This window comes from Streptomyces sp. MA5143a, assembly GCF_900290235.1.
Taxonomy (GTDB): Bacteria; Actinomycetota; Actinomycetes; order Streptomycetales; family Streptomycetaceae; genus Streptomyces.
This window is the reverse complement of record NZ_OLMK01000111.1, coordinates 1-48,113: the sequence shown is the minus strand read 5'-3', so window position 1 is coordinate 48,113 and position 48,113 is coordinate 1. Positions and strand designations below refer to the sequence as shown.

At 72.3% G+C, this 48,113-nt stretch carries 34 protein-coding genes, 1 tRNA gene and 2 pseudogenes; 15 read left to right on the top strand and 22 right to left on the bottom strand.

The annotated features are described in order from the left end of the window. The 5 genes and pseudogenes from SMA5143A_RS37330 to SMA5143A_RS37310 all read right to left on the bottom strand — a co-directional run. Positions 1–237, bottom strand: a pseudogene (locus tag SMA5143A_RS37330) (glycosyltransferase family 9 protein); the annotation flags it as partial. A gap of 20 nt (positions 238–257) precedes the next feature. After that, a complete protein-coding gene (locus tag SMA5143A_RS37325) occupies positions 258–1,043 on the bottom strand; it encodes a D-glycero-alpha-D-manno-heptose-1,7-bisphosphate 7-phosphatase (protein WP_107467241.1) in 786 nt (261 codons plus the stop codon). Further along, on the bottom strand, positions 1,040–2,140 hold the full coding sequence (locus tag SMA5143A_RS37320; RefSeq protein ID WP_107467240.1) for a glycosyltransferase family 2 protein: 1,101 nt from the start codon (positions 2,138–2,140) through the stop codon (positions 1,040–1,042). The genes SMA5143A_RS37325 and SMA5143A_RS37320 overlap by 4 nt, the downstream gene beginning before the upstream one ends. Beyond that, on the bottom strand, positions 2,137–3,801 hold the full coding sequence (locus SMA5143A_RS37315) for a carbamoyltransferase family protein (protein ID WP_107467239.1): 1,665 nt from the start codon (positions 3,799–3,801) through the stop codon (positions 2,137–2,139). The genes SMA5143A_RS37320 and SMA5143A_RS37315 overlap by 4 nt, the downstream gene beginning before the upstream one ends. A 136-nt stretch (positions 3,802–3,937) precedes the next feature. Next, on the bottom strand, positions 3,938–4,933 hold the full coding sequence (locus SMA5143A_RS37310; protein ID WP_107467238.1) for an NAD-dependent epimerase/dehydratase family protein: 996 nt from the start codon (positions 4,931–4,933) through the stop codon (positions 3,938–3,940). A gap of 595 nt (positions 4,934–5,528) precedes the next feature. On the opposite strand from SMA5143A_RS37310, the gene SMA5143A_RS37300 reads away from it, so the two are divergent. Next, a complete protein-coding gene (locus SMA5143A_RS37300; RefSeq protein ID WP_258193961.1) occupies positions 5,529–6,920 on the top strand; it encodes a hypothetical protein in 1,392 nt (463 codons plus the stop codon). Positions 6,921–7,022: 102 nt separating this feature from the next. Here the strand turns inward: SMA5143A_RS37300 and SMA5143A_RS37295 are convergent, their stop codons facing one another. After that, a complete protein-coding gene (locus SMA5143A_RS37295; RefSeq protein WP_258193960.1) occupies positions 7,023–8,564 on the bottom strand; it encodes a family 43 glycosylhydrolase in 1,542 nt (513 codons plus the stop codon). 713 nt (positions 8,565–9,277) lie between these two features. Here SMA5143A_RS37295 and SMA5143A_RS37290 point away from each other — a divergent pair. Continuing rightward, the gene (locus tag SMA5143A_RS37290) at positions 9,278–10,672 is read left to right on the top strand and encodes a glycoside hydrolase family 43 protein (protein ID WP_258193959.1); all 1,395 of its coding nucleotides are present in this window, start codon (positions 9,278–9,280) and stop codon (positions 10,670–10,672) included. 117 nt (positions 10,673–10,789) lie between these two features. Here SMA5143A_RS37290 and SMA5143A_RS37285 read toward each other — a convergent pair whose 3' ends face one another. The 3 genes from SMA5143A_RS37285 to SMA5143A_RS37270 form a co-directional block, all read right to left on the bottom strand. After that, positions 10,790–12,235 (bottom strand): family 43 glycosylhydrolase, encoded by a 1,446-nt coding sequence (locus tag SMA5143A_RS37285; RefSeq protein ID WP_107467236.1) that lies wholly within the window; start codon positions 12,233–12,235, stop codon positions 10,790–10,792. A gap of 828 nt (positions 12,236–13,063) precedes the next feature. Further along, entirely contained in the window at positions 13,064–13,948 is an 885-nt protein-coding gene (locus tag SMA5143A_RS37275; RefSeq protein WP_107467243.1) for an SDR family oxidoreductase, read from the bottom strand. Positions 13,949–14,051: 103 nt separating this feature from the next. Next, positions 14,052–16,817 carry a M4 family metallopeptidase gene (locus tag SMA5143A_RS37270; protein WP_258193958.1) on the bottom strand — a complete coding sequence of 922 codons (2,766 nt, stop codon included), beginning with the start codon at positions 16,815–16,817 and terminating at the stop codon, positions 14,052–14,054. A 496-nt stretch (positions 16,818–17,313) separates the two neighbouring features. Between SMA5143A_RS37270 and SMA5143A_RS37265 the strand changes: the two genes are divergently transcribed. From SMA5143A_RS37265 to SMA5143A_RS37220, 10 genes are all read left to right on the top strand, one after another. Further along, positions 17,314–17,838, top strand: a complete 525-nt coding sequence (locus SMA5143A_RS37265) for a hypothetical protein (protein WP_107467234.1) — start codon at positions 17,314–17,316, stop codon at positions 17,836–17,838. Positions 17,839–18,255: 417 nt separating this feature from the next. Continuing rightward, a complete protein-coding gene (locus tag SMA5143A_RS37260; protein ID WP_107467233.1) occupies positions 18,256–20,400 on the top strand; it encodes a hypothetical protein in 2,145 nt (714 codons plus the stop codon). Between the two features lie 87 nt (positions 20,401–20,487). Further along, positions 20,488–21,996, top strand: coding sequence for a GT4 family glycosyltransferase PelF (pelF, locus tag SMA5143A_RS37255; RefSeq protein ID WP_107467232.1), 1,509 nt, complete (start codon positions 20,488–20,490; stop codon positions 21,994–21,996). Further along, positions 21,993–23,411 carry a hypothetical protein gene (locus SMA5143A_RS37250; RefSeq protein ID WP_107467231.1) on the top strand — a complete coding sequence of 473 codons (1,419 nt, stop codon included), beginning with the start codon at positions 21,993–21,995 and terminating at the stop codon, positions 23,409–23,411. Before pelF ends, SMA5143A_RS37250 begins: the two co-directional genes overlap by 4 nt. A 64-nt stretch (positions 23,412–23,475) precedes the next feature. After that, entirely contained in the window at positions 23,476–24,477 is a 1,002-nt protein-coding gene (locus SMA5143A_RS37245) for a GDP-mannose 4,6-dehydratase (RefSeq protein WP_107467230.1), read from the top strand. 70 nt (positions 24,478–24,547) lie between these two features. Continuing rightward, entirely contained in the window at positions 24,548–25,261 is a 714-nt protein-coding gene (locus SMA5143A_RS37240; RefSeq protein ID WP_055536688.1) for a nucleotidyltransferase family protein, read from the top strand. A 7-nt stretch (positions 25,262–25,268) separates the two neighbouring features. Continuing rightward, positions 25,269–26,201 carry an NAD-dependent epimerase/dehydratase family protein gene (locus SMA5143A_RS37235; protein ID WP_107467229.1) on the top strand — a complete coding sequence of 311 codons (933 nt, stop codon included), beginning with the start codon at positions 25,269–25,271 and terminating at the stop codon, positions 26,199–26,201. Next, the gene (locus tag SMA5143A_RS37230) at positions 26,198–26,863 is read left to right on the top strand and encodes a spherulation-specific family 4 protein (RefSeq protein ID WP_107467228.1); all 666 of its coding nucleotides are present in this window, start codon (positions 26,198–26,200) and stop codon (positions 26,861–26,863) included. Before SMA5143A_RS37235 ends, SMA5143A_RS37230 begins: the two co-directional genes overlap by 4 nt. Further along, on the top strand, positions 26,860–27,687 hold the full coding sequence (locus SMA5143A_RS37225) for an endo alpha-1,4 polygalactosaminidase (protein ID WP_107467227.1): 828 nt from the start codon (positions 26,860–26,862) through the stop codon (positions 27,685–27,687). The genes SMA5143A_RS37230 and SMA5143A_RS37225 overlap by 4 nt, the downstream gene beginning before the upstream one ends. Positions 27,688–27,859: 172 nt before the next feature. Continuing rightward, on the top strand, positions 27,860–29,089 hold the full coding sequence (locus SMA5143A_RS37220; protein WP_107467242.1) for a PP2C family protein-serine/threonine phosphatase: 1,230 nt from the start codon (positions 27,860–27,862) through the stop codon (positions 29,087–29,089). 16 nt (positions 29,090–29,105) lie between these two features. On the opposite strand, the gene SMA5143A_RS37215 is transcribed toward SMA5143A_RS37220, so the two are convergent. The 7 genes from SMA5143A_RS37215 to SMA5143A_RS37185 form a co-directional block, all read right to left on the bottom strand. After that, entirely contained in the window at positions 29,106–30,269 is a 1,164-nt protein-coding gene (locus tag SMA5143A_RS37215; RefSeq protein WP_107467226.1) for an aromatic acid exporter family protein, read from the bottom strand. 97 nt (positions 30,270–30,366) lie between these two features. Then, the gene (locus SMA5143A_RS37210; protein ID WP_107467225.1) at positions 30,367–31,812 is read right to left on the bottom strand and encodes a glyceraldehyde-3-phosphate dehydrogenase; all 1,446 of its coding nucleotides are present in this window, start codon (positions 31,810–31,812) and stop codon (positions 30,367–30,369) included. Between the two features lie 88 nt (positions 31,813–31,900). After that, positions 31,901–34,099: an endonuclease gene (locus SMA5143A_RS37205; protein ID WP_107467224.1), complete on the bottom strand. Its 2,199-nt coding sequence runs from the start codon at positions 34,097–34,099 to the stop codon at positions 31,901–31,903. Positions 34,100–34,177: 78 nt separating this feature from the next. Further along, the gene (locus SMA5143A_RS37200) at positions 34,178–35,326 is read right to left on the bottom strand and encodes a hypothetical protein (protein WP_107467223.1); all 1,149 of its coding nucleotides are present in this window, start codon (positions 35,324–35,326) and stop codon (positions 34,178–34,180) included. Continuing rightward, a complete protein-coding gene (locus tag SMA5143A_RS37195; protein WP_107467222.1) occupies positions 35,323–36,936 on the bottom strand; it encodes a hypothetical protein in 1,614 nt (537 codons plus the stop codon). Before SMA5143A_RS37195 ends, SMA5143A_RS37200 begins: the two co-directional genes overlap by 4 nt. Before the next feature lie 37 nt (positions 36,937–36,973). Continuing rightward, positions 36,974–38,485, bottom strand: coding sequence for a S8 family serine peptidase (locus SMA5143A_RS37190; protein ID WP_107467221.1), 1,512 nt, complete (start codon positions 38,483–38,485; stop codon positions 36,974–36,976). 50 nt (positions 38,486–38,535) lie between these two features. Continuing rightward, positions 38,536–38,865: a hypothetical protein gene (locus tag SMA5143A_RS37185; RefSeq protein WP_107467220.1), complete on the bottom strand. Its 330-nt coding sequence runs from the start codon at positions 38,863–38,865 to the stop codon at positions 38,536–38,538. A 206-nt stretch (positions 38,866–39,071) separates the two neighbouring features. On the opposite strand from SMA5143A_RS37185, the pseudogene SMA5143A_RS37180 reads away from it, so the two are divergent. After that, positions 39,072–40,526, top strand: a pseudogene (locus SMA5143A_RS37180) (purine-cytosine permease family protein); the annotation flags it as partial. Positions 40,527–40,616: 90 nt separating this feature from the next. After that, complete coding sequence (locus SMA5143A_RS43545; protein ID WP_308812064.1) at positions 40,617–41,177, top strand: cysteine hydrolase family protein; 561 nt, start codon at positions 40,617–40,619, stop codon at positions 41,175–41,177. Here SMA5143A_RS43545 and SMA5143A_RS37175 read toward each other — a convergent pair. Next, entirely contained in the window at positions 41,153–42,442 is a 1,290-nt protein-coding gene (locus SMA5143A_RS37175) for an alpha-L-fucosidase (protein WP_107467218.1), read from the bottom strand. The genes SMA5143A_RS43545 and SMA5143A_RS37175 overlap by 25 nt on opposite strands. Positions 42,443–42,843: 401 nt before the next feature. Continuing rightward, positions 42,844–42,918: transfer RNA gene (locus tag SMA5143A_RS37165), tRNA-Trp, on the bottom strand. Positions 42,919–43,222: 304 nt separating this feature from the next. Between SMA5143A_RS37165 and SMA5143A_RS37160 the strand changes: the two genes are divergently transcribed. Beyond that, entirely contained in the window at positions 43,223–43,642 is a 420-nt protein-coding gene (locus SMA5143A_RS37160; protein ID WP_107467217.1) for an SseB family protein, read from the top strand. An 84-nt stretch (positions 43,643–43,726) separates the two neighbouring features. Here SMA5143A_RS37160 and SMA5143A_RS37155 read toward each other — a convergent pair whose 3' ends face one another. The 4 genes from SMA5143A_RS37155 to SMA5143A_RS37140 all read right to left on the bottom strand — a co-directional run. Next, a complete protein-coding gene (locus SMA5143A_RS37155) occupies positions 43,727–44,125 on the bottom strand; it encodes a MarR family winged helix-turn-helix transcriptional regulator (protein ID WP_107467216.1) in 399 nt (132 codons plus the stop codon). A gap of 56 nt (positions 44,126–44,181) precedes the next feature. Further along, positions 44,182–46,419 carry a 1,4-alpha-glucan branching enzyme gene (gene glgB, locus SMA5143A_RS37150; protein WP_107467215.1) on the bottom strand — a complete coding sequence of 746 codons (2,238 nt, stop codon included), beginning with the start codon at positions 46,417–46,419 and terminating at the stop codon, positions 44,182–44,184. A gap of 4 nt (positions 46,420–46,423) precedes the next feature. Beyond that, the gene (locus SMA5143A_RS37145) at positions 46,424–47,806 is read right to left on the bottom strand and encodes a maltokinase N-terminal cap-like domain-containing protein (RefSeq protein ID WP_107467214.1); all 1,383 of its coding nucleotides are present in this window, start codon (positions 47,804–47,806) and stop codon (positions 46,424–46,426) included. A gap of 27 nt (positions 47,807–47,833) precedes the next feature. Then, the coding region (locus SMA5143A_RS37140; RefSeq protein WP_181362206.1) for an alpha-glucosidase C-terminal domain-containing protein at positions 47,834–48,113 on the bottom strand (280 nt) is incomplete at its 5' end.

Genomic DNA, 48,113 nt, shown 5'->3' with positions numbered 1-48,113 from the left:
CGCCACCTCCTCGACCAGCCGGTCGGTGGCGGTCCGTGACACGGGGGCCGGTTCCAGTCCCACCCAGGGCGCGTCGTGCACGAGCACCTCGTCCACGCCCGGCAGCAGCCGCGCGGCGGCGACCCCTTGCGGCCCGCACAGCAGCGTGGTGCGGGCGGAGCCCGCGGCGACCGCGCGGACGGCGGGACCGGCCAGGAGTACGTCACCGGCGCTGTCCAGCCGCACGACGAGGCTGCGGGGGAGGACGGTGGCGGCGCTCATGGCCGGCCTCCCGCGGTGACGGCGGCCGGGCGGCCACCACCGGTCCCGGGATCGAGGGTGGCTGGGTGGCTGCCGCGGGTTTCCGGGTCGGCGGTGGCTGGGTGGCTGCCGCGGGTTTCCGGGGCGACGGCGGCCGCCTGGCCGTCGCCGTCGCGAGTCCCTGGGTCGGCGGCGGCCGCGTGGCCGCCATCAGTCGCCGGGTCCAGCGCGAGCCGTACGGCCGTGGCCAGGTCGGGGGCGACCTGGTCGGCGCCGGTGATCTCCTCGGGCCGGGTCACGGGCGTGGGCACCAGCACTCCGCGTGCGCCCGCGGCGCGGGCGGCGGCCAGGTCGGAGCCGATGTCCCCGATGACGACCGTCCGCGAGGCCCGTACGCCGAGCCGGGCGCACGCGGCGAGCACCAGACCCGGCGCGGGCTTGCGACAACCACAGCCGTCGTCCGGCCCGTGCGGGCACACGGCCCAGAGGTCGAACGGGCCGAAGAGGGCGTCGACGCGCTGCCGTACGGCGTCCACCTGACGGTAGGTCAGCAACCCTCGGGCGACGCCCGACTGATTGCTCACGACACCGACGGGCACGCCCCGAGCGCGTACGGTCGCGACGGCCTCCCGTGCCGTGGGCAGGGGCTCGACCCGCTCGGGGTCGCCGTTGTAGGGGACGTCGGCGACGAGCGTGCCGTCCCGGTCGAAGAGAACGGCCTCCGGGACGCCGGCACCCATTCCTCCGCCCACGACCGGAGTGGACGGGCCGAACAGCCAGGGCCGCGCCGGGAGGCCCGTCATGACGGCACCCCTTCCGCCACGGCGGCGTGCGCCGGGGGCGTCGTCGGCCGGAAGCGGGCCGTGCCCCGGTGCGCGACCTCTCCGCGCAGCCGGTGCCAGACGGCGGCGGGTGGGATGGCCACACTCGTCAGCGCCATGCCGACCATCTCGTCGTAGGTGCGCGGCCCCGGCAGGATCCGGGCCAGCGCGAACTCGGCGGTACCGGCCAGCCATCCGGCCGCGCACAGCGCCGCGGCACGCGGCCGGCCGAGGACGGCGCAGGTCAGGCCCGTCACGGCGAGCGCCGTCACCGCCAGGTGCCCGGGCAGCCGCCCCCGTGGCGCCCCCGCCCGCTCCCACCACTCACGTCCGTGGCGCCGGGTCATCAGCGCGTCGTCGGCGTTGCCCGCCTGGAGCCGCAGGGAGACCCAGCGGTCCGCGGGCCGCACCGGGTGCCGTGTGACCCGGGTCCCGGCGGTCAGCGTCCAGCCCGCGCCGAGGACGCGCAGGGCGAGGTCGGCGTCCTCCCGGAAGGCCCGCCGGAACCGCTCGTCGAAGCCGTCGACGGCCTCCAGGGCCTCCCGCCGGTACGCCATGTCGGCGGTGATCCACCGCGCCGTCGCCAGTCCCGCAGTGTTGCGCTCCCAGTCCGTCGGCCGTCGCCCGGACGGCAGGGGCACCTCGATCCGGGCGGTGACCCCGGCGCTGTCCGGGGGCGCCGCGGCGAGGTCCAGGGCGAGGTCGTCCGCCCAGCACGGACCGGGCACCACGTCGTCGTCGAGGAACACCACCCACGGCACCCGGCCGACGGCCCGCAGCCCGGTGTTGCGGGCGGCGGCCGGGCCCGCCGCGCGCCCCCGCACCACGGTCGTCCTGTCCCGCAGCGGCGGTGGGACCGTCCGGTTGAGGGGCGCACCCGGCTCGGGACGGTCGTCGACGACGACGACCCGCACCGGCATCGGCCCCTCGGACCGGGCGAGGGCGTCCAGACAGGCGCCCAGACTCGGCCGCCCCAGCGTCGGCACGACCACGGCGTAGGAGCCGCCACCGCCGTCGCCACCGCCGTCGGAGCCGCGGTGGGCACCGAGGTGCCGCCCTTGACGGGTGAAGCCGTTCATCGCGCCACCTCCCCGCCCCCGGCGGCGAAGAAGCCCGGCCGGCGCACCGCGTACGGTCCGATCGCGAGGAGATCGACGGGGGAGGAGCCGAAGCACTCCAGGGCGTCGCGCGGATCGTCCACCATCGGCCGGCCCGCCGTGTTGAGGCTGGTGTTGACGACGACCGGCAGCCCGGTCAGCCGCTCGAACTCCCCGAGCACCCGGGCCACCAGCGGCTCCCGGCCCGCGTCCACGGTCTGGATGCGGGCCGTGCCGTCCACGTGCACGACCGCCGGTACGCGCTCACGCCACTCGGGGACCACGTCGTGCACGAACAGCATGTACGGACTCGGCAGCGGGCCGTCGAAGATCTCCGCCGCACGTTCGGCGAGCACCATCGGTGCCACCGGCCGGAACTGCTCGCGGCCCTTGACGTCGTTGAGGCGCTCCAGGTTCCCGGCGTGCCCGGGGTGGGCCAGCAGGGAACGGTGGCCGAGCGCCCTCGGCCCGTACTCGGAACGGCCCTGGAACCAGGCGACGATGCCGTTGTCCGCCAGCGTCCGCGCCACGGTGGCCGCGATGTCCGCCGGCCGCTCGAACGGCACGCCCGCCGTCTTCAGCCACGCGCCCAGCTCGGCGTCCGACCAGTCGCGGCCCAGATCGGCGCCCGGCATGGGCTCCGGGTCCTCGCCCTCCTCCGCGGCGAGCAGCAGCGCGCCGCCGAGGGCCGTGCCCGCGTCGCCGGCCGCGGGCTGCACCCACACCCGGGAGAAGGGCCCCTCTCGGGCGATCCGTGAGTTGGCGACGCAGTTCAGGGCGACACCGCCGGCCAGGGTGAGCGTGTCGTCATGGGTGCGCCCGTGCAGCCAGCGCACCAGGTCCAGCAGTGTCTCCTCCAGGACCGCCTGGGCGCTCGCCGCCACATCGGCGTGCTCCCGTGTCCACGGCTCGTCCGGGCCGCGCGGCGCGCACAGCTCGACCCAGGGCACGCCCGTGGCACGGAACCCGCCGTCGCCGGTGGGGTGCACGTACCGGCGCAGCTCGGCCAGCATGCGGGGGGTGCCGTGGGAGGCGAGGGCCATTACCTTGAACTCGTCGGAGGAGCGCAGGAATCCCAGGTGCTCGGTCAGCTCCTCGTACACGAGCCCCAGGGAGTGGGGCAGTTCCTGCGCGTACAGCGCCTCCAGCCGGTCGCCCGTGCGGTGCGCGGCCAGGTGCGAGGCGCGTTCGCCGCGGCCGTCCAGCACCAGCACCGAGGAGTCCCCGGCGTCGGGCGCGCCGAACGCGCTCGACGCGGCGTGCGCCATGTGGTGCGGCACGAAGCGGACGATGCCGGGGTCCAGTCCGGGCAGCACGGACCGGAGGAAACCGGGGGCCTCCCGCGCATAGGTCTGCCGCAGTGGGTCCCAGGGGTCGTCGAGCCCCAACTCCGCTGCGGGTCGCGCGAGGCGGGGGTCGTAGGAGTAGGCGACCGCGTCGAGGTCGCGGGGGCGCAGGCCCGCCCGGGTCAGGCACCAGGCGGCGGCCCTCTCCGGCAGTTCCCAGGCGGCGAACGGCACCGGCCGCTTGCCGTGTTTGCGGCGGGAGAACCGCTCCTCCTCGGCGGCGGCCACGGTACGGCCGTCGATCACGAGCGCGGCCGCGGGGTCGTGGAACAGCGCGTTGATTCCGAGAATGCGCATGGAGGGCGGACCTTTCGGCGAGGGGGTGACGCCGGTGGCAGTTCCGGTGCGGGCGCACTGGGTCGGCGGGGTGAACCGGGTCGGGGCCGTGGGCCGTGGGACGGGGGGGCGGGGGACGGGGGGCAGTGGGCCGGGGTCAGTGGGGCGGTGCCGGCATCGTGCGGCGCGCCTCGGCCGCCGCCTCGGCGCGGAACCAGTCGATCGTGCGGCGCAGTCCGTCCTCCGGCGCCACCCGCGGCTCCCAACCGAGCTTGTCGTGGGCCAGGGTGATGTCCGGGCAGCGCAACGCCGGATCGTCGGTGGGGCGTTCGACGAAGCGGATCTCGGAGTCGGAGTCGGCGAGGATGATGACGAGCCGGGCCAGGTCCAGCATGGTGATCTCGCCCGGATTGCCGATGTTGACGGGTCCGCGCATACCGTGGGCCGCCGCCGCGAGCACCCCGCGCACGGTGTCGTCCACGTGGCACAGGGAGCGGGTCTGCCGGCCGTCCCCGGTGACCGTGAGGGGTTCCCCGGCGAGGGCCTGCCGCACGAAGGTCGGCACCGCCCGGCCGTCGTGACCGCGCATGCGCGGACCGTAGGTGTTGAACAGGCGCACGATGCCGGTGTCGGTGCCCCTGGTATCGGCGTGGGCGGTGGTCAGTGCCTCACCGAACCGCTTGGCCTCGTCGTACACGCTCCGTGGCCCGACGGGGTTCACATGGCCCCAGTAGCGTTCGTCCTGCGGATTCTGCTGCGGATCCCCGTACACCTCGGAGGTGGAGGCCAGCACGAAGCGGGCGCCGTTGGCATGGGCGAGCTCCAGGGCGTGACGGGTACCGAGGCTGCCCGTCTCCATCGTGTGCAGGGGCAATCGCAGATAGTCGGCCGGCGAGGCGGGGGACGCGAAGTGCAGCACGAGGTCGGTGGGAAGATCGACGGGGATGCCCTCCGCGACATTCGCCTCGACCCAGGTGAAGCCCGGATGTTCGAGAAGCGCGGCGATGTTCTCGGCGCGTCCCGTGCTGAGGTCGTCGACGCAGGTGACCTCGGTGCCCGTGTCCAGCAGGGCGGTACACAGATGCGAACCGACGAAACCCGCGCCGCCGGTGACGACGGCGTGCTGCCAGGTCGGTGAGAAGGCGGTGGACATGGCGATCTCCTCCGTACTGAGCGACGGTGTATCGCCCCCCTGAACACGCGCCGGGCAGGGCCGCACCGCTCTCGGCGGACTGAGGGGATTGGGGAAAGGGCGATCGGGAGCCGTGGTCCCCCTTCTCGGGGGTGGGAAGCGGCGGCCGGGTGCGCACCGTCGGCCGGGGACGCCCGAACAGCGAGTGTGGCACGGGGTGGTCGCGCTCGCGACCGGTGGACCGGGTGGCCCCCGGTCCCGTGGGTGACGCCGTGACGGACATGTCATGCGCATTGGAGTTCCCAGCCGACTGTTACTTATGCGGACAATTCGGACTATCTCTGCTCCGTCGTCCACCGGGTGTCGCAGCCGGCTGCGACACCCGGTGGACGACCGGAGGGTGCCGCAGGCTGTCGCCCGCGCCCACACGACAACGACCCCGGACCACATCGACTTCCCGCAGGCCCGCTGGCACAGCGACCGCGGCTGAGGCGGCTCATCACAGACCGCCCGGCCCGGCCGACTGGCATGGCCGTGCCACCGTCCTCGCCGCCACGGCAGGCATCCTCGCCCGCGGAGCGGTGCGTCGCGGGCGGCGCACGCTGGGCCGGGTCGGATGAACACGGATCGCACAGTGGCCTCGGCCCAGCGGAAGCTGTGGATCATGGCCGCCGGGTTCTGCCTGCTGTCGGCCGTCCTCGTCCCGCTCACGCTGCCGCTCGGCTGGGACGAGATCGTGTATGCCAGCCGCTTCGGACCGTACGGCCCCGCGACCCCGTTCAGCGCCCCGCGTACCCGCGGCGTCCCCCTGCTGCTTGCTCCGATCGCCTCCTGGAGCGACTCGACGGTGCTGCTCAGGGTGTGGCTGCTCCTGCTGGCCGGTGGTGCGCTCTGGCTGGGATTGCGGCCGTGGCTGCGGATCGTGCACCGCCCGGCGGCGGTGTGGGTGGCGGCCTGGCTGTACGGCAGCCTGTGGATCACCGTGTTCTACGCCGGTTCCGCGATGCCGAACCACTACACCGCGATGGGTGCCACGGCCGCGGTGGGCTGCTTCCTCGCGCCGCGTCCCCGTTACGCGGGTGTCGCGGCAGGCCTGGCGGTGGTGACACTGATGCGACCCAACGACGGTGTGGCCGTCGCCGTGCCGCTGCTCCTGGCAGCCGTACTGATGCCCGCGCTGCGCGGCCACGGCCGCCTGAGGGGGCGCCTGTCGGCCGTGGCGGCCGGACCGGTGGCGGGTGCGCTGCCCTGGGTCGTCGAGGCCGAGCTGCGGTTCGGCGGGGTGCGGAACCGGCTCGCGGAGGCCGACGAGGTCCAAGGCGGCCTGCGGGCCGTGTTCTCCCTGCGTGCCCATCTCACCGCGCTGGACGGCCCGCTGCTGTGCCGTCCCTGCACGGGTGACAGCGTGATCCTGCCCGTGGCGGAGTGGTGGGTCCTGCTGCCGCTGCTGGTCGGCCTGGGACTGTGGACTGAGCACCGGGCGCGTCGGGCCGCCGCACCGCTGTGGCTGACGGTGGCGGTGGCCACGGCGGCGCCGTATCTCTTCCTCGTCCCCTACGCCGCGCCGCGGTTCCTGCTGCCGGCGTACGCGTTGCTGGCGCTCCCCGCCGCTGTCGGGCTTCTCGCCGTCGTCCACCGGGCCCGCACCCGCCGTTCGCTGCCGACAGCAGCCGTGCTCGCCCTGGCACTCGTCGGGCACTGGGGCATCCAGGCCGCTCTCGTCCACACGCACGCGGGCATCCAGCAGCAGGCCCGCGGAGACTGGGACCGGATCGTCTCCGTGCTGCGTGAGCACGGTGTGCGCCCGCCGTGTGCCCTCGCGGGGAACAGTTCGACGATTCCCCTCGCCTGTACCGCGGGCTGCGCCGTCACGGAGACGGATCCCCCGACGCGCCCCAGTGCGGTGGTCCTGCGCGAGCGGAAGCCACCGCACTGGGCACGAGAGTGGCAACGATTCCCGGTGCCGGACACCTACAACCCCGGATGGACCGTCGTCGTGCGCCCATGACGGTCGGCTGTGTGCCTCGGGGTCGGCAGGGCGACGCGGCCTCAAGTCCCGAAGGACAGGCCGGCGGCGAGCCGTGTCGCCGCCGGCCTGTCATGACCTTCGTCAGGAACGCGACCACTGGAAGCCGGGCGTTGTGCCGCAGGTGCGCTGTTCCAGCAGGGCGAGGTTCTCTGTCGAGGCGCCGGCGACGTTGACGCACTTGCCGCTGTGGCGGGCCTTGAGCTGGAAGTACCCGTCGGTGGCGACCCAGGAGAACTGCTGGTTCGCGCCGGTGTGGCAGCGGTACTGGATGATGCCGGCGCCGTCGGCGGTGGACGCGGCGCTCACGTCCAGGCACTTGCCGCTGTTGAGGCTCTCGATCTGGAAGTAGCCGCTGCCAGCGTCGACGAAGCGCCACTGCTGCCAGGGCCTGCCGTTCGAGGTGTACTGGCCGATCTTCACGCCGTCGTCGGTGTTGGGTGCCTGGACGTCCATGACCTTGCCGCTGTTGCGGTTGGTCAACCGGTAGTAGGTCACCTCCGGTTCACCGGAGGGCACGGTGAGCGCCGTGTTCGTCGCCACCGGCACGCCGAGGTTGGGCGACCCGTCCGCGTTCCAGGTGATCTTCTGGATCCGGGTGGTACGGGTGGCGCCGCAGCCCTGGGTGGACGAGGTGTTGGCGTGGTAGACGATCCAGTCCTCGGTGCCGTCCGGGGACTTGAAGAAGCCGTTGTGGCCCGGACCGTACACACTGTTCGCGTCGCTTCGCTGGAAGGCGGGCTCGCTGCCCTTCGTCCATGAACTCGCGCTCAGCGGGTCGCTTCCGGTGAGGGTGAGCAGGCCCAGCTTGTAGTCCGGCCCTTGGCAGGCGCTCGCCGAGTAGGAGATGAACGTCTTCCCGTCGTGCTGCAACGCGACCGGGCCCTCGTTCATCGGAGTGCCCTGCTTCTCCCACGCGAGGGTGGGGGTCGAGATCTGCGTACGGGGTCCTGTGACGGTCCACGGGTTGCTCAGCGCGACGATGTAGATGCTCGGGTCGGACCCCGCCCACTGCGGCGTCGGAACCCCCGACCAGACGAAGTACAGACGGCCGCCGATGGTGACGACGCTTCCGTCGATGCCCCACCAGTTGTTCGCGCCGAAGATCATGCCCTTGTACGTGTAAGGTCCGAGCGGGTCGGTGCCGGCGCTCTCCAGCACGTGCACGCGCTGGTCCTCGATGTTGCCCCCGCCCGCGGAGTAGTAGATGTACCAGCGCTTGCCGCTGGGGCCGTCGAGCAGGTGCATCTCCGGAGCCCAGATCTGACGGTCACGACCAGCGGCGTGGGCGCTGAACACCGGTACCGGCGCGGCCGACTTGAGCGCCGCGATCGTGGGCGCCTTCCGCATCGTCAGCGGCCCGCTGTACGGCGTCGTCATCAGGTAGTAGTTGCCGTTGTAGTAGGTCATGTACGGGTCGGCGCCGGAACTGTTGAGCGGGTTCGTGAACGTCGTCGTGGCCGCCTGCGCCTCGGGCGCGGCCACCGCGGTACCCACCGTCACGAGGGCGACGAGCGCCGTCGCCGTGGCGAGGACCCGACGGAGGAGAGAGGGGCTCCTCTGTGCCAACTGCCAGGCGGGCCGCAGTAGTTGCATCACACCGGCCATTGCGGGAGTACTGCTCATGACAGAGACATCCTTGTTTCGTGTCGGGGAGCGGGGTCGGGGAGCGGGAGGGAGGCAGGGCGATGCATCCGACGGCCGTACGTGCCGGACGGCGTGCTCGGCAAAAGGCGTGAATGCCCAACTCGTTCGAAATATGGGACAGTGTTCGTAAAGTCGGCCAAAGTTAGAGTTCGATGTGAAGGGGTGTCAAGAGGGTTGCCGCCTCCAAGTGATGGGGCCGTACGTACAGGAGACGCACGGGCGCGCCGCCCATAACGGGAAGTGCGGAACGGGAACGATCCGGCCCGTCCGTCGTGCGGGAGGGCCGGACTGACCGGTTCTCTTGACGTGGTCCTCACGGGGCGTTTACCTTCTGGCCGAAGTTACGTACGGCGTTCGAAATTGCGAACGGGCGTTCTCGGGGAGTCGCCCGGTGCCGTGCGCCCCGCATGTAGTGCTCTCCCGGTTGGCGGCGACCTGGCCGCCGTCGGTCTCCTCTCACGGCCCACGCCGTGACCACACCGCAGCGAGCCGAGCCGGGCTCTTCGATGACGCCGACGAGTACCCCCGTCGGCGGAAGCTCGCAACAACCACCGGGCGTCACGGGTGCGGCAATGCCCTCTTCCGCCTGGAAGACCGACCCGACGGACCCGCGGCACCCTCCCGCTCCTTCGCGTTCGGAGGGAAGGCGTCGGTGCCGCACACCTGAGAATCACGCATCGAGAGGAAAGACCTTGCTGGCAGGACTGATCAGGAGAGCGGCGTTCCTCGTCGCTCTGATGGCGCTGGCCACGGGAGTGGCCTTTCCCGCGCAGACGGCCGCGGCGGCCGACGCCGACGCCGCCTATGTGATGGGCTATTTCAAGGAGTCGCTCAGCGGCGCGGGCAACGTCAACGCCGTGCACCTCGCGGTGAGTGACGACGGCCGGGAGTGGACGCCGCTCAACGACAACAATCCGGTCCTCACTCCCACCGCGGGCACCAAGGGCATCCGTGACCCGTTCCTGTACCGGCTGCGCGACGGCAGCTGGGTCGTGCTCGCGACCGACATCCCCGTGGGCGGCAGCTTCACCAAGGCCAACCCGAACATCCACGTCTGGACCTCTCCGGACCTGGTGAACTGGTCGGCGGACCGGCTGCTGAAGGTCAACGCCACCAACCCGAACTCCTACAGCTGGGCCCCGGCCATCCACTGGGACCCGGTGCGTAGCGCCTACGGCATCACGTTCTCCACCGTCCCACAGGGCATGTCCTACTCGGTGATCGCCGTCTCCTACACGACGGACTTCGTCACCGCGACCGACCCCGTGGTGTTCCACGACGCGGGCTCCGGCATCATCGACTCCCACGTCGTCACCGACGTCAGCGGATCCAACTACCTCTACTACAAGAGCAACGCGACCGGCCGGCTGGTCGGCGCCCGCTCGACGTCGGTGGAACCGCGCAGCTTCACCAAGTACACCGACGGCGTCGCCGAGAACCGGTGCACCGAGGCCCCCACACTGGTGAAGTCACTCACTTCGTCCACCTGGTCCCTGTGGGGTGACACCTTCTGCCCCAACGCGAAGTTCGACCTGTGGCAGGGCGACCTGGTGTCGGGGGCGTGGACCAAGGTCGGCCGCCAGTCGTACACCGCGCCGCTGAACGCCAAGCACAACACCGTCCACCCGATCACCGCCGCCGATCGCGACCGCCTCCTCGCCCGGTACGGCGGCACCAGCTGGAACCTTCTGAAGTCGTACAACTTCCCCGGCCACTACGTCCGCCACGAGAACAACGCCGGCCGTATCAGCGAACTGCCCTTCGACCCCTACCAGGACGCGCAGTGGCGGCTGCGGCCCGGCCTGTCCGACCCCAACGGTGTGTCGTTCGAGTCGGTCAACTTCCCGGGCTACTACATGAAGCAGGAAGACTTCGTGATCAGGCTGGTCCGTAACGACGGCACGGCGGCCTTCGCCACCGACGCCACGTTCCACCGCGTCGCCGGCCTCGCCGACGGGAACTGGTCGTCGTTCCGCTCGGCCCGGTTCCCGACGCGCTACCTCCGGCACTACGCGTTCGCCCTGCGGCTCGACGAGATCTCGACCGCGACGGGCCGCGCCGACGCCACCTTCAACATCGTCCACTGACCCCCGGACGAGCACACAGCCGCGCCCCCTGGCCGCAGGTTGCCCTCCGCGCGCCGCCCGAGGCGGCGCGCGGAGGGCTCACCGATCACATGGCTCTCCCGCCCGGTCCTACTGGTCCTACTCCTTGTAGAAGGTGGCGTCCTGTCGGCCGAGGGTGGTGGTCACCGGCTGGGTGTAGAGCAGGTGGTTGTAGTGCCGGATGTAGCGGCCGGGGAAGTTGTACGACTCGTACGACACGGCCGCGGGGTCGGCGAGACCGGCCCGCTCGTGGAAGGAGGCGTCGGCGTCGAACAGGGCCGAGCCGTCGTCCTTCTCCACCCACACCTCGTTGTTCTTGTGACGCAGGTAGTAGCCGGGGAAGTTGGCCGATTCGAGGGAGACGGTGTCGCTGCCGGTCAGGCCGGGGACGACGCGGAACTGCGAGTCGGCGAGTTCGGTGACGTTCGCCTCGGTCCTGGCCCGGAACTCCCAGTGCCGGATGAACCTGTCCGGGAAGTTGTACGAGGAGAAGCGGACGGGGGTGACGCCGTCGGCGACGGGGATGCCGAAGTTGGGTGTGCCGTCGGCGTTCCAGTAGATCTTCTGGTAGCGGGTGCGGCGGTTGGGGTCCTTGAGCGCGTCGCCGACGATGTCCTTGTAGTTGCGGTCGTGGTAGACGAGGATGTCGGACTTGCCGTCCTCGGAGACGGTGAAGGAGTTGTGGCCGGGGCCGTACTGGCCGGTCCTGTCGTTGCTCTTGAAGACCGGCGTGGGGGTCTTGCTCCAGGAGGCCGGGTTCATGAGGTCGGCGGTGGCGTCGGCGGTGAGCAGGCCGAGGCAGTAGTTGGCGTTGGTGGCGCTGGCCGAGTAGGTCATGAAGACCTTGCCGTTCCTCTGGAGGACGGCCGGGCCCTCGTTGACAGTGGCGTTGACCTTCTCCCACGCGTACTCGGGCCGGGAGATCATCACCGGGCTGCCCTCGATGGTCCAGGGGTTGGCCATCTTCGCCAGGTACAGGTTGGTGCCGCGGCCGAGCGCCGGGTCTTCCTGGGCCCAGCTGAGGTAGCGGGTGCCGTTGTGGGTGAAGGTCGTGGCGTCCAGCGAGAAGGTGTCCATGGGGAGGCTGATCCGGCCCTTCTCGGTCCAGGTGCCGGTGAGCGGATTGGCTGCGCCGGTCTCCAGGACGTACGGGCGGATCCGCCAGATGTCGTTGGACCAGCCGGCCGTGAAGTAGACGTACCACTTGCCGTCGATGAAGTGGATCTCCGGGGCCCAGATGTGGGCGCCCATCTCACCGCTGGCGTGCTTGGTCCAGATCGTGGTCTCCGGGGCCGTGGAGAGGCCCTGGAGGGTGGTGGCCCGGCGCATGACGATCTTGTCGTAGGCGGGGACGGTGGCCGTGAAGTAGTAGTAGCCGTCCGTGTGCTTGAAGATGTGCGGGTCGGCGCGCTGGAGCGCGATCGGGTTGGTGAACGTCACGGCGGGGGACGCGGGCGCGGCGGCCTGGGCGGGGGTGGTCACGGAGGTGAGCACGGCGAGTGCGGCCGCCGCGGCCACCAGAACCCGTCTGGCGAGATGTCTCATGTTTCTGTTGCGGCCCTTCGGGATCAGACGGTCGTGGGGACGAGCTGCCACGGCCGCCAGTTGGTGCTGAGACGGCTCCACCGGCGTACGTCGACGCCGCTGGCCGTATATGTTCGAAACTGCGAACAATGTGCGGAACTGCGGACGAAACGTAAAGGCGGTTTAAGGGCAGGGTCAATGGGGCGAACGAAACCGATATCCCGAACGCCGCGGATCACCCGAACAGTCCCTCCCGGACAGAGGGAAAGCCCAGGTCACGCGCGCGTTCGCTCTCAGCGTCCGCGGACCCCGGCCGTCAACAGGAACTCCCGCAGGATGACGAGCTGCTGCCGCACGACGACGAACTGCCGCACGACGACGAGCTGCCGCACGACGACGAACTGCCGCATGACGACGAGCTGTTGCCGGAGCAGGAGGAGGAACCTCCGCAGGAAGAACCGGACGGCGAGCCGTCACAGGCGTCGCCTGCGGCGTACCAGGACGAACCGCTGGACGCCGCCCCGACGCCTCCTGTCGCAGAAGCCGCACCCGTACCGCTGCTCGTCTGCCACGCCCCGTTCCTCTGCCCATGGCCGAGGTCGTACCCGGGCGCCAGTCGGGCCATTTCATCCCAGGCGCGCTGCCAGGCCCGGCGCACGAGCCACGTGAACAGCACCGATGTCGCCGCCACCGTCAAGGCAACCGCCACCACGATCCAAGCAGTCACGAGCGCGTCCCCCCTCCGCCGGGCCCCACGCACCGGCTGCCCGGACCATGCCCACCGCCCCGTTGACTCCAATCGTCCTTTGAGGAAGCCCAGAGGTTCCCGTACTGGTCGGGGACGGCTCGTCAGGGCAGGGGAGTGCCGCCCGTGGCGTTGAGGATCTCCGCCGTGATGTAGCTCGCCCGGTCGGACGCGAGGAACACATAGGCCGGTGCCATCTCCGCCGGCTGGGCCGGCCGCCCCAGCGGCGCCTGCTTGCCGAACTCCTCCGTGTCGGGCAGCGTCGCCGGAATCAGGGGTGTCCACACCGGGCCCGGCGCCACCGCGTTCACCCGGACCCCGCGCGGGGCGAGCATCTGCGCCAGCCCCTGCGTGAACGTCACGATGGCGCCCTTGGTCATCGCGTAGTCGAGGAGATGCGGACTCGGCTTGTACGCCTGCACCGAGGTGCTGTTGATGATCGACCCGCCCGCCGGGATGTGCGGCAACGCCAGCTTGCACAGCCAGAACATCCCGTACAGATTGGTCCGCACGACCCGGTCGAACTGCTCGGTCGAGATGCCCTCGATGCCGTCGGACTGCGCCATCTGGTACGCGGCGTTGTTCACCAGCACGTCGATCCGGCCGAACTCGGCGACCGCCCGCTCGACCAGCGCCCGGCACTGCTCCTCGTCCCGGATGTCGCAGGGCACGGCGATCGCCTTCCGTCCGGCGTCCTCCACCAGCCGGGCCGTCTCCCGCGCGTCGTCCGCCTCCTCCGGCAGATGTGTGAACAGCACGTCCGCGCCCTCCCGGGCGTACGCCAGGGCGACCGCCCTGCCGATCCCGGAGTCACCACCCGTCAGCACCACCGTGCGGTCCGTGAGCAGGCCGCTGCCCCGGTAGGACTCCTCCCCGTGGTCCGGGGGCGGGTCCATCGCGCCGGTCCGCCCCGGATGTTCCTGGTCCTGCTGCGGAAACTCCGGCCGGGGATGGCGTTCGACCGGGTTCCGCCGCTCGTCGTCGCTCATGAGCACAGGCCCTTCGTCGTCGCGTCGGTACGTTGAACGGCGTCCGTACGGACCCCGCGCGCCCCGAGTGCCCGGGCGCGCGGAGTCCATACGCGGGGGCCGGTCAGTCGCACCGGCCGCTGGGCCTGGCCCGGGTCACCACCTCGCTGGTGCCGGTGGTCGCGTCCAGCCACACCACACGGGTGCCCGGCGCCGCCGCGGCGGAGAGCTGCTCGCCCCGGTTGCAGGAGACCCGGCCGCGACGCAGGCCGTCGCCGGCCGTCGGGAACTGCCACAGCTTGGACAGCGACTCGTTGCGCAGCACCGTGTCCGGCGTCCGGGCGACCATCGTCACCGCCCCGTCGGAGGCCGTCACCTGGGAGACGTTGAGCGCCTGCGGACCCGTCTCCGGGCTGAGGTCGGTGACGTCCGAGCCGTCGAGTCCGGCGCGGCGCAGCGCCGTCACCCCGTTCCCGTCGATCTCGTCGAGCAGCCAGTACGCGCGCCCGCCCGCGACGGCCGTCGGACCGAGACTCGTGCCGGGCTCGGCGATCTGGACGACGCTCTCCTCGCCGGTCGCGATGTCGACGACCCGGGTGCTCGACTCGTACTGGTGGGCCACGCGTCGCCAGTACTGGTAGACCAGCTTGCCGTCGCTCACCGACGGCCAGGTCGCCCGGTGGTAGGCGCCCCCGCCGCGCGAGACCCTGTTCACCGGGTCCTTCAGGCTGACATGGGCGATGGCGGCCCGCCCGCCGTGGTTGTTGTACGCGTACGCGACCACGTCACCGTCGACGTCGAGGGCGCGCCCGACGCTCCGATGGTGGGCGAGGACCTTCACCGGCCCGCCCGCGAGGGGCCGCGCGAGGATGTCGATGCCGTTCGACCCGTGGGCCTGCCACACCACCGTCTTGCCGTCGGTGGCCGGATTGACGTGATACCGGCCGTCGTTGGGGCTCATCAGCTTCAGCCCCCCCGTGCCGTCCGTGCGCCCGGCCCACACCGAGTACGGCTCCGAGCCGTCCTCGTTCGAGGAGGACGCCGTCCACCAGTCGCCGCCCGCGCCCAGCCGGGTGTCGGTGGTGTTGACGCGTTCGAGCAGAGTGTCGGAGTCGACGCCGAGGGCCAGCTCCCAGTTGGGAACGATGCCATGGGCGTTGAAGGCCCGCTGCACGGCCGTGAGGTCCTGCCCGGCGACGCCCAGGTCCTTCGCGGCGGCGATCACCGCGTCCCGGCCCTGGGTGAACCCGTCGAGCGGGGTGAGGTACTCGGTGAGCGCCCGGTACACGATCCGGTCGGCGAGCCGGGCCCCGAGATCCTCACGCACGTCCCACAACGCGCCGGAGAAGATCGTCGAGTTGAGGTGGACGCCCCCGCTGTCGGTGCCGAAGCCGACGCCGAGGAACGACTTGGCCGTGGTCCGCCCGTCGTTCAGGTCGCGGAACGCGCACTCGCCCGCCGGTCTGGCGCGGCACAGCCGCTCACCGAGCAGACTCGCGGTGGGGTCGTCCATGGAGACGCCGTACACGTCCGTCTCGATGGCGTTGCCGAAGTAGTCCGCGATCGCCTCGTTCATGGCGCCGGACTGGCCCGCGTAGACGAGATCGGCAGAGTGGTCGATGACACCGTGGGTCATCTCGTGGCCGACGACGTCCAGCCCGGCGGAGAGCGGGAGGTACTCCGCGTCGCCGTTGCCGTACACCATCTTCTGGCCGTCCCAGAAGGCGTTCACATACGGCTGACCGCCGTCGGAGACACCGACCAGCGAGTGGACGGACATGCCGCGCCCGTCGAGGCTGTCCCGGCCGTGCCGGTTCCTGAAGTAGTCGTAGACCTGCCCGGCGGCCCAGTGCGCGTCGACCGCGCCCGCCTCGGTGGCCTCGGAGCCGAAGGCCGGGGTCGGCGACGTGAACAGCGGCAGTTCCGGCGGCCACACACCGGCCACGTCCGTGACCCCGAGGCCCCTCGCGTCCCAGGTGCCGAGGAAGTCCCCGTAGTCGTTCTGGATCCGGGAGTGGTCGCGCAGGGCGTACGTGCCCTGGATCTCGTCCTGCCTGACCTGCAACGCGACGGACTCGCCGTCCAGTTTGACACCGGAGCCCGTCGGATCGGCCGCCCGCGCGGCCCGGCCGGCCGCCTTCCCCGCCCCGGCCGTGCGGGGGGTGCCGAACGTCTTGATACCGCTGTACTGGAGCACCGGGTATCCGGCGTGCGCGTCGATGTACACCTCGCGCAGCACCGGCTCGCCGCCCGCCGGGCCCGTGCCCCGCACGGTGATGTGGCGGGTGAGCACACCCGCGCCGGCGGGCAGCACGACCAGGCCGTGCGAGGTGCCCGTCAGCGGTGCCCCGTCCTCGTCGGTCTTCGCGAACGCGGTGAAGTCCTCGGCGTCCAGATCGGCCCGTACGGCGTCGACCGCCCGTTCGACGGCGAGCGCGTCGTCGACCTCGGCCGCGGTGCCGGTCCGCAGCCCCGTGAAGTACTTGCCCGAGGTTCCGGTGACGACCCTCCGGCCGTCGTCCCCCTTCTCCATGCGCACGACGTACTGGCCGCCGAGCACCGGCACACCGCGGTGCTCCTGCCGCAGCCGTACGGTCTCCCGTCCGCTGTCCGCCCTGATCGTCCCGGCCGGTTCCAGGTCCCGCACCGGGTTCGCGATGCGGTAGCGGTCCCGCTCGGCGGCCAGGTACGCGCGCGCCGCGTCCGCCGCGCTGCCGGCCGCCGGGGCCCGCTCCCGGATGTCGTCCACGAGCGCGGGCGTCGCCGTCCGCTGTCCCGGCACCACCTCGCCGGGGGCCGGCGGTGGTGCGTCGCCCCCGGTCGCCGCGCCGGCGGGGACCGCCGACACGACGAGTGCGGCGACGCCCAACAGCGCCGCCGCACCCGACACCCCGCCTCGCCGTGCTCTCGATAAGCCTGCTGATCTCCCGGAACGTGCTCTGTGCTGACGCACTGTCTCCCCCACGGAGTCGGATCCCGGCGGCGGTCGACCGCCGGCCAGGGGTCATGGAACAGGCGATGCGGCGCCCCATCAATGGGGCGGTGGTTTCGACAGGCGACTTCCGGCCCTTCGCGAACATGCCCGCCGACGCCACGGGCCGACGCGGGAACCGGTGGACGGCCGACCGCCCGGGCGCCGAACCGAGGCCATACGGTTCGAAACACGCCAATGCCGTCACAGAGCCCCCACGGCCCGCCCCGCCCCCACCGGCCGCATCCGAGCCCTGTGTGACATGCCCATCACCCTGCGTCTATGTCCTCGCGCGAGAGAGTCGCACACATCCCCTCCATCACCTTCACGCCGCGCACACTTTCGGCCGACGGCTCCCCGGCTCGCTCACCGAGGGGCAGACGGCCCGCTCGTCGTGTGCCTAGCCTCCCGGCCCATGCGATCACCACTGATGACACGTCTCGGCCTCGGCGCCGTCCTCGCCCTCGCCCTCGCCGTCTTCGGGATGGCGCCCACCGCGAGCGCCGACCCCGCGCCGGCCGAGCTGACCTTCGCCACCGACAGCGCCACCACCACGCCCGGCGGCACGGTGAACCTGTCGATGACGATCACGAACAACAAGACCTACGACATCTGGTTCGTGTACCAGACCATCGAGCCCACCTGGCTGACCACCCAGCGCCCCGACCTCAAGTACGCCTTCACCGGGTGCAGCCTCGCCACGGCCGCCGGCGCCACCCCCTGCTCCGGGACCGGCCCCGCCAACCTCGGCACCAACTACGGCGCCACCATCCCGCCCGGTCAGAGCCGTACCGTCACGCTGACGCTCCAGATCGCCGCCGACTCCGGCTGCAACGGCAACATCGGCTTCTACTCGTACTACTACGCCGAGTTCAGCGACTCCGCGAACACCAGTGGCGGCCCGGTCTACACGCCCCAGACGCGGGTCCTCTGCGCCTGACGGTTCGTCCAGGATCCGGGCATCCGCGGGGGGCGTGACCTGAAATGATCTGCGATCACGCACTTGTCGCGGTATGGACCACTGACAGCCCCACCGGCGGGCCCCCACGGCCCGCCGGTGTACCGCACAGGGCCCGGACCAGCGCGCCGGGCCCTCATGGTCATCCGGAACCGGCCCTCCGCACCCCTGGTGGCGACGGAAAACCACCGCAATCGGTTCCATGCGATTCCGTTTGGGCACCTTCGCTTTTCCGTCATGTTTCTCCGCATGACCACGAAAGCTCCACACAGACACCACTATGTGACGCGACGGATGCGTCGACGACTGGCTTCTGAGGGGGATGCCGGCGTCACGCAAGGGGGTGCGTCCGCTCAGGAGAGGCGTGCTCACCCCTGCCCGGGGAGGGGACTTCACCGCATGAAGCGGACCTTACGCACCACCGTGCTCACGGTGGGCGCGCTCATCGCCGCACTCGGCCTGCCCGCCGGCCCCGCACAGGCCGACGACATCGCACCCCGAATCGACCTGCGGGTCCTGGTGGTGAGCGACGGCGGCCCGTCCACGGACGCCATCGCCGCCGAACTCACCGCGGCCGGCACGCCGTACACCGAGATCGACCTGACCCGGTCGGACCGGCCCGTCATCGACGCCGGCTTCCTCGCGGACACCGTCGACGGCCGCCCGCGCGCCAGGTTCCAGGCCGTCGTCCTGCCCAGCGACAACCCGTTCCCGGCCGGCTCCGCCGAGATGGCCGCGCTCGTCGCCTACGAGCAGACGTACGAGATACCCCAGGTCGACGCCTACACCTACGCCCGCCCCGAAGCCGGACTCCAGTACCCGGTGTACGGCGGCTACTCCGGCAGCATGGACGGCGCCCAGGCCCAGGTCACCACCGCCGGCAAGGCGGGCCCGTTCGGCTATCTCGACGGCGCGGTGCCCTTCGAGGACAACGACCCCGCCGTCGGCGAGAGCTACGCCTATCTGTCGAGACCCGTGGCGGGCGCCGACTTCACCCCGTACGTCGACGCCGCGATCCCCGGCCAGTCCACACGGGGCAGCCTCGTCGGCGAGTACCGGCACGACGGACGCCGCGAACTCGTCGTCACGTTCGTCTACAACCAGTACCAGCAGCAGTTCCGGCTGCTGGCCCGCGGCATCGTCGAATGGATGACCGGCGGCGTGCACCTCGGTGCCTCCCGGAACTACTTCGCCGTCCACGTCGACGACGTGTTCGCCGCCGACGACCGCTGGAACACCCAGCTCAACTGCACCCCCGGCGACGTCGACTGCACCGACCCGAACGCCCAGCCCGACCCCATCCGCATGACCCCGGCCGACGTCGACCACGCCATCACCTGGCAGAACCAGAAGAACCTCACCCTCGACTTCGCCTACAACGGCGCCGGCAGCGTCGACCACCGCGAGGACCACAACGGAACCGACGCCCTCGCCGACCGGCTGATCGCGCAACGGAACAAGTTCCGCTGGATCAACCACACCTACTCGCACCCCTTCCTCGGCTGCGTCCAGAACACCAGCGTGGTGCCCTGGAAGTGCGCGACCAACGCCGACGGCTCCACCCGCTGGGTCAGCCGCAACGAGATCTCCGACGAGATCGCCACCAACCGCGTCTGGGGCCAGATCAACGGACTGCCCCTGGAGAACGGCGAGTTGGTCACTGGCGAACACTCCGGCATGAAGGTCCTGCCGCAGCAGCCCCAGGACAACCCGAACCTCGCGCTCGCCGTCGACGACAACGACATCGCCTGGCTCGGCTCGGACAACTCCCGCGAACCCGCCCAGCGCCAGGTCGGGCCCGCCACCACCGTGCCCCGCCACCCGATGAACGTCTTCTACAACGCGGGCCGCGCCGCCGAACAGGTCGACGAGTACAACTGGATCTACACCAGCCGCGCCCAGGGCGGCAGCGGCATCTGCGAGGACAACCCGGCCACCACCACCTGCCTCACGGCACCCCTGGACACGGCCACCGGCTACGCGCAGGTCATCGTGCCGCTGGAGAAGCGGATCGCCCTCGGCCACGTCCTCGCCAACGACCCGAGGCCCCACTTCATCCACCAGTCCAACCTCGCCGAGGACCGCATCGCCTACCCCGTGCTCAACGGCGTCCTCGACGGCTACGCGGCCCTCTTCGCCGACAACACTCCCGTGGTGAACCTGCGGATGAAGGACATCGGCGCCGAACTCAAGCGCCGGGCCGCCTGGCAGGCCGCCCTCCAGGCCGGCCACGTCACCGCCTACCGCGTCGGCTCCACCGTCACCGTCGACGCTCCCGACGGTACGGCCGTCACCGCCACCCTCCCCAGCGGAACCACCCACGGCGGCTCCGCCTTCGGCACGGCGTACGCGGGCGCCGCCTCCGGCTGGACCACCGCCACGGGTGCACCCCTCACCCTCACCCTGCCGTCCTCCGCCGACGCGCCGACCGTGTCCCCCGCCGATCCCGGCAAGGCCACGAAGCCGGCACCGCACACCCGGGTCCCCGCGGGTGTCAGCGAGAGAGTCCCGTACGGCGCGGGCACGTCCACCGAGGACGACTGAGGCACACACCGCCCGACGGTCCCGGCCGCCCACCCGGCGGCCGGGAGCGGTACGAACCACCCCACACCTCGGCCGTGGAGCACAACGATGCCCGTTCCGCACGGAACGCGAAACCTTGGCGCAACGCGCGTCACCCTGCTCACCGAAGGCACCTATCCCCATAGTCACGGCGGCGTCAGCGTCTGGTGCGACCAACTCGTCCAGGGCATGCCCGATCTCGACTTCGACGTCATCGCCGTCACCGGCACCGGGCGCGAGCCCCTCGTCTGGGAACTCCCCGCGCAGGTCTCCCGCGTGCTGTCCGTCCCCATGTGGGGCGACCCGCCGGCAGGCGACCCGCCGCGGGGCCGCGCCCGCAACCGGCTCGCCACCGCCTACGAACAGTTCCTCACCGCCCTGCTCGACCCCCGCGCCGAACCCGGCTTCGCACCCGCCCTGTACACGATGGCGAGGGCCGCCGCCGACGGCGCGCTGAGCCCGTTCCTGCGCTCGGACCGGGCGATCACCCTGCTGACCTCGGTGTGGAACCGCCCCGGCCTCGCCGTGCACGAGTCCCGGCCCACCCTGCACGACGCGCTCACCGCGACCTCCCTGCTGGAACACGCCCTGCGCCCGCTGGCCGCACCGCCACCCGAGACCGGGGTCGCCCACGCGGTCAGCGGAGGTGTCGCCGTCCTGCCCGGCCTCGCCGCACTGGACCGGCACGGTGTCCCTCTGCTGCTCACCGAGCACGGCGTCTACCTGCGCGAACGCTATCTGGGCTATCGCACCGCCCCGTACCGCTGGCCGGTGAAGGCGGTCGTCCTCGGCTTCTTCCGGCTCCTCGCGGAGGAGACCTACCGCAGGGCCGCCCTGATCACCCCCGGCAACCGCTACAACCGGCTCTGGGAGGAACAGGGCGGCGCCGACCCGGAGTCCATACGCACCGTCTACAACGGCGTCGACCCCACCGCGTTCCCGCCCGCCGGGCCCGAACCGGAGACCCTCACCCTCAGCTGGGCGGGCCGCGTCGACCCGATCAAGGACCTGGAGACCCTGATCCGGGCCTTCGCCCTCGTCCGGGAACGCCTACCCGAGGCCCGACTGCGGCTGTTCGGCGGAACCCCCAAGGGCGGGGAGGCCTACCGGGAACGCTGCGAGGCCCTCGCCGCCGAACTCGGACACGCCGACGCCGTCACCTTCGAGGGCCGCGTCGACGACATCAAGGACGCCTACGCGGCCGGCAACGTCGTGATGCTCTCCAGCATCAGCGAGGGCTTCCCCTTCACCCTGATCGAGGCCATGTCGTGCGGCCGGGCCACCGTCTCCACCGACGTGGGCGGCGTCCGCGAGGCCGTCGGCGACACCGGGCTCGTGGTACCGCCCCGCGACCCGGCGGCCATGGCCGCGGCGGCGCTCGACCTGCTCGGCGACCCCGCCCGCCGCGCCGCCATGGGCGAGGCGGCACGGCTGCGGGTCATCGAACAGTTCACGCTCCGCCAGACCATCGACACCTTCCGGTCCATCTACCTCGAACTGCCCACCCTGGGCCGCGCGCCGGTGGACGTACCGGTCCCACCGGGGGAGCTGACCGCGATCAGCACGGTGGCCGGATGAGCGGGCCGATGTCACTCGAACCCGGCGGCGTCGAACACGAGACGCTCACCATCCGCCTCGCCGACCGGCGCCGCCCGCGCCGCCGCCCCAGCTGGGCTCTCCCGGACGACACCACCCTCACCATCCGGCTGCCCCGCCAGGGGCCCGACGAGGCGGCGGTCAGTGAACTCGCCGCCGAACTCGCCGACCGCATAGGCCCCGCCGTCCACCCCTACGAGGTGGCCGCGTTCCTGGAGGCGGAGGGCCTGTCCGCCACCGTGATCAAGGAACGGTACGGCCACCCCAACCTCTTCTCCCTGGCCGCCGCGCTCTACGAACGAGTACCGAGGACGTTCCCCGAGCCCCCGTCGCAACCCGACGTGTGGCGCCCCGACACCGTGCGCTGCCTGCTGCGCGGCGTCCTCTTCGCGCTGCCCGGGCTCGGCTATCTGCTGACCGCGCCCCTGTGGAACCCCGGCGGGCACGCCCCCGCCCTGATCGTCGCCGGACTCGTCTCCTGGGCCTGGGGCCAGGCCCTCGGCCACCGCGCCCATCTGCGCATGGCGACCGGACGGCACGAGGCGGCCCGTACCCTCCTGACCGGCGCGCCCCTGGGCGCGGTCGTCGCCACGGCCGCCGCAGCGCTGCCCGCCGGGGGCGGACCGGTGACCCTGGTCGCCGCCGCGCAGTCCGCCTACCTCGCGGCGGCCGGCGTCCTGCTGGTCCTGGCCCGCGAACGGCTGCTGCTCGCCGCGCTCAGCCCGCTGATCGGCGGCGCCGCCGTCCTGCCGTGGTGGGAGCCCGGCCCCCTGCTCCGGGCCGGACTGCCGGCGCTCGCCCTGGCCGCCACCCTCGCCGTCACCGGCGGAGTGCTGTGGACCGCGCTCGCCGTCGACGCCGTACCGGGCGCCACCCGCCCCCGCCTCCTGCCGTCCCTGCCCTACGGGCTGTTCGGACTGGCCGCCGGAGTGCTCGTCCTGCTCGAAGGACGCGAGGAACCGTACGCGGTGATCGTCCTCACCGTCAGCATGGGACCGGCGGAATGGCTGCTCTACCGCTACCGGGGCCTGTCCGTCGCCGCCCTGCGGGCCGTCGCGACCCCCGCCGGGTTCCTGCTCCGCTCGGCCGGCGTCCTCGGCCTCTGCCTCCTCGCCTACCTGCTGCCGCTGCTGCCCGCGGCGCTGCTCACCGGCGCGGACCCCGCGGCCCTGCTGCTCCTCGCCGCCGCGCTGTGGACCGCGCTGCTGCTCCAGGCGTTCGGCGCGGCCTGGCCCCCGGCCTTGATCTGCCTCGCCGCGGCCGGCACCGCAGGAACGATCACTCTGCTGCGCCTGCCACCGGGCGAACCGGCGCTGCCGCTGAGCTGTGCCGCCGCCGCGCTGTGTCTGTCGGCGTGCGCGCTGCGCGTGCTCGGCCGGCCCGCGCCGCACGCCTGAGCCCCGCGCTCACCCATGACCCCGCCACAGCCCCCACATCCGACCTACCGGAAGGACACCACCGTTGACCTCCGCACCGCTCGCCGCCGTCACCGGAGCCGAGGGCTTCATCGGCTCCCACCTCACCGAGGCACTCGTCGCCTCCGGACACCGCGTGCGCGCCATGGCCCAGTACAACTCCTTCTCCTCCTACGGCTGGCTGGAGACCCTCCACCCCGACGTCCTCGACCACGTGGAGATCGTCCTCGGCGACGTCCGCGACCCCGGCTCCGTCCGCGGCCTCCTCGACGGCGCCGACACCGCCTACCACCTGGCCGCGCTCATCGCGATCCCGTACTCGTACCAGGCCCCGCACAGCTACGTGGACACCAACGTCACCGGCACCCTCAACGTGCTGGAGGCCGTCCGCGCCCTCGGCACACCCCGACTGGTGCACACCTCCACCAGCGAGACGTACGGCACCGCGCAGACCGTGCCGATCACCGAGGACCACCCCATCCACACCCAGTCCCCGTACGCCGCCTCCAAGGCCGGCGGCGACCGGCTGGCCGACAGCTACCACGCCAGCTTCGACACCCCCGTGGTCACCCTGCGGCCGTTCAACACCTTCGGACCCCGCCAGTCCATGCGCGCCGTGATCCCGACCGTCATCGGCCAGGTCGCCGCGGGGGAGCGCACCATCACCCTGGGGGACCTGCGGCCCACCCGCGACTTCACCTTCGTCAAGGACACCGCGCAGGCGTTCCTCGCCGTCGGCACCGCGCCCCCCGAGCGGGTCGTGGGCCGCACCTTCAACGCCGGCACCGGCGGCGAGATCGCCGTCGGCGACCTCGTCGCCCTCATCGGCAAGGTGATGGACACCGGCCTCGACGTCCGCGAGGACGCCGCCCGGATCCGGCCCGCCAACTCCGAGGTCATGCGGCTCGTCGCCGACGCGAGCAGACTCACCGCCGCCACCGGCTGGCAGCCCGCCCACTCCCTGGAGGAAGGACTCGCCGAGACCGTGGAGTTCTTCCGCGACCCCGCCAACCTCGCCCGCTACAAGACCGGGATCTACAACATCTGACTCCCGTCCGGCACGACCCGCACGGCCGCGGAGGCCGAGCGGTCCACGAAGTCCTTGAAGGAGGAGCACCATGCACGCAGTGATCCTGGCGGGAGGCAAGGGCGTACGGCTGCGGCCCTACACCACCGCGCTGCCGAAGCCGCTCGTCCCCATCGGCGACCAGCACGCGATCCTGGAGATCGTGCTGCGCCAGCTCTCCACCGCCGGATTCACCCACTGCACCATCGCCATCGGCCACCTGGGCGAGATCATCCGCGCCTACGTCGGCGACGGCTCCCAGTGGGACCTGACCGTCGACTACGCCACCGAGGAGAGCCCCCTCGGCACCATGGGCCCGCTGCTCAACCTGCGCGACCGGCTCCCCGAGGAGTTCCTCGTGATGAACGGCGACATCCTCACCGACCTCGACTACGCCGACGTCCTGCGCCGGCACCGCGAGTCCGGCGCGCCGCTCACCATCGCCACGTACGCCCGCAAGGTGCACATCGACTTCGGGGTGCTCACCACCGACGACAGCAAGGTCGTGGCGTTCACCGAGAAGCCGAGCATGGACTACCGGGTCTCCATGGGCGTCTACGGTGTGTCCCGTTCGACGCTGGAGGGCTACACGCCCGGACTGCCCCTCGGCTTCGACGAACTGGTCCTCGACCTGATCAGGGCCCAGAACCAGCCGCACGCCTACGAGTTCGACGGGTACTGGCTCGACATAGGGCGCCCCGACGACTACGACCGGGCCAACGCCGAGTTCACCACCCGTAAGTCGCTTCTGCTCAAGGGAGCCTGAGCACCGCATGCGCATTCTCGTCCTGGGTTCCACCGGCTATCTGGGCGGCCATGTCGCCGCACGGCTGCGCAGCCTGCCCGGCGCGCGGGTCCTCGGCGGCGGGCGCTCGCCGGCCGCCGAGTTCCCCGTGGACCTCGCCACCGTCCGACCCGAACAGCTGGCGAAGGCCCTGGCGTCCGTCGCGCCGGACACCGTGGTCAACTGCGCGGGCGCCACCGGCGGCGACGCCGTGACCCTCGCGGAGGTCAACGCCCGCGGCCCGGCGGTCCTGTGCGCCGCCCTGCGCGAGGCGGCGCCCGGCGCCCGCCTCGTGCATCTGGGCTCGGCCGCCGAGTACGGGCCCGGCGCGCCCGGCACCCGGGTGACCGAGTCGGCGCCGACCTGCCCGGCCGCCCCGTACGGCGCCACTAAGCTGGCCGGCACGGTCGCGGTCACCGGCGCCGGCTTGGACGCGGTCGTCCTGCGGGTCGGCAACCCCGTCGGGCCGGGGGCACCGGCGAGCGGACTGCCCGGCCGGATCACCCGACTGCTGCGCGCGACCGACCGGGACGGGGTGCTGCGCCTGGGCGACCTCTCCGCGTACCGCGACTTCGTCGACGTCCGCGACGTCGCCCGGGCCACCGTCCTCGCGGCCACGGCACCGGGCCCCCTGCCCCCGATCCTCAACATCGGCGGCGGCCAGGCGGTCCTGGTACGCGACCTGGTACACCTCCTGGCCACCAAGGCCGGCTTCCGCGGCCGCATCGAGGAGAACCCGCCGGGGCCGGGCGGCCCGGCGGGAGCGGGTGGCGGCGGGGCGGGGGCCGGGGGCGGGTCCGTTCGGTCGGGTGACGTGTCGTGGCAGTGTTCGGACATCTCCGCCGCCGAGGAGGCGCTCGGCTGGTGGCCGGAGTACTCCCTAGATGACGCCCTGACCGCGCTGTGGGAAGGCCCGCGGTGAGTCTGCTCGTGCCCCTCTACGTCCACCCGGCCGAGGACCCGGGGGCCTGGCACCGGCTGATCACGGCCGCGGCCCGCACCTACGCGGTCGTCCTCAACCCGGCGAACGGGCCGGGCGACCACCCCGACCCCGCCTTCGGCGCGGCCGCCGCCGCGCTCCGCGGGGCCGGGGCCCGGCTCCTCGGCTACGTCGACACCGACTACGGGATGCGCGACCGCGCCGAGATCGCCGACGATCTACGCCGTCACCGGGAGTGGTACGCGGCCGACGGCTGCTTCCTCGACCAGGTGACGGCCACCCCGGACGGCCTGCCCACCTGCCGGCGCCTGGTCCGCGCGCTGCGCCGGCTCGGCGCGGAGACCGTCGTCCTCAACCCCGGCGTCCACCCGGCCCCCGGCTACGCCCGCCTCGCCGACCTGACCGTCACCTTCGAGGGCCACTGGTCGACGTACGTGTCGTCGTTCAGCAGACCGGCGTGGACCGCCCGCCACCCGCCCGAACGGCTGTGCCATCTCGTCTACGGGGTGCCCGAGGCGCTCGTGCCGCTCGCCGTGCGCACCGCGCACGAGCGGGGCGCGGGCGTCTGCGGCCCCGTCACCGGCGAACCACCCAACCCGTGGGCCCGGCTGACGCCCGCGCTGACCGGGAGCACCGAACGATGAGGCGGACGGCGCTGGCGCGCGCGACCCTGCTGGCCACCCTGGTGGCGACCGCGCTCGCGGGCTGCACCGGCGCCCCGGGCCGCCCGGCCGAGGGGCACGGCACGCCGAGCCCCGGCCCGGCCGGGGAACGGTGGCAGCCCCGCCCGGGGCTGGCCTGGCAGTGGCAGCTGGACGGGAAGGTCGACCCCTCGGCGGACGTGCCGGTCTACGACATCGACGGCTTCGAGAACTCCGCGGCGGACGTGGCCCGGCTGCACCGCGACGGCCGCAAGGTCATCTGCTACGTCAATGTGGGCGCCTGGGAGAACTTCCGGCCCGACAAGGACGCCTTCCCCCGCTCGGTGCTCGGCGAGCCCAACGGCTGGGCCGGCGAACGCTGGCTCGACATCCGACGCCTGGACGTCCTGCGGCCGCTCATGGAACGCCGCTTCGACATGTGCCGCGACAAGGGCTTCGACGCGGTCGAACCCGACCTGGTCGAGGGCTACGGCAGCGACACCGGCTTCCCGCTCACCGCCCGCGACCAGCTCGCCTACAACCGCATGATCGCCGACATCGCCCACGAGCGGGGCCTGTCGGTGGGCCTGAAGAACGACCTCCCGCAGATCCCCCAACTCCTCGCCGACTTCGACTTCGCGGTCAACGAGGAGTGCGCCCAGTACGACGAGTGCGCCGACCTCAGCCCCTTCATCGCCGCCGGGAAGGCCGTGTTCCACGTCGAGTACACCGAACCGAGGAGCAGCTTCTGCGCGGAGTCCCGGCGGCTGCGCCTGTCCTCGATGGTGAAACGACTGGAGCTGGACGCATGGCGCAAGCCCTGCTGAGCGCCCGCGCCCCCTGCCCGGCCGCCCACGCACCCCCTGCCGGTCGCTCCGCGCCCCTCTCCGGCCACACTGCGTGACCTGCGGTTTTCTCGACGCCGGAGACGCGCCGTCCCGGCCGCGGGATCCTATGGTGGAGATCGCACCACAGACACAGACGCTGAGGCGGCGCACCATGGCGGAGACGGAGACGGACTACGCGGCGGTGTTCCAGGCGCTGCCCGGCATGGTGGCGCTGCTGACGCCCGATCTGATCTACGCGGACGTGAACGACGAGTTCCTGCGGCAGGTCGGCCGCACCCGGCACCAGGTCATCGGCCGGTACCTCTTCGACGTGTTCCCCGACAACCCCACCGACCCCGCCGCCACCGGCATGCGGAACCTGGCCGCCTCCCTGGCCCGGGTGGTCGAGAGCGGCGAACGGGACGCGATGGCGCTCCAGCGCTACGACGTGGAGTCGGCGGAGCGGCCCGGCGAGTGGGAGGAGCGCTACTGGAGCCCGGTGAACGCACCCCTCCTCGGCCCCGACGGCACCGTGGTGCTGCTGATCCACAAGGTGGAGGAGGTCACCGAGCTGATCCGGGCCCGTTCCCGCCCGCTGGGCGACCGGGCCCAGGTCCTGGAGGCCGAGCTGTACACCCGCGCCCGTGAGCTCCAGGAGGTCAACGAACGCCTCCGCCGGGCGCACGCCCGGGAACGCGAGGTCGCCCTCGCCCTCCAGCGGGCGATGCTGCCCGCGCCCAGCCCCGTCCGCCACCACCGCGCGGCGGTGCGCTACCGGCCGGCGACCGGCGCGCTGAACGTGTGCGGCGACTGGTACGACCTCGTCGACATGCCCGGCGAGGACCGGATCGGTGTCGCGGTGGGCGATGTCGTCGGGCACGGGCTCTCCGCCGCCTGCGCCATGGGCCAGCTCCGCAGCGCGCTGAGCGCCGCGTCCCTCGTCGCGGACGGCCCCGCTCAGGCGCTGGACGCCCTCGGCCTGTACGCCACCTCCGTCGAGGGCGCCGAGAACACCACCGTCGTCCAGACCTGCATCGACTGGAGCGACCACACCATCATGTACAGCAGCGCGGGCCATCTGCCGCCCGCGCTGCTGTGCGAGGACGGCTCGGTCACCTTCCTCGACCGGGCGACGGACCCGCCGCTGGGTGCCCGCCCCGACCGAGTCGCCCGCCCGCAGGCCACCGTCGACTTCACCGAGGGCGACACCCTCGTCCTGTACACGGACGGACTGATCGAGCGCCGCGTCGAGGACATCGACACCGGGCTCGCCCGCCTCGCCGACGCTCTCGCCCGCCATCGCCGGGCCGACGCGGAGGACCTCGCCGACGCACTCCTGCTCGATCTGCTGCCCCTGAGCGGCGCCACCGACGACACCGCCCTCGTGATCATCGACCTGTGACCGGCCCGGCGCCGGATCACCCCTGGACGAGCTGATCGGCGAGCCGGCGGGCCTGCGCCAGCAGGGTGCCGTGGGTGCTGAGGGCCTCCGGGTCGTCGCGCACGGCGTCGGGCAGCCGGCGGTGCAGGTCGTCGAGAGCGCGGGACAGCTCCTCGGCGGTCTCCCGCAGGGCGCGGTCGGCGTCACGGTCGGCGCCGCCCGCGGAGAACCGGGCCCGGCTGTAGAGGCCGACGGCGCGGGCGGTGTGCCGCAGGAACTCCGCGTACGGGCCGGTGATCTCCGGCACGGGCCGGGCCGGCCGGGAGCCGTGGGCGGAGGTCTCCAGCACGGTGCGGGTCACGCCCGCCGTGTGCACGGCGACATGGTCGAGCACGGTGAGGGCGTCGTCGTAGGCCCGGCCGGGCGGCGCGAGCGCACGGGTGCGACGGCCGCGCGGGTTGACCCACATGCTCTCCCGGCTCCAGCCGATCGCCGACCGGGCCTGGTCGACCAGGCGGGACAGGCGCAGGGCGCGTTCATGCCACTCCCCGGCGGCATGCGGATCGGGATCGCCCGCGCCGTCGGTGAGCCCGTCGGCCACCGCCTCCAGGATGGCCTGCGCCTCCCGGGCGGCCTCGGAGAGAGCGGCGCGGGTGTCGCGCAGATACAGCGGGGGGCGGATCAGGGCGTTGACCGCGATGCCGACGAGTGCCCCGAACACCGCCTCCGCGAGCCGTGCCCCGGCGGCGGCCACGGTGACCTGGCCGCCGGTGAGCACGAACAGGGCGCCGGTCGCCGCGTAGATGCCCTGGGCGCCCAGCCGCTGCCACTGCGCCAGCAGGAGCACCACCGGCAGGACCAGGACCATCGCCACCAGGGTGTGGTCCAGCAGCAGGGCACCGGCCGTCGCCGCGACCGTGCCGACCGCGAACGCGGCCAGCTGCTGCAGACCGTGGGCGACCGACCGGTACACGGTCGACTCCACCAGCACGATCGCGAACCAGGGCGCGACGAACGCCATCGGCGCCCTCAACCACCAGCCGGCCACGGCCCACGCCACACACGCGGCCAGCGCGGCCTTCCCGGCCTGCGCCGTCAGGTCCCGCTCGCGGCCCGGCCCCGACCACGCGCGCCGCACCGCCAGCACGACGGCCCCGCCGTGCCGCCGCACCACTTCCGTTCCTCGCCTCGTCCGATCCATGGCACTGCAAGTGCCACGGACCTGCGCCGTCACACCACGGGGCCGGGCGGACGCGTCGTCCACCCGGCCCCGTGACCGTGTGATCCCTGCCCGGAGGTCAGACCGCCGGGGACGGGTACGTGGGGTACTCCACGCCGGAGACGTGCTGGACGACCCGGATGACCTGGCAGGAGTAGCCGAACTCGTTGTCGTACCAGAGGTAGAGGATCGCGTTGTCGCCGTCGACCTTGGTGGCGCCCGCGTCGACGATCGAGGCGTGGCGGGAGCCGATGAAGTCGCTGGAGACCGAGTCGGGCGCGTTGGTGAAGTCGATCTGACGCTTGAGCGGCGAGGTCAGCGAGACGCCCCGGAGGTACTCGAGGACCTCCTCGCGGTCGGTCTCCCGGCCGAGGCGCAGGCTGAGGATCGCGATCGACACGTCAGGGACGGGGACCCGGATCGAGCTGCCGGTGATCGGGGCCTTGAGATCGGGCAGCGCCTTGGCGACGGCCGAGGCGGCACCCGTCTCCGTGATGACCATGTTCAGCGGCGCGGAGCGACCGCGACGGTCCGACTTGTGGTAGTTGTCCAGCAGGTTCTGGTCGTTGGTGAACGAGTGGACGGTCTCCACGTGACCGCGCAGCACACCGAACTCGTCGTCCATCGCCTTCAGCGGCGGCACGATCGCGTTGGTGGTGCAGGACGCGCAGGACAGGATCTGCTCGTCCGGCTTGATCGTGTCGTGGTTGACGCCGTGCACGATGTTCGGGACGTCGCCCTTGCCCGGCGCGGTCAGGACGACCTTGTCGATTCCGGGACGCAGGTGCTGCGACAGGCCCTCGCGGTCGCGCCACTTGCCGGTGTTGTCGATGAGGATCGCGTTCTTGATGCCGTACTCGGTGTAGTCCACCTCGGACGGGTCGTTCGCGTAGATCACCTTGATGGTGTTGCCGTTGGCGACGAGCGTGCTGTTCGCCTCGTCGACGGTGATCGTGCCCTGGAACTGGCCGTGGATGGAGTCGCGGCGCAGCAGCGAGGCGCGCTTCACGATGTCCTGATCGCCGCCGCCGCGCACCACGATGGCGCGCAGCCGCAGACCGTTGCCCGAGCCGGCCTTCTCGATGAGCAGGCGGGCGACGAGGCGGCCGATGCGGCCGAAGCCGTAGAGGACGACGTCGCGTCCCTCGGCGCCCTCGATCTTGTTGGCGCCGGTGGCACCGGCGACGGCCTCGGCGGTGAACTCCGCGACGGACAGACCCCGGTCGTCGGCCTGGTACGCCTCGGCGAGCAGGCCGATGTCGATCTGGGAGGGCCCGAGGTCGAGGGCGGTGAGGGCCTGGAGGAACGGCAGCGTGTCGGTGACGGACAGCTCCACGCCGGCGATCTGCCGGGCGAAGCGGTGCGTCTTCAGGATGCTGACCACCGACTTGTTCACCAAGGAGCGGCTGTGCAGCAGGACCGTGACGTCCCGCTCGCGGTGCAGCTTCCCGATGATCGGGATCATCGACTCCGCGATCTCCTCGCGGTGCTTCCAAAGGGTGAACGAGTCCTCGTTGACAGTCACAGATTTATCTTTCGAGCTAGGCGGCGCTCATATGCTAAACCGCCGCCCGCCCGATCCCGCCACCGGGGTGGTCACAAGCCCCGACACATCAGGGCCAGACCCCCGAAAAGTCGATCTTCTCGGCCCACTCCGGGTGGTCTATCAGCGGGTTCCGGTTGCCCTGGAGCTCCGCTATGGCTGCGTTGCGGTGCAGTTCGTACTCGGTCACCGGCTCGCTCGCGTGCCACGACAGCAGCAGGGGCAGCCGGTCCTCGGGGAACTCGCGCGCCGTGTCACCGACCTGCTTCGGGTAGCGCAGCAGGAAGTACAGGGTGGCGCGGGCGACGGTGCCCTTGCCCTCCTGGGGCTCGAAGCCGTTGGACTCGCGCAGCCCGCAGGCGTCCCGGACCGCCTCGTCGAAGTGGGGGAAGTCGAAGTACGGGAAGTTGCCGCGGAAGCTGTTGCAACCGACCTCGCAGGCGAACAGATGGTGGAGGTCGCCCCGCATCGGCTCCTTCTTCAGGAACCACGACTGGGGCACCACGTGTTCGCAGTTGAACGGCATCGACGCCTCCAGCGCGTCGAACTCCGCCTCGAACTCGGCCGGTCCCGCCGTCCCCTCGTGCAGGAACAGCTCCTGGATACGGGCCGTGCGGGCCGCCTCGACGGCCGCGTCCGCGCGGATGAACTCCTCGGCGGAGAAGTCGTTCCCGGAGTAGATGCTGCGCAGCCGGCCGTCCCGGTGCAGATCCACCCACGGGTAGACGAGCCGCATCGGCTTGTAGCGGGGCCGCGGGTTGTGGGTTCGGGTCAGCAGTTCGGTGAGCGCGCGCCGCAGCGCGTCCCCGTCGTCGGTGGCGACGCCCGCGTAGTAGGCCTCGCGCGCGGCGGTGTCGGCGGGCCGGTCGTAGTACGGCCGCTCGCGGGCGAGCCGGTGGTTGACGAGGGCCGCGTCGACGTCGCGCTCCGCGGCGGACGCCGTGCCGGGCCGCCCGGTCGGGGGCGGTGCCATGGGCACGGGGCCGGGCGGCGGGGCGCTCACGCCCGCGACGGGGAACACCGACGGGTCGAGTCCGACGCTGATCCGCAGCGGGATCGTCAGATGAGCGGTGCCGTCGGCGACGAACGCCCGCGTACCGTCGGGCCCGGGCCGGGCCGACGCACCGTTGCCCGACGGAGCGGGCGCGGCCGGTGGCGGGGTGCTCTCGACCGGCGCCGGGGCGGGCCCGGCCGCGGCGGCCCGGGGGACGAACACCTCGTCCCGGAGCCGGGCGGCCGCACCGGTCAGGGTGACCTCGCGCAGGGCGCGCAGCACCCGGCTGATCCGCACCCCCTCGTTGGCCTTCCACGCCAGCCGGTCGTCGCCCATGTCCGGCGTCCACGGCACCCCGTCGACGCTCAGCGGACGTCCCTCGGCGTCGGTCTTGGGAACGGCCGAGTGGTGCAGCGCGACGACCTCCCACTGGTCGTTGAAGACCGGTGAACCCGAGGAACCCTCACGGGTGTCGCTCTCGTAGTGCGTGAACCGGTCGAGGATGTCGACGATCTGGTTCTCGCGCAGCGCCAACTGCTTCGGTTCGCCCCGCGGGTGCTGGATGATGTTGACGTACTCCCCGACGACGACCGTGCCCTGCGCCTCGCTCAGCGTCAGCCGGCCGAAGGACGCCAGGGCCTCGCCCCGCGCCCCGCGCTCGGCCACCGCGACCAGGCTGAAGTCCAGCTCCCGGTCGGTGACGAAGAACCGCTGCGGCTCCAGCTGGAACACCGCGGGTGTCAGCGGCCTGCCGTCGATCCCGGCCTGGAGCGAGAACGCGACCTCACTGCGGCGGGCCTCCTCCTGGCTGCGCAGCACATGGTTGTTGGTGAGCAGCAGGGACGGCGACACCATGAAGCCGGTGCCGTGCCCGCCGCCGGGCCCGTTGATGGTGACCCGGCCGACCGAGCGGGAGACGAGCGCCCCCTCCTCCAGGAACGCCACCGGGGTGAGGTTGTTGCGTCCGATCAGCCGCTCCAGCCCCAGCACGTCGCTGCCGAAGCTGTCCGGCGGCAGCCGCAGGGTGCTCCCGGCCGCCGCGACCGGGTCCGACGGCTCCCGCTCGATCGCCGTCGCCAGCGACCAGTCCGCGCCGAGCCGCGCCAGCCGCTTCTCGACCCGCTCAGGTTCGTCGGCGTGCAGCACGCCGCGGGTGCGCAGCACTTCCCGGTTCCGCTCCCGTCGCTCGGTGCGGTCCGCGTAGCGTGCGGCGGCGCTCGTCAACTGGGACAGGTAGTCGGGTTCCGTGGGGGAGAAGAGTTCCGCCGTGGTCATGATCCGCCTCCCGGTCTGGCGTGCGGTGGGATGGATGGGGTGGGTTGGCGCTGGGACGGGTCGGGGGGTGGGGGAGTGCTACGCCACGAGCCGTGTGCTGCGCGGCGCCTGGTCGGGTCGGCTGCCGAGGTAGCCCTGCGCGGAGAACGCGCCGGGGGAGAACGCGCCCGGTGTCACGTCGTCGCCCGCCGCGAGCTCCACACAGGCGGTCTGCGGCTGGGCCGTGCTGAGGCCGATACGGCAGGCGGTGGCCGTGAGCTTCACGGTGACGAAGTCGGTGATCTGCGCGCCGAACTCGATGGGTCGTCCGGCGATGGTGATGTCGCCCACGGTGAAGCCCCGGTCGCCCGGTACCTCGTAGACGGCCCGTACGGGGACGTCGGTGTCGCCGCGCTCGAACCGCCAGAAGCTCTTGGGGTCGGAGCCGTCGGGGGTGCTCCAGCCGTCGGTGGCGAGATCGTCGAAGTAGATGCCGACGGGATCGCTGAGCGCGATGTCCGCCTTCTGCCGGGCCACCGAGTTGACCACCTCGCCGATGTGCGGATCGCTGTTGCGGTCCGGTACGCCGTACTTGGCGCAGGCGATGAGTTCCTGAGCGCCGGTGAGTTCCCGGCCGCCGACGACCCGTCGGATCGTCGCCGCGGCCGCCAACTCGATCTCGGCGCCGAGGGTGTTGGACTGCTGGATGAGGTGCATCGCGCCCTGGGTGGTGGAGTCGTTCCACTGGTTGCGCCGCACGTACCGGCCGTCCGGGCCGAAGAGATCGCCCCGCCGCACGGCCGGGCCTATGTGCGCGCGGTAGAGGTCGAGCACCTTGTCCGGGTCGGTGCGGGCGAGCACGTCCCAGTACTCGGGGCCCTCACAGGTGAACGTGACGCGGGTGATTTTCCCCGAGTCGTCGCGGGTCACGCTCCACTCGCAGTACTCGTCCTGCACGTCGCGGCTGGCGTCGGCGCGCTGCCAGCGCTGCCGGTCGGAGATCGCGGACCTCAGCCGGTTCGGGAACGCCGTCCAAGTGACGGCCGCCCGGACCGCGTCCTCGGCGGTGTCCGTCCGGGTGAGGTTGTAGAACTGCGGCCGGGGGCTGTTGTGGAGCACCTCGGCGGGGTCCGGGCCGGTGATCGCCTCGTCGACGCTGTCGCTGATGAAGACGTGCCACGCCCGCCTGCCCGCGTCGTCGAGGTCGGTGAGCCGGCCGGGAGGCCCGTACGCGCTGATGGTGGTCATGGAGAACCTCCGCTGGTCGATTCACCGACGGTGCCGTCCTCGTGCATGCGCAGCCGAGGGGCGTCGGCGGGGATGTCGGTCGTCGGCAGGGTGAGCGCGAACTCGTTGAGCCGCATCTCCTTGAACGTGCGACGACGGGACTCCGCGAGCCGCACACAGTCGTCGAAGCCCGACGCCGTACGGATCCGCGCCGCGGCCTTCTCCAGGTACGCGTCCACCCGTCGGGCGAACACCTCGGGCCACTCCGCCTCCGGGACCGCCCAGTTGCGAGCGAACTCGGCCTCGGGACTGTCGGCGGGCAGGGTGCGCGCGGCATCGGTCACGGCCGCGGCGATGTCAGCGCACCATGTCGCCACGGGCACCGGGGCCGTCGGCACGTAACGCATCAGGTGCGCGCGGACGGGGCTGAAGACCGGCTCGGTGAAGTCGACCATCAGCGCGCAGGCCGCGAACCTGGCGGGGACGAGCCCCCGCTCCACCGCCTGCCGCACCACGTCGTTGTCCTCGTACGCGGCCTCGGGGACCATGAAGGCGAAGAACGTGTCGCCGGGCCGTGTGAACCCGCTGACCCGCTCCTCCATCCGGAAACCGAACGCGGCGACGCTGTCGGCGTAGAGGGACGCCGGCGCGGACGGCGCGCTTCCCGCGCCCACCGGCAGCCCGAGGTCGTTCAGCAGCGCGTCGGCGTTCAGCCAGAACCCCAGGGGCAGCACCAGGTCCTGGCCCGAGGCGGCCACGGTCGCGCTCTGCACGGACGTACTGGCCAGATTGACCGTGGTGCTGGTGAACAACTGCCGCAGCAGACGGTCGGGGTGGGTCACCATGCCGTCGGTGACGACCGTCGACAGGCGCGCGGCGGTCCACCGCGAGACGAGGCCCTTCACCGTGAGTTCCAGGCGCTCGGCACCGATGACCTGGCGGTACAGGGGGTTGTCGCGCAACGGGTCGTCGGGGGCGAGCTGGATCGTCGCGGACATGGACTGCCAGTTGCTCCAGGGCTGCTTCAACTCCTTCATGACGACACTGCCGTTGACATGGCTGTCGAAGCAGCCCTTGCCCCGTGACTCCGCAGCCAGCGCCGACCAGGAGTCACCGGTCCACACCCAGGCGGGCGAGATCCGCATGTAGTAGTTGAAGACCCGCGCCCGCGGATCCCAGGCGGCGACCTGGAGGAAGACCGAGCCGGGGTCGCTGCTGACCAGCAGATCGGCGTCCTTGCCCGGTTCCGCGCGAGTGATCGCGAAACGGAAGTCGCGGCGCAGCCCCGGCGCCTCGTGCGGCGGGATCTGCCCGGCCTCACCGATCAGGTACACGGACTGCGCCGGGAGTTCCCCCGCCTCCGTGAGCCCGTCGAGCACCTCCTCCAGCGTCATCGGCCAGCGGCCCCGCCGGAAGAAGACCCGGGCCATCGGGTCACGGAGCCCGTCGAACTGCTCCGCGGACATGGGCACCGGCCCCCGGTCCACCCCGCTCACCCCGCGGTGCAGCGTCCCCGGCCGCAGCCCGCCGCCCTCGTCGGCCGCCGTGACCGCCGCGGCCGTGCCGGGCGGCTCCGCCGACGGCCAGGCGGTCGCCCGCCGGCGTTCGGGGGTGCGCTCCCACAGCGACATGGTTCCTCCGCGCTCTGTGCCGCCCGTTCCCGGGCCGTCAGCGGAAACCGTCGAGGGCGAAGGACAGGGCCGCGTCGACGTTCACCAGACCCGCGCCGGTCGCCTCGTCCGGGCCGATCCGCGCCGGACGGTTGAATCTCGGATGGTTCGCGCCGATGGTGACGTCGACCGCCGTCGCCGCGAGCGCCTTGATGACCTGGGCCGGGGTCAGCTCAGGGCGGGCACCGAGCAGGACCGCCGCCGCGCCCGCGACCTGCGGCGCCGCCGCCGACGTACCGGAGAACAGCGCCCATCCGTCGTTCGGCGAGGTGTCGTCGCCGCGCTCGGGCCGCTGCCCGTCGCCCTGGGCCCGGCTCTCCGACACATCGAGAGCGCAGCCGGGCGGCACCGGCAGCATCAGGTACTGCGCCCGGGGCCGCATCCCGACCAGACCGGACACGACGGGCACCACGACCCCCTCGAACCAGGGACTCGCGTACCCGCTCGCGTAGTCGGACGCCCGCAGCTCCAGTTCCGGTCCCACGAACACCCCGCCGACCGAGAGCACACCCGGTACCTGCGGTTCCATGGCGAACTGCCCGTTCATCGCGGAGAAGACGACGGTGACGCCCTGCTCGACGGCGTCCCGGATCTCCAGGGCGAACACGTTGTCGGTCTCCGTCGGCGGGCCCACGGGTGGGAAGGTCCTCGACCCGCCCCAGGAGTTGGTGAGCACCTGGGGGGCGCCGCCGGCCCGCGCGGCCCGGCAGTCGGTCTTCGCGCGGATGAACGCCGTGAACGCGCCCGTCAGGTTCCCGGAGTTGTCGCTCGCCCGGTAGGGCCGCAGCTCGGCCCCGGGCGCCACGGCGAAGACGTTCGCGGACTCCCCGGTGCCGTGCCCGACGGGGTCCTGCGCGGGGTTCGTGCCGGGCAGGACCGCGACGGTCGGGGCGATCCGGTAGCCGTGCGCGGCGAAGTAGGTGTGCGGGAACTGCCCGGTGTCCACCATGGCGACCTGGACCCCGACCCCCACCTGGCCCCGGGCATGGGCGCGGGTGGCGCCGAGCAGCATGGCGACGTCGCCCGGCAGCCGCAGGTGGAACCGGTCGACGTTGGGCGGCTGCGCGGACGGCACCAGACGCGCCGGTGTCCTCGGCGACTCCAGCGCCACGGCCTCGATCGCGTCGGTGCCGGGTACGTCGCCCACCCCGTGGGCCTCGGGCTGCCGCTCGCCCACGATGTCCAGCTGGGTGACGTACCGGATGTGGTCCATCTCGACCTGGTGCAGGTCCTCGTACGTCTCGAGCCGGCCGCCCGTCAGTTCCTCGTACGCGGCGGGCGGCCCGCTCACGGCGAACCCGAGGCGGCTCTCGGCGGTGACGGTGAGTCCGGCCGCGAGGAGGTACGCCTCGGCGCGCTCCTGGCTCTCCGGGTCGGTCCGGAAGGGCTCGGCCGCGTCCCACCGCGTGGCCCGGGTCATCGGTACCCCGCCCCGCGACCGGGCGGACACATAGCCGTACACGTGGTCCGGCGCGGGCTGCCCGTACTGGGGCGTCATGGGGAGCGTCATCGGGTCCTCCAGGGGTCGCCGCGGGGGAGGGCGACCGGGGCGGTCGTCGCTCAGTCCGGGAAAGGGGGGTCGGCGTCCGGGAACGGGGTGTCGGCGCCGAGGGCGGGCAGCGGCAGGACGGTGACGGACCGCGCCGTGCCTTCGAGCGCCGCCGGGACCGGGAGGGACCGGGGTTCCGCGCGATCGCCCGGAGGTTCGCCGAAGGCCTCGGTGAACCGGTCGGCGGAGCCCGTGAGAAGGGCACCCGCGGCCATGGGCGTCACATCGAGCCCGTGCTCGCCGGCCCAGCCGGCCAGCCCACCCGACGGTGCGTCGGCGCGCAACCGCACGAGGGCCTCGACGAATTCCGCTCCGGAGCCGTCGCTCTGATCCGCTGCCACGGTGTCTCCGGTCTGTTTGGGTCGGCGGTCTGTGTGAGCGGTCCCCCTTTCGATGCTGACAGGTGCGGTAAATATGCGCAAAAGGGGTATTTCTCCTGTCGGGGTGCGGGCCACGCGGCCCGTGCGGGCGCCTCCTTGACGCGTCTGACCGGCACACCTACGTTCCCCTGGACGTGATCAGCCGCGATCAGACAGGCAGGTCGACGATGACGGACGCCCCACCCTCCGACGACACTCCCTCGGTCCGCCCCCTCCAGGTGGAGACGCACGGCCTCGACGTGATCGGCGACGCCGACCGCAAGGGCACCCCACGCACCCTCTTCTGGCCCTGGTTCGGCGCCAACGTCTCCGTCCTCGGCATGAGTTACGGCGCGTTCGCCCTCGGCTTCGGCATCTCATTCGGACAGGCCCTGACCGCCGGGATCCTCGGCATCGTCTTCTCGTTCCTGCTGTGCGGCTTCGTCGCGGTCGCCGGGAAACGCGGCTCGGCACCCACCATGGTGCTCAGCCGCGCCGCCTACGGGGTGCGCGGGAACCGGCTGCCCGCGGCCGTGTCCTGGCTGCTCACCGTCGGCTGGGAGACCGCCCTGTGCGCCCTCGCCACCATGGCCACCGCGACCGTCTTCCGCAGGTTCGGCACCGGCGGGGGCGACGAGACCAAGGTGGTGGCGCTCGTCCTCGTCGCCGCGCTCGTCGTGGTCGTCGGCGTCATGGGCTTCGACCTCATCATGCGCCTCCAGACCGTCATCACCGTCGTCACCGGGATCCTGACGCTCGTGTACGTCGTGCTGGTGGCCGACCACATCCACTGGTCCACCGTCAGCGCCGTACCCGCGGGCTCCGCCCAGGAGTTCATCGGCGCCCTCGTCTTCATGATGACCGGCTTCGGCCTCGGCTGGGTCAACGCGGCGGCCGACTACTCCCGTTACCTGCCCCGCACCGCCTCCGGCCGGGGCGTCGTCGGCTGGACCACCCTCGGCGCCAGTCTGGCCCCGCTGCTCCTGCTGGTCTTCGGCCTGCTCCTCGCCGGCTCCTCCGCCGGACTCGGCGACGCGATCGCCCTCGACCCCGTCGGCGCGCTCACCACGCTCCTGCCCACCTGGTTCCTGATCCCGTTCGCCGCCGTCGCCGTGCTCGGTCTCGTCGGCGGCGCGGTCCTCGACATCTACTCCTCCGGCCTCGCCCTGCTCGCCGCGGGCCTGCGCGTGCCCCGCCCCCTGGCCGCGCTGGTCGACGGCGTCCTGATGATCGCGGGCGCCGTCTACATCGTCTTCTTCGCCGACGACTTCCTCGGCCCGTTCATCGGCTTCCTCACCACGCTCGGCGTGCCCATCGCCGCCTGGTGCGGGGTGATGCTGGCCGACCTGCTGCTGCGCCGCCGCGACTACGCCGAGGAGGACCTGTTCCGTCCGGGCGGCCGCTACGGCGACATCCCACCGGGCCCCCTCCTGCTCACCCTCGGCGCCACGGCCCTCGGTTGGGGCCTGGTCACCAACACGGCGGCGGGCTGGCTGGACTGGCAGGGCTATCTGCTCGGCCCCCTCGGCCTCGGCGGCAGGACCGGCGACTGGGCCTTCGCCAACCTGGGCGTTCTGATCGCCCTGGCGGTCGGTTTCCTCGGCACCCTGCTGCTGTCCCGGGGCCGGGTGCGGACGCAGGAGGGGACGCGCATGACCACGAACCAGCCCCACGGCGCCCCTGACGCCCCGTTCACGGACCCGTCCCCCGACGCCCCCGGCACCCCGCCCGGTCTGCTCGCCGTCATCGACATGCAGCGGGTCTTCGCCGAACCGGACAGCCCCTGGGCCGCGCCCCGCTTCGACGAGGCCGCGGCCGGAGTGCGGCGCCTGCTCCCGGCGTTCGGCGACCGCGTCGTGTTCACCCGGTTCATCGCGCCGGAACACCCCGAGGGCGCCTGGCGGGCGTACTACGACCGGTGGACGTTCGCCCTGCGGCCGGCCGACGCCCCGCTCTGGCACCTGGTCGACGACTTCTCGGAAAGCCTCCCCGGCGGCGCACGGCACCTCCTGGACGCCCCCACCTTCGGCAAATGGGGCCCGGACCTCGCCGCCCGCATCGGCGGGGACGGGCGCCTGGTCCTGGCCGGGGTCAGCACCGACTGCTGTGTGCTGTCCACCGCCCTCGCCGCCGCCGACGCCGGGGTCGAGGTGCTGGTGGTCGCCGACGCCTGCGCCGGCGCCGACGACGACTCCCACGCCAAGGCCCTGCACGTACTGGGCCTGTACCGGCCCCTGGTACGGGTGGTGACCGTCGACGAGGTCCTCGCTCAGTCGCGCCCCGCGCCCCGGTAGAGGTCCAGCTCCCCGTCGAGTTCTACGGCGAGCACCGTCGCGTACGGGTCGAGGTCGGCCTCGCCGGGGGCGTCGATCCAGGTCACGCCGGGCACCGCGTCGAGGCCGCCGACCACCCGGTGGTCCAGCTCGGTGCCCGTGCCGAGGACGGTGACCCGGGTGACCGGGTTGCGCAGTCCCCGGACCGCCACGGACTCGCGCGGCACGTCGAAGCACATCAGGTACAGGGTGCGCAGGTCGGCGGAGAGCGTGCTGGGGCCGTAGTGATGCCCGGCGGGCAGCCCTGCGACCGTGCCGTACACGGCGTCGCGGTGGCGGCCGATCCACGTGCCGAGCCCTTCCAGCCGCTCGATCTGCTCGTCGGTGATCGTCCCGTCCTCGCGGGGCCCGACCCCCAGCAGCAGATTGCCGCCCATGCCGATCGTCTCGGTGAAGTAGCGCACCAGTTGGCGCACCGACTTGTGGTGGTCGTCGTGGTGCTGGAAGCCCCATGAGTCGTTGACGGTGAGGCACAACTCCCACGGTCCGTCGGGTGCTTCGAGCGGCACGCCCTGCTCCGGGGTGGCGTAGTCGCCGTGGCTCAGCATGCGGGCGTTGAGGACGGTGTCCGGGTTCTCCGCGAGGATCAATCGGGCCAACTCCGCGATCCGCCACTGTTGTTCGGTGCGTTCCCACTCGCCGTCGAACCAGAGCAGGTCGGGGCGGAAGCGCTCCACCAGCTCACCCACCTGGGCGTCGCGGTAGGCGAGGAAGCGGTCCCAGGCGGCGGGGTCCTCCTCGCCGGGCGCGGCATGGGAGTACGGGTTGGCGTCGTTGCCACCGGGGTGGCTCTGCGGCCACCGTTCGATGTCGGGGTGGCGGACGCTCGCGTAGTCCGGGTGGTTCCAGTCGGAGTGCGAGTAGTAGAGGCCGACCTTCAGGCCGCGCTCGCGCAGCGCGTCGACGTACCCGGCGACCAGGTCCCGGCCCGCCGGGCTGCGCCGGACCACGCTCAGGTCGCCCTGCGCGGTGTCCCACAGGGCGACACCGTCGTGGTGCCGGGCGGTGAGCACCGCGTACCGCGCGCCGGCGCGGGCGAACAGGTCGGCCCAGGCCCGCGGGTCGTAGCGGGAGGCGGTGAAGCCGTCGAGCTGTTTCATGTACTGCTCGTGCGTCACCTCGCCCCAGTAGAAGGACCAGGACTCGGGCACTCCGTCCACGGCGTAGATGCCGTAGTGGACGAAGATGCCCAGCTTGGCGTCGGGAAACCAGGGGTGCATGGTCATGCGCCCACGCTAGGCGGAGCGCCCCGGCGGGCGCGTGGGCGCCGGTCACCACCGCTGGTCCATTCTCACCACCGGCGTTGACGACCGCATACTCGCCATGTCGAGCCCACGCGGCCCCTCAGAGAACGAGCGGGACAACCCACCGGAGATCCTCCTCGTCAGCGCGACGGGCGTGACCACTCCCGCAGGGCCGCCGAAGCGCGCGCCCGCGGCACGGGCCGGGGTGTCCACGGCCACGGTGTCCGACGCGCTCAACGGCACCGGGCTGCTGTCGGAGGCGACCAGGACCCTCGCCGGTCCACACGGCGCCCGGTGCGGCGGAGGAACGGCACACCGTGACCGCGGGGTCCCGGGTCATGAGGGAGCGGCCAGGTCCTCATGGATCTGGCCGCTCCGCTGTGCAGGGGCGGCAGGATTTGAACCTGCGGCGTGCGGGTTTGGAATCCGCTGCTCTGGCCGGGCTGAGCTACGCCCCTTCGGTGATGGGAGCCTGTCACGGGGGCGGGCCCCGCTGCCACCGCATTTTCGAACCGTGCGCCGGCAGGGGATCAAGTGCCGGGTGGAGCCGCCCGCCCGCGGGCAGCTCCGTCGGAGGCCGCAGGACGCCTTGAGCGCGGCGAGGGGGCACGGACACCACGACGCACGAGCCCGGCCCCCGTCCGCCGCAGGGGGCAGCGGCGGAGCACAGGAATGGGCGTCGGTGGATCGGGTACGCGAGGGGCGTCGCGCCCGGTACGGATCTTGTCCGGGCGGCCCGTCCCCACTATCAGGGATCTTCCCATGGACATACCCGCCAACAACCATCCCGCGCCCCAGGACGCCACACCGGCCCAGCAGGCGCTGACCGCCCTCGCCCTCGACAACGGCGACACGGCCGCGCTGGACACCCTGGCCGGAAGCGACGTCCTGGTCCCCGTGCCGGACGACGCCGACGACGCGGCCCTGAGCGACCCCACGGCCGTGGCGCTGCCCGTCCTGGAGCAGCCCGGGGGCGAACAGGTCGTCCCGGTGTTCACCTCGGAGCCGGCGATGGCCGAGCTGCTGCCGTTCGTCTCCCGCTACCGTCTGGTACCGCTCGGGGCCCTCGCCTCCCAGTGGCCCGACAGCGATCTGTCCCTGACCATCGACGCCGGCTCGCCGTACGGCCTGACCCTCGACGCCCACGACGTGGGCACCCTCCTGGGCGGGCACGACTTCTGACCGCCACCGTCCGGGGAGAGGGCCCGAGGCGCGCACGGACCTCGCAGCCCCTTCCCGGGGAGCGGGCGCCCGCTGCGGCGGGTGTCAGTCGCCGCGCAGCGTCCTGGCCAGGGCGTCGCGCTGCAGGGGCAGCACCTCGGAGTGCAGCGAGCGGCCCTTGTCGGTCAGCGCGACCCGCACCCCGCGCCGGTCCTCGGCGCAGACCGAGCGCGTGACCAGGCCGTCCTTCTCCAGCCGTGCGATCAGCCGGGACAGGGCGCTCTGACTGAGGTGGACCTTCCCCGCGATGTTCTGCACCCGGCAGTGGTCGTCCGCGTCCGAGGCCGCGAGCCCGGACGCGAGGACGTCCAGCACCTCGAAGTCGCTGGCCCCGAGGCCGTGGGGATGCAGCGCGCGGTCGATCTCGCACATCGTGCGGGCGTGCACCGCGAGGATGTCCCGCCACCGTTCCTCGAGCCGGGCATCGGCCGTGTTGGCTGCCATATGTGCACGGTAACAGAGGGTGCGGGGGAGGCCGTCCGGGCAGTTCACGCCGGGATCTACACGGGCTTGAGCCAGATCGTCGCCAGCGGCGGCAGGGTCAGCGGGAGCGTGGCGGGGCGGCCGTCGTAGGGGGTGGGCTCCGCCTTCACCGGGTCGGGGTTGACGACGTCACCGCCTCCGTAGACAGCGGCGTCGGTGTTGAGGACCTCCCGCCAGGCGGAGACGTCGCCGGGCGCCCCCAGGCGGTAGTCGTGGCGGACCACGGGGCTGAGGTTGGAGACCGACAGCAGCGGGGTGCCGTCCGCGGCGAGCCGCAGGAACGCGAAGACGTTGTCCTCGGCGGCGTCGCCCTTCACCCACTGGAAGCCCGCCGGATCACTGTCGCGCTGCCAGAGTGCCGGGGTGCCCCGGTAGAGCGTGTTCAGATCACGGACCAGGTCCTTCACACCCCGGTGATCGGGCTCCGCGCCGTACCCGGGGTCGAGGAGCCACCAGTCCGGGCCGTGCGGCTCGGACCATTCGCCGCCCTGGGCGAACTCCTGCCCCATGAAGAGGAGCTGCTTGCCGGGGTGCGCCCACATGAAGCCGAGATAGGCGCGGTGGTTCGCCCGCCGCTGCCACCAGTCGCCCGGCATCTTCGACACCAGCGCCTGCTTGCCGTGCACCACCTCGTCGTGCGAGATCGGCAGCACGTAGTTCTCGCTGTACGCATACACCATCGAGAACGTCATCTCGTCGTGGTGGTACTTGCGGTGCACCGGCTCCTTCGCCATGTAGCCGAGGGAGTCGTGCATCCAGCCCATGTTCCACTTCAGCCCGAAGCCCAGCCCGCCGCCGTCGGTCGGCCGGGTCACGCCGTCCCACGCCGTGGACTCCTCCGCGATGGTCACCACGCCCGGCGCCCGCCGGTACACGGTCGCGTTCATCTCCTGGAGGAAGGCCACAGCGTCCAGGTCCTCACGCCCGCCGAACACGTTCGGCGACCACTGGCCGGAGTCACGCGAGTAGTCGAGGTAGAGCATCGACGCGACCGCGTCCACCCGCAGCCCGTCGACGTGGAACTCCTCGCACCAGTACACGGCGTTCGCGACGAGGAAGTTGCGGACCTCGGTGCGCCCGAAGTCGAACTCGTACGTCCCCCAGTCCGGGTGCTCGGCCCGCCGCCAGTCCCCGGGCTCGTACAGCGGCTCCCCGTCGAAGCGGGCCAGCGCCCAGTCGTCCTTGGGGAAGTGCGCCGGCACCCAGTCCATGATCACGCCGATCCCCGCCCGGTGCAGGGAGTCGATCAGGTGCTTCAGGTCGTCCGGGCCGCCGAGCCGTGCCGTGGGCGCGTAGAACCCGGTGACCTGGTAGCCCCAGGACCCGCTGAACGGGTGCTGGGAGACCGGCATGAACTCCACATGCGTGAAACCCAGGTCCCGCACATACGCCGGAAGCTCCTCGGCCAGCTCACGGTACGTCAACCCCGGTTTCCAGGACGGCAGATGGACCTCGTACACGGAGAACGGCGCCTCGTGCACCGGGGTGTCCCCGCGTCGCGCCATCCACTCCGCGTCGCCCCACTCGTGGTGCGAGACCGTCACCACGGACGCCGTCGCGGGCGGCACCTCAGCCTGCCGTGCCATCGGGTCGGCCTTGAGGAGACGGTGCCCGTGCCGTGAGGTGATCTCGAACTTGTACCGGGCGCCCTCACCGACGCCCGGCAGGAACAGCTCCCACACCCCGGACGACCCCAGTGACCGCATCGGGAACGCCGTACCGTCCCAGCAGCCGAAGTCACCGGCGACCCGCACCCCTTGCGCGTTGGGCGCCCACACCGTGAAACGGGTGCCGGCCACACCCTGGTGGACCATCGGCTCGGCACCCAGCGCCTTCCACAACTGCTCGTGACGGCCCTCCCGGATCAGATGCAGATCCAGGTCGCCGAGCGCCGGAAGGAACCGGTACGGGTCGTGGATCTCCAGGTCGGCGTCCTCGTACGACACCAGCAGCGTGTAGTCGGGGATCGCGTCGAGCGGCACCACCCCCGCGAAGAGGCCGTCGCCCTCCGACGAGAGGTACGTGCGCACCCCGTCGATGACGACCCGCACCGCGTGGGCGTACGGCCGCAGCGCCCGGACGGCGATCCCGCCGGGCACCGGGTGCGCGCCCAGGAGGGAGTGCGGGTCGTGGTGGGCGCCCGCCAGCAGCCGCCCCCGGTCCTCGGCGGACAGGGGAGGGGCACCCGCGAAGGTGCCCGGCGGGTGCGGCGGCGGGCCGGCCGACTCGGGGGGAGTGGTGTCGCGCAGGGCCACTGCTTCAGCCTCCTCTTACGGCGAGACGCTCGATCGCCGCCATCGGTACGGGGAGCCAGTCGGGTCGGTGCCGTGCCTCGTACAGAACCTCGTACACGGCCCGGTCGGTCTCATACGCGCGCAGCAGACCGTGCTTCTTGCGCGGGTCCCAGCCGGCGCGGGCGGCATATCCCGCGCAGTACGCCTCACGGCACAGGCGCGCCCACTCGGGGCGCCAGGGGCGTCGCTGCCGGGCGGCGTAGTCGAAGGAGCGCAGCATCCCCGCGATGTCCCGCACCGGGGACTGGGCGCCGCACCGCTCGGCGAGCGGACGGGATGGCTCGCCCTCGAAGTCGATGACGAACCACTCCCGGCCGGCCCGCAGCACCTGCCCCAGGTGCAGATCGCCGTGGATGCGCTGCGCGGGCGGCCCGGCGTCGCAGGTGAGCAGCGCACGGAACGCGGTCCGCAGGCCGGGCACGTACGGCCGCAGCGCCGGCACACTGCGCGCCGCCGCGTCGAGCCGCTCGGTCATCGCGGCCGCCGTCCGCGTGTTCTCGTCGTGCTCCCCGGCGGGGAAGGCCGACGCGAGCGCGAGGTGCACCTCCGCCGTGGCCCGCCCCAGCTCACGGGCCTGCGCCGTGAAGTCGTCGCCGGCGGCGAGCGCGCCCAGCGCCAGCGTCCAGCCGTCGGAGGCGTCCGGCAGGAACGGCTGGAGCACACCGAGGGTCGCCGCGAACGGACGGGTCGTCCGCAACCACGCCACCGGCGCCGGTACCCGGCCGCAGCCCTGGCCCGCCAGTGCGCCGGGCACCTCAAGATCGGGGTTGACGCCGGGCTGGATGCGCCGGAACACCTTCAGGATGAACGCGTCGCCGTACACCAGCGACGAGTTGGACTGCTCGGCGTCCAGCAGCCGCGGCGCCAGCCCGGCCGGTACGCGCGCCGACGGATCGGCCTCGAAGCGCAGCGGGCCCGCCGCCCCCGGGTTCCGCAGCCGCTCCAGCAGCAGGTGCGCCGACCGGGGGTCGTACAGCGCGTCGTAGACCGTGTGGCCCGCGAGCGGACCCTCCTGCACCTGCCCGATGAGGGCCCGGCCCAGGCGCGGCGCCGGATGGTCCCGTACGCCGAGCAGCAGCTGGTAGCAGTCGCCGCCGGCCGGGGGGGTGCCGCCGGGGGCCGGCACCCCGCCGTGACAGCTGTGACCGGCATGACCGGTGTGCACCAGAAGATGTAGACATCCCGGATACAGCTCCGTCATGGACAGCAGCGCGAGGTCCGTGACCGGCCGGTCCTTGCCGGCGAACCAGCGCTGCCGGGGCAGCCAGTCGCGCAGCAGTCCCGCGAGCGAGGTCATCAGGTCGGCGGCCCTGTCGCTGCTCGGCCGGAGCAATGCGGTCTTCGGCATGGTGACGTCCTTTCACCGGCCCGCGCTTCAACGCCCTAGGGCAGCACGGGAGAGGACTCGGGAGAGCCGGAACCAGTAGAAGCCGTGGCCCGCGAGGGTGAGGAGGTAGGGGAGTTCACCGATGGCGGGGAAACGGACCTGGCCGATGAGTTCGACGGGGTGGCGTCCGTCGTAGGCGCTCAGGTCGAGTTCGGTGGGCTGTGCGAACCGGGAGAAGTTGTTGACGCACAGCACCAGATCGTCCTTGTACTCGCGGAGATAGGCGAGGACCGCCGGGTTGGACGAGTGGAGTTCCGTGTACGACCCC

Bases quoted from the DNA above. Each gene is read 5' to 3' on its own strand.
- SMA5143A_RS37325 (WP_107467241.1), bottom strand. From the start codon at position 1,043: ATGACGGGCCTCCCGGCGCGGCCCTGGCTGTTCGGCCCGTCCACTCCG.
- SMA5143A_RS37320 (WP_107467240.1), bottom strand. From the start codon at position 2,140: ATGAACGGCTTCACCCGTCAAGGGCGGCACCTCGGTGCCCACCGCGGC.
- SMA5143A_RS37315 (WP_107467239.1), bottom strand. From the start codon at position 3,801: ATGCGCATTCTCGGAATCAACGCGCTGTTCCACGACCCCGCGGCCGCG.
- SMA5143A_RS37310 (WP_107467238.1), bottom strand. From the start codon at position 4,933: ATGTCCACCGCCTTCTCACCGACCTGGCAGCACGCCGTCGTCACCGGC.
- SMA5143A_RS37300 (WP_258193961.1), top strand. From the start codon at position 5,529: ATGAACACGGATCGCACAGTGGCCTCGGCCCAGCGGAAGCTGTGGATC.
- SMA5143A_RS37295 (WP_258193960.1), bottom strand. From the start codon at position 8,564: ATGAGCAGTACTCCCGCAATGGCCGGTGTGATGCAACTACTGCGGCCC.
- SMA5143A_RS37285 (WP_107467236.1), bottom strand. From the start codon at position 12,235: ATGAGACATCTCGCCAGACGGGTTCTGGTGGCCGCGGCGGCCGCACTC.
- SMA5143A_RS37275 (WP_107467243.1), bottom strand. From the start codon at position 13,948: ATGAGCGACGACGAGCGGCGGAACCCGGTCGAACGCCATCCCCGGCCG.
- SMA5143A_RS37265 (WP_107467234.1), top strand. From the start codon at position 17,314: ATGCGATCACCACTGATGACACGTCTCGGCCTCGGCGCCGTCCTCGCC.
- SMA5143A_RS37260 (WP_107467233.1), top strand. From the start codon at position 18,256: ATGAAGCGGACCTTACGCACCACCGTGCTCACGGTGGGCGCGCTCATC.
- pelF (WP_107467232.1), top strand. From the start codon at position 20,488: ATGCCCGTTCCGCACGGAACGCGAAACCTTGGCGCAACGCGCGTCACC.
- SMA5143A_RS37250 (WP_107467231.1), top strand. From the start codon at position 21,993: ATGAGCGGGCCGATGTCACTCGAACCCGGCGGCGTCGAACACGAGACG.
- SMA5143A_RS37240 (WP_055536688.1), top strand. From the start codon at position 24,548: ATGCACGCAGTGATCCTGGCGGGAGGCAAGGGCGTACGGCTGCGGCCC.
- SMA5143A_RS37235 (WP_107467229.1), top strand. From the start codon at position 25,269: ATGCGCATTCTCGTCCTGGGTTCCACCGGCTATCTGGGCGGCCATGTC.
- SMA5143A_RS37225 (WP_107467227.1), top strand. From the start codon at position 26,860: ATGAGGCGGACGGCGCTGGCGCGCGCGACCCTGCTGGCCACCCTGGTG.
- SMA5143A_RS37220 (WP_107467242.1), top strand. From the start codon at position 27,860: ATGGCGGAGACGGAGACGGACTACGCGGCGGTGTTCCAGGCGCTGCCC.
- SMA5143A_RS37215 (WP_107467226.1), bottom strand. From the start codon at position 30,269: ATGGATCGGACGAGGCGAGGAACGGAAGTGGTGCGGCGGCACGGCGGG.
- SMA5143A_RS37205 (WP_107467224.1), bottom strand. From the start codon at position 34,099: ATGACCACGGCGGAACTCTTCTCCCCCACGGAACCCGACTACCTGTCC.
- SMA5143A_RS37200 (WP_107467223.1), bottom strand. From the start codon at position 35,326: ATGACCACCATCAGCGCGTACGGGCCTCCCGGCCGGCTCACCGACCTC.
- SMA5143A_RS37195 (WP_107467222.1), bottom strand. From the start codon at position 36,936: ATGTCGCTGTGGGAGCGCACCCCCGAACGCCGGCGGGCGACCGCCTGG.
- SMA5143A_RS37190 (WP_107467221.1), bottom strand. From the start codon at position 38,485: ATGACGCTCCCCATGACGCCCCAGTACGGGCAGCCCGCGCCGGACCAC.
- SMA5143A_RS37175 (WP_107467218.1), bottom strand. From the start codon at position 42,442: ATGACCATGCACCCCTGGTTTCCCGACGCCAAGCTGGGCATCTTCGTC.
- SMA5143A_RS37160 (WP_107467217.1), top strand. From the start codon at position 43,223: ATGGACATACCCGCCAACAACCATCCCGCGCCCCAGGACGCCACACCG.
- SMA5143A_RS37155 (WP_107467216.1), bottom strand. From the start codon at position 44,125: ATGGCAGCCAACACGGCCGATGCCCGGCTCGAGGAACGGTGGCGGGAC.
- SMA5143A_RS37145 (WP_107467214.1), bottom strand. From the start codon at position 47,806: ATGCCGAAGACCGCATTGCTCCGGCCGAGCAGCGACAGGGCCGCCGAC.